Origin of the sequence: Veillonella sp. S13053-19 (genome assembly GCF_002959835.1) — a bacterium.
Lineage (GTDB): Bacteria > Bacillota > Negativicutes > Veillonellales > Veillonellaceae > Veillonella > Veillonella rogosae.
Genome location: NZ_PPDA01000007.1, coordinates 117,843 through 175,513 on the forward strand (window position 1 = coordinate 117,843; position 57,671 = coordinate 175,513).

Here is a 57,671-nt window from a genome sequence, read left to right on the forward strand (position 1 = left end):
CCAGGCCTTATGTTTAACCCTCAAGTAGCACAGCTAGCAGGTGTAGATGTAATGACAGTTATTGCAAGCTTCTCTATGCAAGCCATGATTGGCATCGTAGTAGCTGCAATCTTGCTAAATATCGTAGCTATTGTTAAGAAAGAGCATACAGGGTATGTGATGAAAAATGATTCTACTGAGGACAGTAAAGAGTTTAAAGTAAATTATTTCTACGCTATTATTCCTATTATTCCGCTTGTATTGCTTGTATTAGGCAGTAAACAAGTGGCCGTAATTCCTGAGGTTTCCGTTCCTGTATCTATGCTCATTGGTACAGCGATTGGTATCGTAGCGGTTCGCCCTAATGTAACAGAAGCGGTGAAGAAGTTCTTCCGCGGTACTGGCGATGGTATGTGTGATGTAGTAGGTCTTATGGCTGCTGCAGCATGTTTCACAGCTGGTATGCAACTTATCGGTCTTACTAATGCTCTTATTGATGGCATGAAGAACTCTCAACAAATCGCTCAAATCGGTGCGGCCTTTGGTCCATTCTTGTTGGCTGTTATCTCTGGATCTGGTAATGCAGCAGCCCTTGCCTTTAACGGTGCTGTAACACCACACGCAGCAGACTTTGGGTATGGCATTATGGAACTTGGCTCCATGGCGCAAATCGGTGCAGGTATCGGTCGTAGTATGAGTCCCGTAGCAGGCGCAGGTATTATCGTTGCAGGGATTGCAGGAATCAATCCTATGGAAATGGCAAAACGCAATGCTGTACCATGTATCATTGCTACAGTTGTGATTATGCTATTATTACTCTAATTCAAGATACGTGATTGTGTCATAGTAGAGAAATTATTTTTATAAAAGCTATAATATAAAAGAAAACCTGTCATGATTCTTGTCATGACGGGTTTTTTTGCATATACTGAGATATAAGGTATAAGTAAAATTTATGGATACTAAAGAAAAGAGCAATTTGTTTTTATTGCATTTTCATAATATATTATATGTATTAAAGGAATATATACTATACCTTTGTGTCTGCCCAGGTTTTCATAAATGAGTAAAAAGCCTGTACTGGCTTGGACTCAAGGGCGCTGTTACGGGTGTACATCCACGTATCACGAGTCATGATGTGACCATCAAGATCCTTTAAGGTTTCTTTAAATAGTTTAGGGTAATCGTTGCCACAGCTTTTGGTAAGGATGGTAAAACCAAGTCCTTGGTTGACGAGCTTCATGCAGGTATCGATGTCGTTCACTTCGATGGTGCGCATCGGTGGTTGTGAGTAGTGAGAATACCACCAATCATCTATAGTTTGCTGTAAATTCGGATCTGTTTGATAGTGAATATAGGGCAGACGAGGTAAGTCCTCAACGGCACAAGGCGTTTTGTTAAAGAAGCAGAATGGTTCGGACCAAATATGTTCTTTCGACTCTGTCCAGGTGTGAGCACCGCGGATGATGGCAGCATGTAGGCGACCTTCAAGGAAGTCATGGTATAGCTTATAGCTAAGTCCCGTATACATGATGATATCAATGTGTGGATACGCCTCTTTAAAGGTCGATAAAATATGGGGAATGTGATACTTTGCGAATACATTTGAGCATCCTAGGTTTAATGTACCACGTGGTTCACTACCCATAGCTAATAGCTCTTGGCGCACCGAAGTATAGGAATTGAGCAAATCTTCGGCGTATCGCACAAGGCGTTGACCTTGATAAGTAAACTCTACACCACGAGCTTGTCGGTTGATGATGGGACAGTTAAATTCCTTTTCTAATTTTTTTATTCGTTCACTCAATGCAGGTTGTGTCATAAATAGACGACGCGCCGCATAAGTAATATTATTTTCCTCTGCTAAGGTTTTTAAAATTGTACAATCTTTCGTGTCCATAAACTCTCCTTTACATATGTATTATTGTACTCTATCCCATAGAGTTGGTACAGATGAGAGACGCTAGATTTATACAAATTATTAAAGACTAGGTGCTAGTAAGAGGAATGGAACTTTCACCAATACACATGGTGAAAGTATAGTGTTTGTAAAGGTTTACACATGCCTGAAAGTAATAAAGGAGCAAGTCATGGTTGAGTTAATTTCAAATGGTGTATTTTTATATCACGGTACGGATATCGTTCCTGCAGATTCTAGTGCAGCCCTTGATCAGCAAGAAGTTTTTAATAAAGAGCGCGCCTATAAGGAAACGATGGCGTACCGTATTTTAATGGACCACCAACAACATGAAGGCGATCAAGATTTACGCATCAAATTTGATGCTTTAACATCTCACGATATCACCTATGTTGGTATTATTCAAACAGCTATTGCTAGTGGTCTAGATAAATTCCCAATCCCTTACATTTTGACAAACTGCCATAACAGTTTAGCCGCTGTAGGGGGCACAATTAACGAAGACGACCATGTATTTGGCTTATCTGCAGTACAACGCTTCGGCGGCGTCTATGTACCTCCTCATCTTGCAGTTATTCACCAATATATGCGTGAAACAATGGCAGGTTGCGGCAAAATGATCCTCGGCTCCGACAGCCATACTCGTTATGGTGCGCTTGGTACGATGGCGATTGGTGAAGGCGGTCCAGAGCTTGTAAAACAATTGCTCGGTCGCACCTATGATGTACAACGTCCAGAGGTTATCGCGATTTACCTCGATGGTAAACCTAAACACGGCGTAGGTCCACAAGACGTGGCTCTTGCTATTGAAAAAGCTGTATTTAAAAATGGCTTTGTAAAAAATAAAGTAATGGAATTTGTAGGCCCTGGTATTGAACACTTATCCATGGACTTCCGTAACGGCATCGATGTAATGACTACAGAGACTACATGCCTTACAACAATCTGGAGAACAGATAGCAATACGAAAGAGTTCTTAACACTTCATGGTCGCGGTGATGCGTACAAAGAGCTTAACCCTGGCGATGTGGCTTACTATGATGGCCTTGTAAAGGTTAATCTTGGCGAAGTGGAAAGCATGATTGCTATGCCATTCCATCCAAGTAATGTATATACTATTAAAGAAATCAACGAAGGCGGTCGCGATTTACTAGCAGAAATCGAACGTCAAGCAGTGGAGCAATTAGATAATAAATCCTTGTCCTTGCAATTGCCTGAAAAACACTTCGACGGCAAATTACACTTAGATCAAGGTATCATCGTAGGTTGTTCTGGTGGTTTGTATGAAAATATTATGCAAGCCGCAAATATCGTGCGCGGTAAGAGCGTAGGCTCCGGCCGTTTCGCATTCAGCGTATATCCTTCTAGCCAGCCAATTTACTTAGAACTTATGAAAAATGGTGCCCTTGTAGACCTTATGAGCGCTGGTGCCATCGTGCGTACAGCCTTCTGTGGTCCTTGCTTCGGCGCAGGCGATACACCTAATAATACGGGCCTCAGTGGTCGTCATGCGACACGTAACTTCCCGAATCGTGAAGGTTCTAAACCAGGGAATGGTCAAATCTCCTCCGTTGCACTTCTTGATTCCCGTTCCGTAGCAGCTACGGCTATTAATGGTGGTGCATTGACGGCGGCTACTGATATCGAATATGATGATGTGGTGCCAGCTTACCACTATGATGATAAACCTTATGAAAGCAAGGTATATAGTGGCTTTAACGAACCTAATAAAGATACTGAACTCGTGTATGGCCCATCCATTAAACCATGGCCTTCTATCGAAGAATTGACACCAAATGTATTGCTCAAAGTAGCGGCTTATATCGACGATCCTGTAACAACTACAGATGAGTTGATTCCGTCTGGCGAAACATCTTCCTACCGCTCTGACCCATATGCATTGTCTGAATTTGCCTTGAGCCGTAAGGTTCCTGAATATGTAGGTCGTGCTAAAGCCGTTCGCGATTGGGAAAAATCTCGTCAAGAAGGTGAAAGTGCAGCGGATTTAGTAACTGCCTATGAAGAGGTAAAACAAGCGCTTGGTCTTACAGAATCCGTAGAAGATATGTCTAAGTCTACAGCCGTTTCTAGCATGGTATATGCTAATCGCCCTGGCGATGGCTCCGCTCGTGAGCAAGCAGCATCCTGCCAACGCGTATTGGGTGGCGGTGCTAATATTGCTATTGAATATGCTACAAAACGTTATCGCAGCAATGTTATTAACTGGGGTATGCTACCGTTCCTAACTAGCGAAGAAGACTCCAAAACTATGGCAGTAGGCGACTATGTATATGTGCCAAATGTGCGTGACCAATTATTCTCTGACTCCGATAATTACAAAGCATATGTTATTAGCGGTGGCGTGAAGAAAGCAGAAATCACATTGCACTTAGGTCACCTCAGCGATGAAGAAAAAGATATTATCGCAGCAGGTTGTCTCATCAACTACTATGCAAATAGCAAAGCGTAAGTGGTGAACATAAAGGAGTAAGTTATGAACGGGTATAAAGAAATTCCTGTTTCTTATATGCGCGGCGGTACTAGTAAAGGGGCGTATCTGTTAAAAGATATGCTTCCAACTGACCCAGCTGCTCGGGATCGTATGATTTTAGATTTATATGGCTCTCCCGATGCGCGTCAAATAAATGGTATTGGCGGTGCCGATCCATTGACGAGCAAGGTAGCTATCGTAAATCCTTCTGACCGCGATGATGCGGATATCGACTACACCTTTGGTTATGTCGGTATCGCTGATGCGGTGGTAGATTACGAAGGTAACTGTGGCAATATTTCTGCTGGTGCAGGGGTATTTGCTATTATGGAAGGCTTTGTGAAAGCCGTAGAACCAGAAACAGTGGTTCGTATCTTTAATACAAATACAAATAAGGTTATTGAAGCGCACGTGCCAGTCCGAGATGGCAAACCAGTTATTGACGGTGATTTTGCTATCGATGGCGTGCCTGGTACAGGTGCTCGTATTACGTTATATTTCTTGGAGCCTGGCGGTTCTAAGACAGGTAAGCTACTACCAACAGGCAATGTACAAGATACAATTACATTGGCTGATGGACGCACAATCCAAGTCAGTCTCGTAGATGCAGCTAATCCAGCTGTATTTGTAAAGGCTATAGACCTTGGTTATGAAGGCACGGAATTACCGGCTTTCACAGAAACGGATGGCGGTGTATTACTCAATACACTTGAAGATATTCGCACTACTGCAGCTGTAATGATGGGACTTGCTCCATCTAAAGAGGCTGCTAGTCCTGCAGTTCCAAAGGTATGCATGGTGTCCGCACCACAAACCTACGTGGCAAGCGATGGTCGAACTATCAAGGGGAATAGTATAGACATCGTGGCTCGTACAAAGGCACTAGCTGTAATGCATAAAGCGTATGCTGTTACAGGTGGTATTTGTACAGCTACAGCAGCGCTTATTACGGGGACTGTGGCGAACGAAGTAGTGAGCGAACGTGCTAAAGAAACGAATCAAGTTACTTTAGCGCATCCATCAGGGAAATTTGATTTCGAAATATGCCTAACCAAAGATAAGGGTTGGCATGTGGAGAAGGCGGGCGTGGCTAGAACGGCGCGACCGATCATGAAAGGCATAGCTTATGTTAAAGGAGAGTAAGAATGAATAAGCTACTTAAAATTGCAATTATGTTTGCCATTCCTCTGGCAATGTGGTTCATTACACCGCCAGAAGGTTTGAGCGTTGGGGCTTGGCGACTGCTAGGTTTCTATTTAATGGCTATCGTTGGTCTTGTTGTTAAACCTTGGCCAGCACCAATTATCTTGTTATTATCTATTGCAGGTTCTGCAATTTTCTTGAATGCTACGAAAAACGTATTATCTGGTTATGCATCTACCACAGTATGGTTAGTATTCTCTGCGTTCTCCCTCAGTGTGGCGTTCGTAAAAACTGGTCTTGGCCGTCGTATTGCGTACCTATTGATTAAATCCTTAGGTCACACTACATTGCGTCTTGGCTATGTAACTGCTTTATTAGATCTTATTATTTCCCCAGTAACACCTTCCAACACAGCACGTTGTGGCGGTATCGTGTTCCCAATCATGAACTCTGTAGCAAAAGCGTTAGGTTCTGAGCCTGGTGAAAGCGCTAAAAAAGCTGGTTCTTACCTCATGATTAACACATACATGGTGACTAAGGTAACAAGCTTGATGTTCGCTACAGCAATGGCACCAAACTTATTGGCTGCTGACTACATGAACAAAATCCTCGGCGTAGATATCAACTGGGGCCTTTGGGCATTAGCACTCGTAGTACCGGGTCTTGTGATGCTTCTCATTACACCTGCTTTGGTATACTACTTAGACAAACCATCTATTCAACACATCGACTCTCATGCGATTGCTGATGAAGGTTTGAAAGAGCTTGGACCAATGTCTGGTCGTGAGAAATCTCTTATTGCTATTTTTATCCTTGCCTTAGTTGGCTGGGCGTTGCCTTCCATCTTGACGCAAGGCTTTGGCATTAAATTCTCCCTTGATGCAACAGCAGTAGCTATCGTAGCCATGGTAGCAGCGCTTGTAACAGGCGTAATCAAATGGGAAGATATGCTTGAATCCAAAGGTGCTTGGAACACATTGATCTGGTTCGGTGGTATCATCGGTATGTCCAGTGCGTTGTCCAAGGTTAAATTCTTTGAATGGCTAGCTGACTTTATGGGTACACACTTCAACTTCGGCGACAACCCGATGTTGGCTCTTATTATCATCGGCGCTATCAGTATCGCTGTTCGCTACTTGTTCGCCTCTGGTAGTGCGTACGTTGTAGCCATGCTTCCAGTATTCCTTACTGTAGGTAAGGTAGCCGGTGTAAACCCAATGGCGTTGTCCTTATTACTAGCTGCTACAAACTCCTACGGCGGTGCGTTGACTCACTACGGCGGTGCAGCGGCTCCAATCGTATTCGGTGCTGGTTACAACACAGTTAAGAGCTGGTGGATTATCGGCGGTATCTTCGCTATCATGTGCTTCATCGTAAACCTTACAGTGGGCTACGCATGGTGGGAAATCCTCGGTATCCTATAATACCTAACTAGAGACAATAGTTATTCTATACATATAGAATGATCATCCCCTAGCTAGTGAAATTTTCTAAACTTTTACAAAAAATATAATAAAAGAGCTGTTTCGGAATCAGTACACATCTGAGTTCTGAGAACAGCTCTTTTTATTTGTTTATATAGTTTCTTTAATGCATTTGCACTATTTTCGTTGTATTACGGCGTTACTTTAGTTTTAACGCAACCCATAGGGCAGCGCCGATAAAGGTAAGGCTACATGCCCAGAAAAGGGTTGTGAAGCCAAATTGAGCGGCTACGATGGAACCACCAAAGGAGCCTAGAAAGTAACCCATAGACAAACAAGACTGATTGTACGAGAATACTTGTCCCGTATATTCCTTAGGTGTTTTTGATGCTAAATAGGTATTGAGCGCAGGTAACATACCACCTAGCCCAAAACCTTGCAAGAAACGGATAAACCCAAGTACATACACAGAGTCCACATAGGCTTGCGGTATATTGAGTAGACCTACATAGATCATCGAGTAGATGAGCACCTTTCTAGGGCCTATACGGTCTACTAATTTCCCGAGTGGAGAGCTACTAAAGAATTGGGCGATACCCATGGCAGAGAACACAGCACCAGATATGAAGGCTATATTTTCCGTATTGCTTGGTAGCATTCCTTTAATGTAAACCGTCATAATGGGGGAGATGGCGGTAACCGAAATGGCATACAGGAAGGAGGTTGCAGATAAAGCGACTAAACTAGAAAACTCAGGTAAGTGAGTTTTTAGATTTCTAAAGGTTTGCTTCTCAACAAGTGGCTTTGGAACATAGTTTTCATGTACCAGCATTGCCGTCAAGCCAAAAGAGATAAGCATAAGGGCCCCGATGATAAAGAAGTCATTTCGAATACCTACTACATCACTGAGATACCCTCCTACAAGCGGACCGGCTAGTGAGCCTGCAAGGCTAAAGGATCCTATAATCCCTAGAGCCCAACCTGTATGGTTTTGCGGTGTTTCTGACGCGATAAGTGTTACCGATGCGGGGTAAAAACCGCTTACTAACCCTTGCAATGTACGAACGAGGAACACACCTTCTGGTGTAGTCTGAAAGCCCAATAATATACTACATATAGCCATACCAAGACTAGAGCGTATGAGGGTAATCTTACGTCCCTTACGGTCTGCTAATCGGCCCCAGAAGGGAGCTGCTAAGCAGACAATGAGGAAGGTGATGCCCATGGAGGCACCGGACCATTGTGCTATCGATCCTGTATCGCTTAAGCCCATTTCATGGAAGTATAGAGGGAGAATAGGGCTTACCTGACTAATCCCGAGGGACATGAAGAATATGCAGAATGCGCAAATGTACACCGTTCGTTTCCACGTTTCCAAAGTATCCCTCCTTTAGTCTTTCTTTTTAACTTCTTCCCAATCGCTTAAGTCCGGAAGTTTATTGCTTGCTATAGATTCTTGGATCCAGTAATTAATGGAGGTTAAGTTGCTAGATTCCCGTTTAAAGCCATATACGATGTCATCTTCTACGTCGTCTTCTATAGTGATATAGAGAGAAATATGTAAGTTTTTACCTTTTCCGCGCTCGATGAAGTAGCTAATACCCGGATCGTCGAGGTTAGATGGGCGAACCGCAATGATATCGTACTTGCCATTGGCTACGCCTTCTAAGGCATCCTTAATCATTTGATTGGAAAGTTCATATTGATTGAGGTAGAAGATATCGTTGTCACAAGTTAATACATATTCTCTAGGAGGCGTAGTATTTTTGTACTGTTTCTCCCAGCTTTCATCAATCACAGGCAATGTAGCATGATCATAGAATTCTTTAATTAAACGGAGACCTTCAGAAATAGACATCTCCTTATAGTCTCTTATTTCATATATCGTAGGCTCCAAGGTTTCATCACATTCCGCAGGATCCTCGCTGTAGCCGTATAAATAGATAGTACAAGTGTTCTTATCTTCATTGTGGAACATAACGATACTGTACACATCATAAATGATGTTTTCTATGGATTGGCGATTATCGTAGATGATAAAGCTGAGGTATTTTTGTGTATCCCATTCGCGTTCGATGAATGCCCAGTCGTATTTATTCGTGCGCCAACCAGTAGTAGAGTCCTCAAAGATTTCTAATACATCTACGGAGTTTTGAGGCCAAGCAGGGGGCATAGGATTACATGTTGTAGAAGATTGCGTTATCCCTTCTTTGTACTGATAATGTCCATCAACGAGTTCAAAGGCCTCTAATCGCTCAGAGGCTTCGTCAGGAATTACCAACGGCTCACCAGTACCTAACCAATTATCGTTTCTTGTGTTGAGACGTCTGATGCTTTCACGAGCATGCTCGTAGAACGTAACGGCTTGGTCTAAATCAGGTTCTTTTGTAATGGCACCAATTTCGTAGCAATAGCCGGCGGCCAGTTGCCATAGATGGTCCGCATAGTCATAACTACCGTATCTATCGAAACATTTGCTAGCCTGATTGACGCACTCTATGGCGGTTCTTACGGCAGGGCTATTACCTTTTTTGAAAGTAAATACATAAGCGAGATACGGCCAAATCGCATCGAGCGTGTAAATAGCTGGTTGTTGCAATAAGTGAGCGATGCGAGACCAGTCTTGAGACTGACCATCGATATTCAAGGTGCGAAGAATGATGGCTTGCATTGTAACATAAGCGTGGTCATTAAAGTCTAAATAATCTGGGCTTATAGCAGCACGCTCGTAGTATCTGAGGGCCTTTTGAATATTCTGAGGGATTCTTTTATTAGACTCACAAGGTTTTGCATAGTACTCGGCAGCTTCACGCAAACACATACCATTATTCATGGCGGCACCGCGCTCAAAATATTCGAGAGCTCGTTCATGCTCCCCGCGAGACTTACAAATATCGCCAGCTAAATACATCATGAGTGGCAAACCTGCTGCAGCCCCTTCAAAAATGACTTGTTCTTCCATTGCACTATTATTTTGCTCTATATAGGTAATGCGCAAGTTGCGGTATGCAATAACAAGGCCTGCTTCGGCGGATTTACGCAACCATTGCTGAGCAATGGCAGTTACTTTATTTGCGAATCTACGTTGATCTGCTTGGGCAAACAAGCCTTTTAAGAAACGGATAAAGGCAGATGGTTCACCTTCATTAGCCACCTTTTGAGCCGATGGTAAGATGTGGTAATCCCCCCATTGGTATACATTGGCAATGGCGTAGGCACAGTAGGAACAACCCTTTTGGGCCCCCTCATAGACGCGCTGGAAGGCTTGGTCCTTTGTCATAGGCAACTCTTTTTCAATAGTTGGTGTAAGGGCACCAGAGGTACGCATAGCTTGTAAAATAGCGATGGCACTGCCTTTGCGAATAGCCGTATGTAAATAACTATACGCCTTTGTGTCATCCTCAGGAAAGCCTGCTTCAATCCACGTGAACTGAGGGCCAGAATAGACGCGTGCCAAAATAGCATACACATCGCCAATACCAGGAATCTTTTGGCCTTCCTCGTCAAGTTTCACAAGGGCGTCAAGCTCAGCCTTACCCTCCCAAGCGATATCTTTATTACATTGATGGAATATTTTATTGAAAGACTGCTGTATTTGATCAGTAAAATAAAAACTCATGCTCTCTCCTCCGCATAATAATCAGTAGAAGCTGATAACATATGTAATTTCAGTATACTATTAGTGTTTAGAGGAAAACAATATAAATATTCTGAATTTGCTAAGGTGAATAGGGATACATTATTTAATCACAAGTAGCGATATTATATGGTTGATGAATCTAAGGATAAGGTGAAAGTTAAGATTTTTCTTGACTTTCATTCTATAGAAACATTATAATCAGATTATAATTTTATACTCGCCTAAAAGAAACCGATGAGGTGGAGATAAAAATAGGAAATGCACTCACAGAGAGCGGGATTAGCTGAGAACCCGTAGTACGCAGCTTATTAAATGGACCACCGAGGGCGCATGGAAAAGAATGAATTTCATTCCTAGTATGGTGCGACGTCACACGAGCGTTAGTCGTGAGGGATATGTTAGTATCCTGCGAAAGGGGAATGCACTGCATTCAAACAAGGTGGTACCGCGATTTATAGCATAATACAAGTATTTTCTAATACTCTTGTAAAAATAGAACTATAGACTCGTCCTTGACGTTACATTGTCATGGGCGAGTTTTTTTATTGGCAAACGCCAGATGGAGGTTCTCATGATTTTCCCTAGTCTTGACCGTGTGAAAGCTATCGCACCGGGCTACGATATCGTGCCTGTATATATGGAAATTTTATCCGACGTACGTACACCGATTAGTGTGTTGAAAGCATTAAAACAAGTGAGCAGTCATACGTACTTGCTTGAAAGTGCGGATAATAGTAATCATTGGGGCCGTTACTCCTTCTTGGGCTACGATCCTAAGATTGAGCTCTTCTGCAAAAACCATAAAATGACTATCAAAGACGGTACAACACGTACCTTTGAGTGTTCTGACCCAGCTGCAGAAATTCGCAATGTTTTGCGCCAATATAAAAGCCCTCGTTTAGAAGAGTTACCAACCTTTACAGGCGGCTTTGTAGGGTACTTTGCTTGTGAATATATCCGCTATATCGAGCCAACCCTTGATTTCCCAACACCAGATGATGACTCTGCGATGGTCAACGATGTAGACCTTATGCTCTTTGATAAAGTAATCGCCTTTGACCATTATAAAAACAAAATCTACTTGATTGCTAACATCAGCACAAACGATTTAGAACGTAACTACAACAAGGCTGAGCTTGAACTAAAAGCACTAGCAGATCTTGTAGTAAATGGCAAAGAGGCGGACATTCCAAAAGGCATCCTTAAAACAGAGTTCACTTCTGAGTTTACAAAGGATGAGTTTGAAGCAGTTGTTAAAAAGACACAGCATTACATCAAGGAAGGGGATATCTTCCAATGTGTTGTATCTAATCGCCGTGAAGCTGAGTTTGAAGGTAGCTTGTTAAATGCATACCGCGTATTGCGTACGTTGAACCCATCTCCATATATGTTCTACTTATCTGGTGGCGATGTAGAGCTTACAGGTGCCTCTCCAGAAACATTGGTAAAATTAACAGATGGCAAAATGTATACCTTCCCAATTGCAGGCACTATGCGCCGCGGTAAAAACGAAGCAGAGGACCTCGCTATTGAGGAAAAACTCATTAATGACGAAAAAGAGTTGGCTGAACATAACATGCTCGTTGACCTTGGACGTAACGACTTAGGTAAAATTTCTAAATTCGGTTCCGTAAAAGTAGAGGCGTTACATATGTTGCAACGTTTCTCCCATGTTATTCACATTACATCTACTGTAAGCGGTGACATTCAAGACGGTAAAGATGCTCTCGATGCTATCGGTGCTACATTGCCAGCAGGTACTTTGTCCGGAGCTCCTAAAATTCGTGCCATCGAGATTTTACATGAACTAGAAAAAAGCCCGCGCGGTGTATACGGCGGCGCTGTAGGTTATATCGATTTCTCCGGTAACATGGACGTATGTATCGGCATACGCATGGCCATGAATAAAGGTGGTAAGGTTTATGTTCGAGCTGGCGCTGGTATCGTTCGCGATAGTGTTCCTGCTAGTGAATATAACGAAACTTTGATGAAAGGCCAATCTATGATTTCCGCAATTACAGATGCACAGGAGGTAGAATAATGGTACTCCTTATAGATAATTACGATAGCTTCTCCTTTAATTTATACCAATTAGTAGGCTCTATCGATCCAGATATTAAAGTCATCCGCAGCGATGAATTAACAGTTGAAGAAATCCGAGCTTTGAAACCAGACTATGTGATACTTTCACCAGGACCTGGCAGACCAGCTGATGCGGGCGTATACGAAGACCTATTGCGTGAATGCAAAGGTGAATTCCCAATCCTCGGCGTATGCTTAGGTCACCAAGCCATCGGCGAAGTATTCGGCGGCACCGTTTCCTACGCAAAACAAGTTATGCACGGCAAACAAAGCGTAGCAAAACAAGTACACCCATCCAAAATCCTAAAAGGCGTACCTGAACAATTCGAAGTCGCTCGCTATCACTCCTTGGCGATTGTAGACGAAACAATCCCAAGCGAACTCATCGTCACATCCATTACAGACGACGGCGAAGTAATGAGCGTAGAACACAAAGACTACCCAATATACGGCGTGCAATTCCATCCGGAATCCATCATGACACCGAACGGGGAACAAATGATTCGCAATTTCTTAGAAAAATAAACTATAGTCTAATTTATGTATCGATGGGCCATTCCTAGGTTCTAGAACGATAGGGCGGAAATAAGGTCTCTCGGAACTCCAAGTGGCTACCGCCCCACTACGTGGGCCCGCCAAGTCGTTCCTTAAGACCTTATTTCCTGCCAACTCAATCTTGGCAGTACCTATAATAGCCCCTCTACAATACATATATCGAACAGTAACAATATTTTTCTAAAGAAATATGCAAATCATCATAAGAGAAAAGAACGGCTACGCCGTTCTATCTTCCCACCTCTTATAAAGAAATGACCTGTGCGTTACTCCATATAATGCGCAGGATCATTTAAGAGATATTGAATTGTTGTTCATTTTATTGTGCGTGTGACAGTGAGTAGGGCATATAAAAGATTAAGTGTCCTAGTGTTTATGTGAGTTCACGGGGTTCTAGGCCCGACTTTGGCCCTGCGAAGGCCGCAGGCCGTAGTCAGACCCGGCCAGTGGAGGGCATAGGTCCACGTGAATCACATGTAGCATTAAGGCAGGTATATGCCCTATTAACGTGGAACCAAAGAAAATGAACAACAAGTAAGGAGCTATAAAATGATTAAAGACGCATTATATGCAGTAACACATGGTCAAGATTTATCCTACGACCTTGCTAAAGATACAATGAACAAGATTATGAACGGCGAGGTAGCCGAGGTTCCTATGGCTGGCTTCTTGTGCGCTTTGGCAGCGAAAGGCCCTACTGTAGATGAGGTTACAGCCTTTGCAGAGGTTATGCGTGAGAAGGCAGGTTCTGTACCTCATGAAGGTACTGTTGTAGAAATCGTAGGTACTGGCGGGGACGAAGCGAATACGTTCAACATTTCTACTACATCTGGTTTTATCATTTCCGCTGCAGGTATTCCTGTAGCAAAGCATGGTAACCGCAGTGTATCTAGTAAATGTGGCGCCGCTGATTTGATCGAAGCATTGGGCGCTAAGTTAGAGCTTAACGGTGAACAAAATGAGGCAGTCCTCAACAAAGCAAATATGTGCTTCATGTTTGCTCCTGTATACCACCAAGCTATGAAATATGCTGGCCCTGTACGTAAGGCGTTAGGCGTTCGTACTGTGTTCAATATCCTCGGACCTTTAGCAAATCCAGCAGGTGCTACAGTAGAGTTGATGGGTGTTTACGACAAATCTTTGGTAGAACCATTGGCTCGCGTATTGGCTAACCTTGGTGTTAAACGCGGTGCTGTAGTACATGGCTTCGACGGTCTTGATGAAATTACGGCTACCAATAAAACGTATGTATGCGAAATTAATAATGGCACTTTCACAAGCTACGAATTCGATCCTAAGGACTATGGTTTCGAATACGCTGATAAAACTGAGCTCGAAGGTGGCGATGCTACGGTGAATGCTGAGATTACTCGCCGCGTTCTCGGTGGTGAACAAGGCGGTAAACGCACGGCGGTTCTTCTTAACGCAGGCATGGCCATTTATCTTGCAAAAGAGGGCCTTACATTGGCAGAGGGCATTGAAGAGGCAAAACATATAATTGATTCTGGCAAGGCTCTTGCCACAATGGAACAGTTTGTGAAAGCAACACAAGAGGTATAACCATTGATTTTAGATAAGATTATAGAGGCTACCAAAATTCGGGTAGCCCAAGAAAAACAGGTGGAATCGCCTGAGGCTATAAAAGCAGCGGCGTTGGCGTTACCATCTGCTACAGGATTTCCTTTTGAAGCAGCCCTTCGTCAGCAAGACTTTAACTTCATTTGTGAAGTAAAGAAGGCATCTCCATCAAAAGGCATCATAGCAGAGCACTTTCCCTATTTAGACATCGCCAAAGAATATGAAGTAGCTGGTGCTGCGGCTATCTCTGTATTAACGGAGCCAGACTTCTTTAAAGGTGATAAAAAATATTTGCAAGAAATTGCAAGCACTGTCAAAATCCCTGTACTTCGTAAGGACTTCATCATCGATGAATACCAAATCTACCAAGCGAAGGTGTGGGGCGCTAGTGCGATCCTATTAATCTGTGCATGCCTCGATGTACCAACATTGACCAAGTTCCGTGAGTTAGCTGATTCTCTTGGCTTATCCTCCTTAGTAGAGGCTCATGACGAAAAAGAAGTACAAATGGCCATCGATTGCGGTGCCCGCATTATTGGCGTTAATAACCGCAATTTGAAAGACTTCACGGTAGACGTACAAAATAGTGTGCGCTTGCGCAATCTCGTTGAAGACGATGTGATTTTCGTATCTGAAAGCGGTCTAGAAACGCCAGAGGATATCCAAGTGTTGCGGGATAACAATATTGGCGTAGCCTTGATGGGCGAAACTTTCATGCGTTCTCCCAATAAGGTTGAAAAGTTGGCATATCTCTATGGTCCCACATATTATACGCCAAAGGTTAAGATGTGTGGCATCTCTAAAGTAGAAACAATTCCGGCTATTGTAGATGCAAAGCCAGACTACATGGGCCTTGTATTTGCACCGAGCAAACGGCAAGTCACTGTAGACCAAGCTAAAACACTAGTGGAAGAACTATATAAGCAAAATGTAGTAGGAAATAATTCTGAAGCAGAACAAACTGAATCAGTAACAAGTTTAGATACAGCTAGTTCTGAAACAATTAAAACAGTAGGCGTATTCGTAAACGAAACGGTAGAAAACCTACTTAAGATTGCTGAGGAAGTCAAACTTGATGTGATTCAACTTCATGGCGATGAAGATGAGTCTTTCATCCAAATATTAAAAGAACAGTCTAATGTAGAGGTTTGGAAAGCTGTTCAAGTCCGTAGTGCTGCAGATGCAGAAAAATGGATTGATAGTAGTGCTGATATGCTTTTATTTGATGCATACCATAAAGACGAGAGGGGCGGCACAGGCGAAGTATTCGACTGGTCATCCTTAGATGAGTTTGAACGACCATTTATGCTCGCAGGTGGTATCGATAGTACCAATGTGGCCCGTGCAATTCGTACGGTTCGTCCTTATGGTATCGACATTAGCAGCGGCATTGAAACAAATGGCGTAAAAGACGATGAAAAGATGAAAGCTTTCACCAACATCGTAAGAACAATAGCCCTGTCATAACATGGCACATTAGCAGGAATGATATATAGAAAGGTAAGTTATATGAGTGAACAAAGACATGGTTATTTTGGCTCCTTTGGTGGCCAATTTATGCCAGAAACATTGATGAATGCAGTCATCGAATTGGAAGAGGCGTACAACAAGTACAAAGATGATCCTGATTTCGTACGCGAACTTGAGGATTTACATAAAAAATATACAGGCCGTCCATCCCTTTTATACTATGCAGAACGCATGACCGAGGATCTTGGGGGCGCTAAAATCTACTTAAAACGTGAAGATTTGAATCATACTGGTTCTCACAAATTGAATAACGTAATTGGCCAAATGTTATTGGCAAAACGGATGGGTAAAAAGCGCGTTATTGCTGAAACTGGTGCAGGTCAACACGGTGTTGCGACGGCGACTATTGCGGCGTTGATGGGCATGGAGTGCGAGGTATACATGGGTGCAGAGGACTGTGAACGTCAAGCGCTCAACGTATATCGCATGCAATTGCTTGGTACAAAGGTACATGCTGTAACTAGCGGTACTAGCACGTTGAAAGATGCTGTATCTGAAGCAATGCGCGAATGGACAAACCGCATGTCCGATACGCACTATGTATTGGGCTCCGTAATGGGTGCGCATCCATTCCCTATGATTGTTCGCGATTTCCAATCCATCATTAGCCGTGAAGCTCGTGAGCAAATTCTAGAAGCGGAAGGTAAATTGCCAGCAGCTGTTATGGCTTGCGTAGGCGGTGGCTCTAATGCGATGGGCATGTTCTATCACTTCATCGACGACGAAGGTGTGCGCCTCATCGGTTGTGAAGCGGCAGGTCGTGGCATCGACACAGAGGAGCATGCAGCGACAATTGCGAAGGGCTCTGTGGGGATCTTCCATGGTATGAAATCTTATTTCTGCCAAGACGAAGACGGACAAATCGCTCCTGTATATTCTATCTCTGCAGGCCTTGATTACCCTGGTATCGGCCCTGAACATGCGTACTTGTACGCTAGCGGCCGTGCAGAATACGTGCCTGTAACGGACGACGAAGCAGTAGATGCTTTCGAATACTTATCTCGCCTAGAAGGCATTATTCCAGCTATCGAGAGTGCTCACGCAGTGGCGCATGCTCGTAAAATCGCTCCTACTATGAGCAAGGACGATATCATTATTATTTGTTTATCTGGTCGTGGCGACAAAGACGTAGCGGCTATGGCGAAATACAGAGGGGTGGATCTTCATGAGTAAAATTAAAGACGCTTTCACAAAGGGCAAGGCATTCATCCCGTTCATCAGCGCTGGTGACCACGGCATCGAGACCACAGAACGTTATATTCGCGTTATGGTGAAAGCCGGTGCGGACATGGTAGAAATCGGCATTCCCTTCTCTGATCCAACGGCGGAAGGTCCAGTTATCCAAGAAGCGAGCACACGCGCTCTTGCTACAGGCGTAAAGATTAACGATATCTTTGATATGGTACGCCGTTTACGTACGGGCGATGATGCAGTGACGATTCCACTCGTATTCATGACCTATTTGAACCCAATTTACGTGTTTGGTCGCGAGAAATTCTTTACCCTCTGCGAAGAGGTGGGTATCTCTGGCGTCATCGTGCCAGACATGCCATTTGAAGAAAAAGGCGAACTAGCGAGCATTGCTAATACACATGGCGTTGAAGTAGTATCCTTGATCGCTCCAACATCTGAAAATCGCATCGAAATGATTGCTAAAGGAGCAGAAGGCTTTATCTACTGCGTATCTTCCCTTGGTGTTACAGGTATGCGCAGCGAAATCAAAACGGATATTCAATCCATCGTTGAAACGGTTCGCAAATATACAGATATCCCTGTAGCAGTTGGTTTTGGTATTTCTACACCAGCTCAAGCAGAGGCTATGGCGCGCGTATCTGACGGTGCTATCGTAGGATCTGCCATCGTTAAAATCGTTGCAGAACACGGCGAAAATGCAGACCAAGCATTATTTGATTACGTACAATCTATGAAACAAGCTGTCCAAAAGGCTGGCGCATAAAAGGGTTACCTTATATAATAGAGGCAACAAGTAAAAATAGGACCTATCATTATGATAGGCCCTATTCTTATATGCAGCATATTACGAAAATGTTTATAGTAGTGTTTTTGGAGGTCGTATGCAACGCTGTACACGTTGTGGTAAAGAAGGGCCAGATGAACAAGCCGTCTGTTTACGTTGTGGCGGGAATATGGGGCCCTTAGGTGGTCCTATTTATACAAATGTGCACCGCCAAACAGGTGTAACCATTGTAGATTTTGAACGATATAACATGGGGTATAAGGATAACTTTATCAATACCTATCTCATACAGTGGACCGTTATCAGTGGTCGTTCTTCGCGGGGAAACTATTGGCGATTTATGCTTGTCATAGCACTTCTATGGGCTCTTATGTACATGGTATGTGCTCTTATCGGTTGGGCCAATGCAGATGATTCAGATCAATTTATTGCTTGGGTATTCTTAGTTTTTATAATGCTTGTTTTTACGATTATTCCAGTTGTTAATATTACGATTCGTCGTCTCCACGATGTGAATCAATCGGGCTGGCTTGCACTGCTTATGATAGTGCCTGTCATTGGTCCATTAGTTTTATTAAATTGGACGGTGAAAGCCGGGGATCCAGAGGAAAATCGTTTTGGGAAACCGCAGTATACTGAGCCAGTCGATGAAAATTTGAGTGCTCGATTAGATATTTCTACAAGTCCTACTCGTTCTACGGATCGTACGATGATAGCTGTACTCCTTGTGAGTATGGCCCTTGCGTGGTATGGCAATTATAATATTGCGGAAGGCGTATTTAATGTCATTCGAGGTGGAGAGTTTAAAGCTGCTGCTAGATACTCTAAGGCGATAAAGTCTCAAGAAAAGTCTTATGGCCTTGAGGCTCGAATCTCTGTGGAGCGTTTCTTTGAAGAGGTCGTTAATGAGCGTTTTAGAGATGCTCATGCTCGTCTTGGTGGGGCCGAACGGGAGAAATATCCAACCAAAGAAAGCCTCGCGAAAGCCTATGAAGGTGTGCGCCGCGTAGATTACGATAAACTTGAAGTCATAGCTGACTCAAAGGATGAAGTGCAAATCGCCTTTGCGATTATAATGAGCGGCAAAAAAGATGGGGCACCATTTACTGAGCGTCGCAGTGGCACTATGATTTTGCGACCTAATAAATATACGCAATTCCAAATCGTAGAAATTAGAGAGAAGTAATTAGTATACTGATTAGTAGAGACTATACAGTTTATAATGCTCCCTAGAATCTCTATGTTTTAAACTAGCAAATTCTATATAAACGATTACAACAAAAGGACGTTATACAATGTATAACGTCCTTTTGTTAGTTAGTTTAGTTATGTCTTATATAACCAGCAGGAACTGATTATGAAAGGGGCTTAGTCATTAGAAGATTCAGAGCGCATGCTATAATAGCTTCGTTCTGCTACTTTATTTTTATCGTGTTTTTCACGGTCAGATAATTTGCGTTTTTTATGTTTTTGTTTTTTCTCGCCTTTTTTGAACCATGGATTAGCACTGCTATCAACTGTGCCATCAGCATTTTTTTTTCATACGAGGGGAGTCGCCGATAGTGAAGCGAAAATCTTTAGCTTGTGCTACATTAGCACCGATACCAACAGTTAAGAATGCCGCTAAGCTGGCCATAGCCATTACTTTAGTTAATTTAGCTTTCATAATTGTCTCCTCTATAATAAGTTGTACGAATTTTAGTTGTAAAAAATCTAATTAAAGTATAGAGAAAATTAATGAGGAGAAGATGAATAAAATAGGTTGATACATCATAGTATAATAAGATTATCTATGTTTGTATATTATCTAAAATTATAGTAGGAGTTTTATGAAACAGAGAGTATATGAGATCCTCTATCGTGAGCTAGTAGAAAACTACGCGAACAGTAAGGGACGAACGAATACAGCCGATTTTTGGCTAACCATAAGTGCCATATCCTTTGCATATGGTTTAATTACATGCATTACGGGCCTTGCAAGCTATATACCGTATGGATATCTTTATGCTGTATCCTTGGGTGGGGGCATATTAATCACTTTATCCATCTTGCTATGCTTGCCGACAATCATGCTCATGGCGAGACGATTGCGAGACTCTAATAATGATCCGATATTGATTATTTTACTGTTGGTCCCTATTTTAGGATGGCTTGCTTTATTGTATCTATTGTGCAAACGGACATCGCCAATCCAAAATCCACCAGATGTATCTAACAACGATGCAAACATATATAACAACGATGCAAACATATATAACAATGAAGTGAGCATATATAACAATGAGGGGAACGTATATAACAATGCTGCAAACACGTTACAAAAGCAATCTGTATCTGGCGTGTTTATTGTGGGCTTATTAGTATTAGGCTGGCTTGTTAATAGTGCTGGTGGCGCAATGATCAACCATAATTTGACGGTGGAAGAGACTGCCTATGGTAATTTAGAGCCTAGTGCGTTAACGAAAAAGGCTAATCGTTTGTTAGAAAGTGAAACGGCTACTACAGAGGCTCGTTCTGTGGTGAGTGCGTACTATGAAAATCTTAGTAAAGAGGATTATCATGCTGCATATCGCCAGCTAAGTGTACGTGAAATGGAGCGCTACGGTACGTTTGAACTATGGCAACAAGCGGTAGCGAAGGCACAACATCCTAAAGTAGAAACGATTCAGCTCGATTACGTGTCTCAAGATAAAGAAGATGACTATACTTTCAACTATACTGGTTTTAAAGTGACCTTTGAAAAGGGGCAAGAGCCTGTTCTAGTTCGTTTGTATAACGCTGGCAAGGGCTGGGGCATTATTAGCATCGAAGACGTGGAGGAGGACTAGGTTATGGCAACTATCAATACATATGATTTAAACTATACCGATGCCTTCAAGCTAGGTATTAAAAACTATGCTAACTTCAACGGTCGTGCTAGCCGTAGTGAATATTGGCGCTTTGTCGCAGGTATTACAATGATTCAAGGGTCCTTAGGGATTTTGGCTATGATTTGTAATGCATTGGGCCTTCTTAATTTTGAAAGCATAGTTGATAAGGTTGGTTTTTTTATATCCTTATTTTTAGTACTTCCCAATATAGCAGCTACGGCGCGACGTATGCATGATATTGGCCGCAGTGGCTGGACGCAGCTGATTTCCTTTATTCCCATTGTAGGTTTCTTTGTATTCTTAAATTATGAATTATGCCGCGGTGATCAAGGGGAAAATGCTTACGGTGAAAGAACAGGTTATATCCCAGTTACATCTGATATAAGTAAAGAAACAGGTCTTGAAGAAACGCCTTCTCGCCGTCAAGACTGGATTATGGGTATTACAATCTTCCTTATCCAATCCATTCAAATTGCAGATATTGTAGGTGAACTATTATGGTTTGGTCTTAACGGGAACGGATATATGTAATAACTACCTGTATTTATTAACATACTCATTATTTTATTTTATAAAAGTTTAACAACTCTTTTATAGACAATATAACACTTTGTAGTAAAATGAAATTAAGATGAATTCAAATTTATAGATATTAAGCAATATATAATATCTAAATTACTATATGTGTTATGTACAACAGGACCTTGTGAGCTTTACATTCCTGTCTGTCGATGGAAGGAGTTTATTATGAAACCTTGTCCATATTGTGGACATGAAGTACTGAGAAATGATCGTTATTGCCCAGACTGTGGGCATGTCCGCAAAGCCCCTATTTCGTTAGATAAATATAATCTAGGCATGATTGAAAACTTCAAACAATGTCTAGTACATAAATATGCTGACTTTGAAGGCCGCGCCAGCCGTAGTGAATATTGGAATTTCTTTTTAATGTATCAATTGCTCTTTGTAGCAATCTTGTTCACATGTGCCTTTTTAAGTTATATTAGCCCTCTCTCAAGTGCAGTAGGTGTAGGCTTCGGCTTAGTAATCCTAGTCCTACTGTCCGTAGTGATGGTCATCCCTGGCGTAGCCGTTGCAGTGCGTCGCTTGCACGACCAAGGTCGTTCTGGTGGCCTCGTATTTATCGGTTTTGTGCCTGTAATTGGGACACTTATACTATTGGTTCTCATGGCTCTTCCTGGTGAAAGCCACTCAAACCGCTTTGGTTCTCCTACAGGACAAGTAATCTTAACAAAACAAATGGCTCATGAAATCGGGCTTATCGATGCAACACCAACTATGGGACTCACAGCGGGATTGCTCTGTGCAATCTTTGTACTGTGGTTTTTGGTAGATCAATTACTTACGACGAGTGTGATGTAAAATGATAACTCTCCTTATAGCTTCGCTATAGGGAGAGTTTTTTTATAGAATATAATTGTATAAATGGTTAATATAATGCATATGTTATTCCCCAAATATATAGAAATTGAAATTCAAAATGATAGATAAAAATGATATAATGATATTTGCTTTTATTTTTATTTTATTTGTTATTTTATAGGAGAGAATACAATGACAGATTTATCTATCAAAAACCTTTCGTATGTAGATAACTTCAAACATACGGTTATGGGCAATTTTGCTAATTTTAAAGGCCGTGCAAGCCGCAGTGAATATTGGCGTTTCTATGGTATCACAATTGTTATTGCTGGTATCATTAATGTATTGAGCGCACTTTTTATGAACACTGCATTATCAAGCGTTTTTGGTCTTATTTCCATGGCGTACAACGTTGCAATTTTGTTGCCTTCCATTGGCCTTGGTGTTCGTCGTTTTCATGACGTTGGTAAAAGTGGTTGGATGCTTTTAATTAGCTTAATTCCATTTGGTATTATCTATGTTATCTACTTGCTCGCTCAAAAAGGTGACGAAGGCGATAACCAATATGGTTCCCCAGTAAGCTATGAAACAATCACAGCTGAAGAAGCTGCACGCACTGGCCTTAAAGAAACTCCAACTGAAGATATGGATCGTAAATTCATGTTCGCATGTATCGGTATCGTTATCTTCGAAGTAATCCTTATGGGTATCGTTGCATAAGCATAAACATATTTACAAAGAAAGCCTACGTATGTAGGCTTTTTCTTTTTAGGTAATTTAGATGTCTATTTATTGTCGCATATTGTTTTGACACTACTATTTTAATACAATAGTTTTACTAAAGATTAAATGTATATAGGAGAGCGTGTATGAGTGGTATAAATTGGTGGCGTCGCTTAGGGACGGTCGCTTGCGTATTGGTGTCATTAGGTTGTGTTAGTGGTTGTCAGTGGAATTTAGATAATATAAAGCAATATAGTCAAGATTCATCAGCGAAAGACATTAAAAAAGATGAAACAAAGAGGGTGTTTCGCTTCTATTTGGCTGCTACAAATGAGTTTAACTACAATGCGGTTAAACACGGGAACCAATATGATCTAATCTGGCAACAGGCAGGTGCAAATGAACCACTAACAGGTTTTAAGGTACAGGATTATGAGCGTCTTGAACAGGAACTAGTCGCTGCTAAGGAGGCGGGTCGTTCTTACGAGGAACTTGAAAGCACAACAGATGCTGTATTGCCTATCTTGCATGATATTGTAAATGATGTAAAGGCTTTAGATTCATACTATAAAGCAAAGCAGTATGAAAAAGATAATTATGCATTTAGTCAAGCTACACTGGCTAAGCTTTCAGTGTTATTAGAAGTATTTGAACCAAAATATGAAGCGTTAAATGAGGCAGTTACAGCTGCTCATAAAAAGGAACGTAATAAAGATATTGAGTCTATGCGTTCGAATGGTCAAGTGAATGGCGCTCATATGGTGGAGATGATGGGGTACTATAGTGATATCGTTAGCCATATAATTGACCAAGGGCCTAATAGTGATGTGCAATGGGTGAAAGCCCAAAAGGAAGCAGCAAATGCAATTGTACCTAAGTTCACATCTGTAGAGGTACAAAATCGGATTGATCAAGCTAAGAATCTTGATGCGGCTATTGATGCATTTGTAGCAGAACAAAGTGCTGAGACACATCATGAGGTAATTTCACAATATAATGAGCTAGTTCGGACACCAATGAATTTTAAATTACTAGATAAAACGCAAGATGCTTATATACCTGAAGGTGTATAGTTTGCTTGTTGACAATTTCCCCATTTGAGTCCTATAATTATCTATTATATGAATATTGCGTTGAAAAAGACGGCACGTCTCAGACGGATTTAGTAGAGACCAAACTCATGGGCTGAAAGGTTTGGAAATTTAGAGATTTGCGGATCACTTTGGAGCAAGCGGCAACGCCGCCGGTGAACACCGTTATATGTTTAAGTGGCTTTCATAGTTATGTGATGAGTTGCGTCCTATAAGTTACCATCATGCAGGCGCATGGTGTGACGATTGCAAAATATGCGGTGGCGCTAGCTTTCACAGAAGGTCAGTAGGGTGGTACCACGGATATTACGTCCGTCCCTTCGGGGACGGGCGATTTTTTTATGTAAAAGGAGCACATCATGGATTACGGTAAGACGTTACATTTGCCTGAAACAGAATTCCCAATGCGCGGCAATTTGCCTAAGCGCGAACCAGAAATCTTAAAATTCTGGGAAGATAACAAAATTTACGAAAAACGTTTGGAATTGCGTAAGGACGCAAAACCTTTCATCTTGCATGATGGCCCTCCATACGCAAATGGTAAATTGCACATCGGTCATGCCCTCAACAAAACGCTGAAGGACATCATCATGAAATACAAAACAATGACTGGTCATTATACTCGCTATATCCCTGGTTGGGATACGCACGGTTTGCCAATCGAGCATGCGGTTATCAAAAATACTGGTCTTAACCGTCATGAAATGGCACCTCTTGATTTGCGCAATAAATGTAAGGAATATGCATTAGAATGCGTAGAAAACCAAAAACAAGACTTCATTCGCTTTGGTGTATTAGGCGAATGGGAACGCCCTTATTTGACATTGCGCCCTGAGTTCGAAGTAAAACAACTTGGTATCTTCGGCGAAATGGCAAAACGCGGTCATATCTATAAAGGTCTTAAAACTGTATACTGGTGTACTCACTGCGAAACTGCATTGGCAGAGGCAGAAATCGAATACGCTGAGAAAAAATCTTTCTCCATCTATGTAAAATTCCCTTACGTATCTGAGAAAAAGGTAACATTGCCAGCTGGCGTAGATCCAAAACAAGCATTTGCTGTTATCTGGACAACTACTCCTTGGACAATGCCTGCCAACGTAGCAATCTCCGTTAACCCTGACCTTGAATATGGCTGGGTAAAAGTAGGCGAAGAATACTACTTGATGGCGACTGAACTCGTTGATGCGGCTATGAAAGATATCGGTATTGAAGACTACGAAATCGTAAATCGTTTCTCCGGTGCAGACTTAGAGTTGGCAGATTTCAAACATCCATTTGTAGAACGTAAATCTACTGTATTATGTGGTGATCATGTAACACTTGAAGCTGGTACTGGTTGTGTACATACAGCGCCTGCACACGGTGAAGACGACTTTAACATCGTTCAACGTTATAATAAAGACGGCAAAACTGAGCTTCCTATCGTATCCCTTGTTAACGAAACTGGTAACTACACTAAACAAGTAGACGACAATCGTTATGGCGATACTGAGTTCCCATTGGCTGGCGTAGAAATTCACGATGCAGAGGTGCCTGTTATCAAAATCTTGGCGCACAATAATGCATTGCTTAGCAAATCTAGCTTGCGCCACCAATACGCACACTGCTGGCGTTGTAAAAACCCTGTTATCTACCGCGCTACAGAACAATGGTTCTCCTCTGTAGATGGGTACCGTCAACAAGCGCTTGATGCTATCGATAACCAAGTACAATGGATTCCTAAATGGGGCCATGACCGTATCTTCAACATGGTTCGTGACCGCGGTGACTGGGTAATTTCCCGTCAACGTATTTGGGGCGTGCCAATTCCTATTTACTATTGTGAAAGCTGTGGCGAGCACATCATCAATGACGATACTATGTCTGCATTGCTTGAAAAAGTAGCTGTAGAAGGTTCCGACGCATGGTGGGCACACAGTGCAAAAGAATTGTTACCAGAAGGCTTCAAATGTCCTCATTGCGGTCATGATGAGTTCAAAAAAGAAACTGACATCATGGACGTATGGTTCGACTCTGGCTCCTCTTGGGCTGGCGTACTTGAAGTTAACGATCTTGAAGTACCATGTGCTATGTACCTTGAAGGTTCTGACCAACATCGTGGCTGGTTCAACTCTTCCTTGTTAACTGCAGTGGCAACAACAGGTAAGGCACCTTACAACTCCGTATTGACACACGGCTTCGTTGTGGACGGTGAAGGTCGCAAAATGTCTAAATCTGTAGGTAATACAGTAGCACCTAGCGACATCATCGACGTATACGGCGCTGACGTTATGCGTTTGTGGGTATCCTCTGCGGATTACCAAGCAGACGTACGTTTGTCCAAAGACATCGTAAAACAATTATCCGAAGTATACCGTAAGATCCGTAATACATTCCGCTTCTTGCTTGGTAACTTGGATGACTTCAATCCAAATACTGATAAAGTGGCTTACGCAGACATGTCTGAATTCGATAAATGGGCATTGTTGCGCTTAGAAGAAGTACGTCAAAAAGTTTCTGATGCGTACGAAAACTATGAATTCCACATGTTGTATCATGCAATTCATAACTTCTGTACAGTAGACTTGAGCTCCATCTACCTTGATGTAATGAAAGATACTATGTACGCTGAAAGCAAAAACAACGTAGCTCGTCGTTCTGCTCAAACAGCAATGTATGAAATCTTAAAAACATTAGTAGCAATGGTATCTCCAGTACTTTCTTTCACAGCGGAAGAAGTTTGGAAATACATGCCTAAAGAAGAAGGCATGCCTGTATCCGTTATGCTTCAAGATTGGCCACAAGGTCATCCTGAACACTTCAACCAAGAATTGGCTGATAAATGGAACCAATTGTTAGACTTGCGTACATCTGTACAAAAAGCATTGGAACTTGCTCGTCAAGACAAAACAATCGGTCACCCACTAGATGCATCTGTTACAGTATACGCTGAAGGTGCTGCATTCGACGCATTGAACGCTCTTGGTGAAGAAGGCTTGGCTAAACTTGTTATCGTATCCGAAGCTCACATCGTAAACGGCGCTGCTCCAGCAGAGGCTGTTAAAGACGAAGAAACAGGCGTGGCTACAGTAGTTGCTGCATCTGGTCTCGAAAAATGTGAACGCTGCTGGATCCACCGCGATACAGTAGGTCAAGATAGCGAACATCCTACACTTTGCAATCGCTGCGCAGACGTTGTAAAAACTCTATAATTATAGATAAAATAGAAAACCCTTCTCTAACACATTTAGTTTATTTTAAACTAATGTGCACCAGAGAAGGGTTTTTATATATGATTGTTTTCTTAGATGTATTATGGCTAGATTTAAGTGTCCCATTTAGATGTATTATAGCTAGATGTAAGCGTCCTATGTACATTTCTTTACAAAACATTAAAATTTTATAGAAATTTATGAATTCATTGCATGCTATCATTCTCATATAACTATTCATATCAATTAAGACTTCGTTGTTTTGTTCATGAAATATTAATGTGTAAATTTTTACGCATTTCATGTAAAATCTAATTTTCTGGTTTAAGATATTTATAGTTAGTTTAGTTCTTGTTCTTATATGAGAAGGAGGAAGAGAAATGGTTGCAGCAATCGTTAAAGCAATCTTGGCAGCGCTTACTGGTTTAGCTAACGCTTTATTGCCTTTATTCAAATAACAATTTCATTCCCCAGAAAAAAGACCACCCTGCTTGCGGTGGTCTTTTTCTTATGTTTGCAAATCCTTTGGAACTGTTAATTGTTTCCAGTTGTCTAGTTCAGGTATTTCCAAAGTATTGATTGTTTTTTGAATCCAATAGTTCAAGGATACCTCGTTGCCTACGTATTGTTCAAATAAATAGGTGTTGCCTGGAGTATCTTCTTGGTTTCCATCCTCATCGATGGTGTGGCGTACAGATTCTTTCAGATAGAGCTGCACTCTAAATGGATTCGCTTGATTGCCTTTAAAAATGAAATAGGATGGACCTACAAAGTCATGGGTACGAATATTAATTTGTTCGTACTTTTTCTCTTTTAGGCCCTGCAACGCAGTTTGAATCATAGCGTTCGCATCGTCGTATTCTTCAAGCAAGAAAGCTTGTTGATCTACATCGAGCACGTAGTGCCAAGTTGGTTTTTCTTCGCTTTTTTCGATGGACCAGTTGTCTACTAGATTAGGTAAGGCATGATTATCGTAAAGGTCTTTCAATAGATCTCGTGTAGCATCCTTATTCATTAGCGTACGATAGATAATTTCTTGACCTTCCGTAGGGTCGTAGCCGTGTAATCGCACTTGATACATATCTCGAGGCATACGCAAGACATCTAACTTAAAAATGTTGCGCAATTTGTCTGAAACTGATAGGAAATGATTGTAAAAGCTTAACTTTATTTCATCTTGGGCTGTTAAGGCTTTTTCGATGGTTTGCCAATCATATAAGGTGGTATCCCACAGGAAGTCATCCATGTTTACCGATAACCGAGCTGCATATTGTGGCCACGTAGTAGGACCAGGGCGCACCGTAGTAGACTCTGCAATGCCTTCCTTATACTGCCAGTGACCATCAATTTCCTCAAATACCTCTAATCGCTCTGCTGCTTCGTCATCGATAGGAACATCTTTTAACTCTTCATCTAAGTTTGCCTTATGGGACAAGATATATTGATGGGACTGTTCGTAATAGGATACAGCCTGATCAAGGTCTGGCGTACCTGTTACATAGCCTTTTTCATAGGCATAGCCGAGAGCAACCCGTGTTAAGGCGCGCGTAATATCGTAGAAGAGAACCCGATTTTCCTCTTCAAAGGCCCGTTGCTCTTCATCTAAGACGCGCAGTAAGGATTGAACGGCAAAGCGCATATTTTTCGTTACACCTAAACCGTGGATGCGCATATAACCAATATATGGCAAGGCGAACATAAATCGTTCCTTGGTCGCCGCCATATGCGTTAAGTCTGCAATGAGGCCCCAGTCTAGAGGGAGGTGGCCGATGTGAAAGATATAGCCAAAAGCTGCTTGTAATGCGGTATACCCAGCGTCGCTAAAGTTCTTAGTAGCGGCACGGCGATAGAGACCGATAGCCTTAACTGGATCGTAAGGAATAGTACTACGCAATTCTTTGGCATCGTAGAAGTGATAGTAATAGTCTGCTAACTCGGCGATACTTTCAGATTGACCTAAGGCGGCTGCTTTAGTAAACCAAGTGAAAGCATCTTCAAAGTTGCCGTTTTCGTGACAGTCGAGACCTGTATAGAGCATCATGGCTGGATTGCCCAGATTTGCTGCCGTTCTAGCTACGCGGCGGGCGTTCTCAAAGTCGCCTTCGTCGATATAGATGTTACGCAAATTTCCTTGGAACATGGCGAGCCCATTATAGAGCGCTTTATTAAGCCATCTTTTCGCCAGCTCCGATGCGTTTTCTTGCAGTTTCTCGTCTGGTACTGTCCCTTGTAAGGCCGCAATACGATCGTGTATGGAACCGCTTTGTAGACTTCGTTGGATGCGTTTTGCCAAACTTAGAGGTGGTGGCATAATCATATCTTTTGCTGCTTCAATGCGATTGTCGTCGCGCCAGAAAAATACATTACCAATTACATACTGGCAATAGGCATCGTCTTGCTCTGCATAATCGTGGACAATGCGGAATGCATCATCAAAGGAGATTTGCATATCCTTTTCGACAGTTGGCGTAATAGAACCTTTAATGCGCAACGCTTGTAAGGTACCAATAGGACTGCAACGGCGAATACTATCGTGTAGGCATTGATAGGTACGCATATTGTCCTCTGGGAAATTAGATTCCTCCCAAGTGAAGCGAGGGCCGGCATAAACGCGTGCTAAGAGGGCATATGCATCACCTAGCTCCCGTGCTTCTGGATCATTAGCGATTGTAAGCACATCCTCTTTGCTATTAATTTCGCTTTCAAGAAGCGTAGACATATCGTTTCGCAAGGCGCGATGATCAGTTGATACCGCATCTTGCTGATTGTTGACGATAAGTTCAAGTTGACACAAACCCTCTTGGGCCGCTTTTTGATTATAAGATCTAAAAATCATGTGGAAGACCTTTTGTAGGCGTTCCGTAAAGTACTGTGCCATTAGGCCTCCTTTTATACGATAGAATACACATTTATTATATAACGAACACTTGGTACGGTAAAAGAGGAAATAGCGGTACTTCTAAGAGTTTTAGCTGATTTGAATTTAATATTTATGAGATTATGTTAGTTTCCTATACGACTTGAAAAGGGATAACTTAAACAAAAAAATCCCCTCTGCATAGATTTTGATTTACGTTGCTGTGAAATCTGAAATCTTTCAGAGGGGATATAGTCATCCTAATTCCTTAGAATATCTATTATTTTTTGTTATAATCGCCGAACCATTTGTCGTAGATTTTTTGGTAAGTGCCGTCTTCTTTAAGTTCTTTAAGAGCTTTATTAACAGCTTCTTGTAAAGCTTTATTGCCTTTTTTCACGCCAAGAACTGTGCCTGGGGATTTAGTAGGTTCGCCTACGAGTTTAAGGTCTTGGTCAGCACCTTGTTTGAGGTAGTACATAGCAACTGCGTTATCGATGATAGCGCCATCGATTGTGCCAGCTTTCAATTCCATGAAGATATTAGCATTGGAATCGATTTGTTTTACTGTTGTACCAGGGATTTTTTGAGCCATTTCAACAGGGATTGTGCCGATTTGAGCACCTACAGTTTTGCCTGCCAATTCATCCATGTTGTGGATTGTAGTGTTGTCTTTACGAACAACTGTGATGAAACCACCTTGGTCAAAGTATACATCGGAGAAGTCTAATACTTTTTCGCGTTCCGGTGTAGCGTTGATACCGGCAGCAATCATGTCGATATCGCCAGATTGAACAGCTGGAATCAAAGCGTCAAAGCCCATGGATTTGAATTCCATTTTTAGACCGATTTTTTTAGAAATTGCTTCGGACAAATCAACGTCGAAACCAACGTATTTTTCGCCTTCAGTAAATTCGAATGGTGGGAATGTAGTTTCAGAACCTACACGCAATACACCTTCTTGTTGTGTCATTTTTGGTTTTTCATTGCCACAACCAGCCAATAAACCCATAGCTGCTACCGCTACGAGGGCGATGGCTGTCAATTTTTTGAACTTAAACATAGTATCCTCCTCAAACATCCATATACATGGTTTATACATTTCTGTTTATATTGTACGGAATTTTACACCAATAGGCAATAACATTGTATAATTAAGAATACATGACTTTCATATTTTAGGATGCTTTCTACTTAACCTTGTGATTTACGAGGTAGAATACCCTTAATGATTATGTTAATTTAAGAATATACTTGATTGTTATATTAATTTATATATATTAATTTATCACTGGAGGCCATATGTCCCTTACACATATCTTTTCCAATCTTTGTAAAAGCTTCGCCCCTGATGCTTTTGCGGTGAATTATACATTAGCTAAGAACCCTGAGATTTCTAGTCAAGAATTTGAGTCTGTCAAAACTATTGGTGCGACCCTCGAAAAACATGGCATGGATGTAACTTATGAATTCTGTAACTTACCAACAGCCTTCAAGGCCTCTGTTGTAAAAGTAGACAAACCCCAAGGTCGTTTGGCAATTTTATGTGAATACGATGCATTGCCTGAAGTAGGTCATGCGTGCGGCCACTGTGCGAGTGGTGCCATGAGCATACTAGCGGCATTAACACTCCGTAAAATGCAGCAAGACGGCGTAGCTTTCAACATGGATATCGATATTATCGGAACTCCAGACGAAGAAGCCATGGGGTGCAAGGTAGATATGTGCAATGCCGGCGTATTTAAAGACTATGATTTTGCTATTATGGTTCATCTCGATGGAGAGGAAACGCGTCCTAATTCACAATTCTTGGCCCTCGATTGTTTCCGCGCTAAATTCCACGGTAAACCGGCCCATGCAGCAGGCGAGCCTTGGAATGGGGTCAATGCGGTGAACGGCGTTCAACTCGCTATTCATGCTATGGATATGATGCGCCAACAAGTACGCCCTGAAACGCGCATCGGTACATGGATCATCGCTGGCGGTACTGCGTCCAATGTCATTCCCCCTTATGGTGAATTAGAGGTCACTGTGCGTCATACAGAACGTGACTATTTGAACGGTTTGTCTGAACAGATTAAAAAAATCTTTGAAGGTGCTGCCCTTTGTACAGGTACAACAGTAGATGTTGAGTTTTATGGTAATCCTTATGATGATATGAACCAAAACCATCGTGGTACAGCGCTCATTGAAGAGGTAATGGCAGATATGGGCCTCGATTTTGAACCTGGTCCGGCAGCCCTCGGCGGTAGCTCCGATATTGGTAATGTCAGCTATCAATGTGCGGCGTTCCACCCTAAATTACGACTTGCTGGGGATGATAAAGTGTGCCACTCTAAAGAATTTGCCGCTGCCATGCTGGATTCTACAATTGAACAAACCATCATTGATGGTGCTAATATCATTGGTGGCGCTTTACTACGACTCGTAGAAAAACCAACAATCCTAAACGAAATCGTTGCTGAATTTAATAGTACTAAATAGCTTATTATAGCTCATTTTTGTATCTACCTGAGTAACTATAATATCAATATACGATTTATTAGTTAAAGGGAGTTTAGTTAAAAGGAATTTAACTAAAAGGAGTGTATATGTCCTTAACTGAAAAATTAGAAATTAAAAATTATATAGGCCTTACAGGGGATAAGCCTATTAAATTTATAGCCTCAGACGTCGACGGTACTTTGGTTAATGATGCAAAGGCCATTCCTGAGGATGCTATCGAAGCGATTCGAGCGGCTCGTGAAAGTGGCATTCGCGTAGCCATTGCTTCTGGTCGTGCCTGGAATGAGATGAACGATGTCATCGAAAAATTGCCGTGCCTGCGCTATTTTATGTGCACAAATGGCGCCTATGTGATGGACAAGGATGAAAATCGCAGTCTATTTCACGTTAACTTTGATAAGGAACAAGCATTATACTTGTTGCGTAAACTCTTAACCTACGGTGTCTATGTAGAGGCCTATGTGAAAGACCAAATCTTTGGTATGTACCCTCCGTCCAGATGTATTACACCTGAACGATTAAGCGCATGTGCTAGTGAGTGTAAAGCCCCTAATAAAAAGGGTTCGAATAGCCTCATGGATAATCATCTACCTAGCTCAATGAATCATCCTCAACTTGGTGTACCTGACGAACATCTACCTGGTGAAACCCATGATCGCTATGCTCTTGCTGAAAGTGATGAAGCGGCAAAAGCGACTATGTCCGAATGTGAAGTAGAACAGTCTAATTTCTTCTTTAGACCTAATATTCGTCCCTTTATCTTAGCAACGCGTACTATGGTATGTGACTTGCTAGCTCATATGGAGTCTTTAGACGAAGGTCCTGAGAAAATTCAAATATTCTACGGTGATGAACCGATGCGTCAACGGATCTTACAAGACTTGCGCGATGAATACCAAGGTCTATCTCACGATGGTACAGGCCGTGAAAGATTTTACGATGTACTGCTCTCCAGTGAAGGCAATTTAGAATTCGTGTTGCCTCACACTACAAAAGGCACGGCTGTAGAAGCCTTGGCAAAACACTGGGGCTTTAGCACAGACGAAGTAATGACACTAGGGGACAGCGAAAACGATTTGTCTATGCTGCGATTCGCAGGTGCTGGCGTAGCCATGGGCAATGCTAAGCCAAATATTAAAGAAGCCGCACGGTACGAAACGACAGACAATAACCATCACGGCGTGGCAAAAGCAATCTACTCCGCCATAGCACATAACGATGAGCTAAATAAAACTAAATAGCTAAATTAAATTAAACTAAATAGCTAAATTAAACTAAATAGCTTTAATTCCGATCGATTAGATTAGATATGTCTATATTTGAAACACTACCAGTTAAAAGTAAATCACATTATTTCAGATATGGTTAGACATAGCTGTACTTGAGATACTACCAGTTAAAAATAAATACTTTTAACTGGTAGTATCTGGAAAAAACATATATATCATTGATGTAGCAATGATATAGTAATGATATAGTAATATTGATGTAGCAGTGTTAGATATAGGAGGTGATGTATAATGGGAAATCTAAAGTTTACGATCGATGATACTTGCGTTAAGTGTGGCGCTTGTGCTGAGGATTGTCCTGTTCAATGCATCACTGAAGGTATGACTCGTTTTAATATCAGTACAGGCTGTATCGGCTGTGGTGATTGTTATTCGATTTGTCCCGTTGGGGCCGTGAAGATGCATAAACGGGAGACTCTAAAGAGTAGTAGTCAGAAAATGGGAGACTCCAAAGAGTAATAGTCAGAAATCGGGAGACTCCAAAGTGTAATAGTCAGATCTCGGAATGTTAAAAATCCGAATCTTAAGAATTTTGAAAATCCGAACATTAAAAACTTATTTATAATTTTCATACGGAATATATGGAGTCTGAATACTTCGTATGGTATAATAAACTGTAATGAAAAAATCGCGTTTGACTCGAAAAAACGCGCTCCCCAGTACAGAAATGGATGGGCATAAATAATAGTGAATATACTTTCACAAAGATGCATATGGAGGAAGGCATGGAAAACAAGGAATTTGTAATTGTTGTTGACTTTGGTGGTCAATATAACCAATTGATCGCGCGCCGTGTTCGTGAAAATCACGTATACTGCGAAGTATATCCATACAACAAAGCGCTGGAAAAAATTAAAGAATTAAAGCCGCAAGGTATTATCTTCACAGGCGGTCCTAACAGCGTGTATGAAGAAAACTCTCCAAAAATCGAAAAAGAGATTTTTGAACTTGGTATTCCTATTCTTGGCATGTGCTATGGTATGCAATTTATGGCGCATACATTGGGCGGCGAAGTTAAATCTGCCGATAACCGTGAGTTTGGTAAAACACCTACTAAAGTGGACAGTACATCTCCATTATTCAAAGGCTTGGACGAAGACCAAGTTGTTTGGATGTCCCACGTTGACTATGTAGCAAAAGTGCCTGAAGGTTTCGAAATCATTGCGCATACAAAAGACTGCCCTGCAGCAGCTATGCAAAACAAAGAGTGTAAATTATACGCTATGCAATACCATGCAGAAGTATTGCACACTGAACATGGTAAAGAAATGCTTCACAACTTCTTGTACGAAGTATGTGGTTTCACAGGCACATGGACAATGGCAAACTATGCAAAAACTGCTATTGATGAAATCCGTAACACTGTAGGCGATGGCAAAGTATTGTTAGCATTGTCTGGTGGTGTAGATAGCTCCGTTGCAGCAGCTCTTATTTCTAAAGCTGTTGGCGACCAATTGACTTGTATCTTTGTTGACCATGGTTTAATGCGTAAAAACGAAGGCGATGAAGTTGAAGCAGCTTTCAAAGATTCCGGCATGCATTTCATCCGTGTCGATGCTGAAAAACGTTTCTTAGATAAATTGGCTGGTCTTGAAGATCCAGAAGCTAAACGTAAAGCTATCGGCGAAGAATTCATCCGCGTATTCGAAGACGAAGGCCGTAAAATCGGCTCCGTTGACTTCTTGGCGCAAGGTACAATCTACCCTGACGTTATTGAGTCCGGTACTGGCGAAGCAGAAGTTATCAAATCTCACCACAATGTAGGCGGCTTGCCTGCAGTTGTAGACTTTAAAGGTCTTATCGAACCATTGCGCAACCTCTTCAAAGACGAAGTGCGTGAACTTGGTTCTGAATTAGGCTTGGCTGACTACCTCGTATGGCGTCAACCATTCCCTGGTCCTGGTCTTGCTATTCGCGTAATGGGTGAAATTACGAAAGAAAAACTCGACATCTTGCGTGATGCGGACTACATCTTCCGTGACGAAATTGCTAAAGCTGGCCTTGATCGCGACATCAACCAATACTTTGCAGTATTAACATCTACACGTACTGTAGGCGTTATGGGTGACTTCCGTACATACGATTACACATTGGCATTGCGTGGCGTAACAACAACAGACTTCATGACTGCTGACTGGGCGCGCATCCCTTACGATGTATTGGACACAATCTCCCGTCGTATCGTAAACGAAGTACAACACATCAACCGTATCGTGTACGATATTACATCTAAACCACCTGCTACAATTGAGTGGGAATAAAAAATAACTATAGTTATTACTAAGCTAAATAAGCCTCCTATCTTTTGATGGGGGGCTTTTATGAAAATTGAAATTTTACTTTAATGCTTAGCATTTATTAGTATTAAATATTTATTTTTATAAGATTAAGCTTGATAAATTTAAGAAAAGGAGGTAGGCTAAAAGTAGCGTATGGTTAGAGTTTTTGCTTGTGGTTCGCAAGCGTTGAATTTAATGTGAGAGTTGCTTTCAGCTCTCGATGATTCTTTAATAATTTCATGTACACATGATGAATTTGAGATAAAGAGTAACCATACGCTTTTTATTATGAGTAATTATGATGAAGCTCGTAAGATGGTAGCTAAGCTGATAAATGTTGAGCTTAGAGCGATTACTTATGTGCTGTATAAAAAAGGAATTGAAAAATCATATACATCATTTGAAATCCCAAAGAAAGCTGGAGGAACTAGAGTTATTGATTCTCCGAATAAGCAGTTAAAAAGAATTCAAAGACGATTGGGTAAAAAGATATATGATATTCATAAAAACTATATAGATCAAAATAGAATAGCTTCGAATATATCTCATGGGTTTGAAATGGGTAAAGGGATAATAACCAATGCTCGTATACATAAAAATAAAAAATATCTATTAAATATAGATATTGCTAATTTTTTTTCATCGGTTAATTTTGGAAGAGTACAAGGATATTTTTATAAAAGTCAAGAGTTTCTGTTTCCAAAAGAAGTTTCTACTATAATTTCTCAGTTAGTTTGTTATGATAAGAAATTGCCTCAAGGTGCACCTACATCCCCAATAATTTCAAATTTAATTTTTAATATTGTGGATTTACGTATTTTGTCATTGGCAAAAAAATATAAATTATCTTATACTCGATATGCTGATGACATGAGCTTTTCTACTAATAATCGAGCCTTCCAAACAGATTATATTAATTTTATACAAGAGTTGAGAAACATTCTTGAAAATAGTGGATTTGAGATTAATGAAAATAAAACCAGATTAGAGTATTACTCCTCACGACAAGAAGTAACTGGCTTAACTGTAAATAAGAAGATAAACGTTAGTCGTAAATTTATAAAGCAGACTAGAGCAATGGTTGATCAACTCTTTAAAACAAATAGTTTTTACATAAATGATACGTTTGGCACCGAAGAGCAGTTAGAAGGACGGTTGGCTTTTATAAATCAATTAGACTGGTATAATAATGAACTAGAACCTGAAAGTATAAAACAGAAAGCTAATAAGAAATATATGTCAGGTTTAAATGCTAGAGAAAAGCAATATCAGTATTTTTTGTTTTATAAGTATTTTTTTAAACCGAGTAAACCAACTATTGTGACTGAAGGTAAAACAGATATTCTTCATATAAAGGCTGCTTTGATGAAGTATAGTGATAGATATCCAAATCTTATTACTAAAAATGATGAAGGGAAATATGTATTTAATTTATATTTTTTGAATAAAACTAAACGGTTAAAGTATTTTTTCGGTATTGTACAAAATGGTGCTGATACAATGAAAAATATTTGGAATTTTTATAATGGAAAAAATAATTGTGATAATATATTTAAATACATAAATGATAAGAGTCAATATGGAATAATAAGAAATGTTAATCCTGTGATTCTTTTGTTTGATAATGAAAAAGAGGCAGACAAACCATTAAGAAAATTTCTAAATCATATAGGTATGAAATCGGAGAGTGATAAACCGTTTCTAAAATTGAATGCTAATCTATATTTACAAAAAATACCTCGTATTAATAATAGTGATTGTGAAATAGAGGATCTATACAGTAAAGAAACTTTAAATATCTCTATTGATGGGAAAAAATTTGAAAAGACTGTAAAAGATTCTGTTGAAAATACTTTTTCAAAAGATATTTTTTCTAAGTATATTCTAGAACACTACCAAGAAATTGATTTTGAGAATTTTCTACCCTTATTGGACTCAATAAATGGTATTTGTAAAATAGAATAAGTAGTGTATTAGAATACTAATGATAAGATATTAATAAGCTGAAAACTGTTTTAGATAAAATGATGGAATGATATTATTTATTATCATTCCATTTTTTAAATAGACATTTTTTGATAATGTTATATAACGAGGTCCTATGAAAACGATAAAATCTTTTGGCGAGTATCCCAAATATTCTCTCCATGATGCAAGGGTACAGAAAATAGAATATGTAGACGATAGTTTAACTTTTACCTTTGATTATATTTTTTCTTATGAGAATGGTGTTGAACAGACTCATAAGGCTAAGATTGTATTTGAAAAATGTGATATTGATGATCTAGAAATTCTCGTCTTTAATAGTACAATATTAGATGCTTTCACAGGTAAAAGAATTGAATTACCTCAGTATCAGCAGGAGTATAGTGAAAGTGAGTTCGAGGTTATTACAGAGACTTATAACTGGGGCCGAGCCGTATTCCAAGGGTGGTTACGGACCGAAGGGGATCCCGTACATTGTATAATGAACATATACTTTACAGGTGATATGGTATATGTAGTTGATGAGGCCCTAATATGAGCGATTTAGATTTTACTATTTGCTGTAAAGTTACTTTCTTCAGCAAGAAGAGGGGAACTCCACCGAATTTGAATAATGGAAAGTATTGTCCTCATCTTGTTATAAAGGGCTCTGAACAGCTGTTAGGTGTAAACTTTATCGATGGTGAAGATGTTATCTTTGATCGACCAATACGAACTAATGCTCTTCCAGTAAATGAGGATGTAGATTATTCTAGTTTACAAGAAGGTACAGAGTTCTTTATCATGGAAGGCAGTACTATTGTTGGTGAAGGGATTGTAAAAGAAATCTTTCAACATAAACCGTTTGGGAATAAATAGTGAAGCGCTAAATGTATGTAATGATTGCAGATAAGGAGTGTATATGCCAATTACCTATACCGCAGATAAGAATTTTACCCCTCAACAAGTAGCAGATTTATTTCTATCTGTTCGTTGGGTGGTAGGCAAGTATCCTGATCGATTACACAAGGCGCTCATGAATTCTTCTCGTGTGATTTCTGCGTGGGATGGTGACCGTTTAGTTGGTCTTATTCGTGTCATGGATGACAGCGAGTTGGTGTGCTTCATCAATTATGTGCTGGTTCATCCTGATTATCATGGACAAGGTATTGCAGGTCATTTGCTAGAAATGGTGAAAGAGGCGTACAAGTCTTACTTGTACATTAATGTTATGATTGGTGATAGCAAGAATGCACCATTTTACGAGAAGCATGGTTTTAAAATAAAAGATAATTCCTTGCCAATGCAATATCGTAATGTACCGAAATATACGAAAAGCTGATTAGTCGGATAATCTGTATAGCAAGTAAGTGGTCACATTGTTAATAAAAGGCTACACGTACATAGCGTTACGTGTAGCCTTTGTTATGTAAAACAGTATATACTAAAACAGATATGTAGATACGATGGAGAAGGATATGGATATATTAATACGAAAAGCGACAACCTCTGATTTAGATTTGGTGACACATATAGAAGCGACTTGTTTTCCGCCTGCAGAAGCGGCGCCTTGTGAGGCTTTTAAGGAACGATTAGATCATTATGCAGGTCAGTTTTTGATTGCCTTTGATGGCGATACGCCTATTGGTTTTATAGATGGTTTTGTAACGGACGATGAAGTCTTGACGGATGAGATGTTCGCCGATGCTTCCTTACATAATCCCCATGGCGCATGGCAAATGATTTTTGGCCTAAATACGATGCCAGAATATCGAAATCGTGGTGTAGGTGGTCAGTTGATAGAGGCTTTCATAGAATTGGCTAGAGAGGAAAAACGAAAAGGTGTTATTCTTACCTGTAAGGAAGAAAAGATTCCCTATTATGCCAAGTTTGGTTTTGTCAATGAAGGTGAGTCTGAGTCTGATCATGGCGGTGCCAAATGGTATCAGATGCGTGTTGAGTTTTAGTCCCTTTGTTATGGCAATATAGTTATTAATAGATAAAAATAAATTATAGAATTTTAAGGCATTTCTACAAATTGTCCTAGTGAGAAGCTAAAACTCCGCTTAGTGGTTGAGTTTTAGCTTCTTTTTTGCTATAAAGTGTAGATTTTACAAGGATAGATGTACCCCTATACGTTTATTGACACTGTATATGGTGCATGCTACGATGAGAAAAATCACATATGATTGGGTTAGGTGTTTATAGACTTAATAGAGAATTTGGTACAAGCCAAAGCGGTCACGCCACTGTAACAGCGAGGGACTTTGCATAAAGGACGATATGCTCTTAGTCACTGAGATAATATCTTGGGAAGGCGCAAAGTAACGTTAAACTGGAGCCAGAAGAACTGCCTAATTAACAATTGCCAATTGACCTGCGAGTGACAGGGATGGGGATTTGCATAGATGAATGGTCGAACTATAAGTATATAGTTGGTAGTTCATTCTATCTATTAGCTTTTAGGCGTGGTAGTTAGTCTAACTGAGATGACAGCCCGTTTCCTCTTCGTGGGGAAACGGGCTTTTTGTGTTGATAACATGTGATTGTGTATTTTGAGAGTTTTGAATTGAGGTGCTTTTATGTTTAAGAAAAAGAAATTTATGGCTTATCTTGCCACGGTGCTCCTGCTAGTTGTGAGCATGATTATGACAGCTTGTGGTGGTCCAGCAGATACGAAAAAGGATGCCGCACAATCTGGCAAGCAAATTGAGATTACAGACGTAACAGGTCAAAAAGTTACGTTGAAAAAACCTGCAGAACGCGTAGTAGTTCAATTGAGTGCTTCTGGTGGGGCCTTCTTGACTATGGCTGCATTGCAAGGCAAAGATGTGGCTAAGACTATTGTTGGTATTGACCCTTATTTGAGCAAGTTGCGTACAGATATGTGGGATCGTTACAAATCTGAAGTGCCAGAGTTGGAAAAAATTCCTCTCATTGGTAACGTAAATGACAAAACATTTGATGTGGAAAAAGTAATTTCCTTGAATCCAGATGTTATCTTCATGCCTTTATACTTTAAAGATCAATACGAGTCTGATTACAAACCTAAAATCGATGCAGCTGGTATCCCTACTATTTATATCGATTACCATGCTGAAAAGCTTGAAAACCACCAAAAATCTATCGAAGCTATCGGTAAAGCATTGGGTAAAGAAGAGCGTGCAGCAGAAATCAACAAGTTCTATACTGAACGTTTAACAAGAGTTATGGACCGCATTAGCAAAATTAACAAACCAAAACCAACTGTTTACATTGAAACAGGTAACGAAGGTCCAGAAGGTTTAGGTTTTGCCTATAGTGCAAACGTAGCATGGGGCGCATTAGCAACTCAAGTTGGTGGCGACCTTATTACTAAAGATGTAGTTCAAAAAGCAGGTCCTGTTAACCCAGAATTTATTTTGGAAAGAAACCCAGATATCATCATCATTATCGGTTCCTACTGGCCTAAGAAACCGACATCCATGCGTTTAGGTTTCGATACAAATGAAGCAAAATCTCAAGCGTTGTTGAAAGCTTTCACCACAGAACGTCAAGGCTGGCCTGAATTGAAAGCCGTTCAATCTAAAAACGTTTACTCTACTCACCATGGTTTACCTCGTGAAGTATATGACGTTGCAGTATTCGAATATTTAGCTAAAACATTCTACCCTGAGGAATTCAAGGACGTAGATCCAGAAGGTACACTTAAGGAATTCTATGACAAATTCCTTCCATTTTCTTACGGTGGCGTTTGGTTTATGCAGTTGAACTAAAAAGGAGTTTTTCGTAGTGACAGAAACTAACAATCAGTACAATTATAAGAAACAGAGCTATAAAAAGCTCATGTTTATTATCATCGGTCTGATCATTTGCGCGGTAAGTTTTGTTACCGATATTATTGTAGGTCCTGCATCACTTACGTTGAGTGATGTATGGCTAGCATTAACAGACCCATCCGAGGTTTCCAAAAATGCGTATGTCATCATTTGGTCAATTCGCCTTCCGACGGCCATTATGGCATTACTGGTAGGCGCCTCCTTGGGCATTGCTGGTGCTGGTATGCAAACTATCCTTGATAACCCGTTATCTAGCCCGTATACACTTGGTATATCTGCAGGGGCTGGCTTCGGTGCTTCTCTCATGGTAGTTGTAGGCGCTAGTGCATTAGAGTTTTTAGGTGTCTTTATGGTTCCATTCGGCGCCTTCGTATTTGCTAGTTTGACGAGCTTCTTTATCTATTCCATCAATAAGATTAAGAATTTCTCTTCTGAAACGATGATTCTCGCTGGTATCGGCATGATGTTCTTGTTCCAAGCACTTCAATCCTTGATGCAATATATGGCATCTCCTGAGGCCCTTCAAAACATCGTATTCTGGACAATGGGTAGCTTAGCAAAGGCAAACTGGATTAATATCTCCATCGTTCTCCTCGTGCTAGTTATCATGCTTCCACTCATGATGCGTGAGTCTTGGCGTTTAACGGCTTTAAAATTAGGCGATGAAAAGGCCTCTGGTCTAGGTGTTGATGTTGAAAGCTTGCGCGTAAAAGTATTTGCTTTCATTTCCCTTATCACTGCCGTAGCCGTTTCCTTCGTTGGAACTATTGGTTTTATCGGTATTGTAGGTCCACATATTGCACGTATGCTCGTAGGTGAGGATCAACGGTATTTCTTACCTCTATCTGCAGTGTGTGGCATGGCGATTTTGTCTCTCGCATCTATTGCGAGTAAAATGCTCGTTCCTGGGGCGATGTTCCCAATCGGTATTGTGACAGCAATCATCGGCGTACCTTTCTTCTTCTCGTTGGTATTAACTAGGAAAAGGAGCTATTTCAAATGATTGAAGTTCATAATTTAACCTTTGGCTATTCCTCTACGGAAGACGGACAAATCTTGAAGGGCGTTGATTTTGCCGCTAAAACTGGTAAATTGACGGCTCTCATCGGTACCAATGGTGCTGGTAAATCTACACTGTTAAAAACAATTATGGGTATCTTGAAAGGCAAGGGCGACATTACCATCAATGGTAAATCTGTAGCTGAATATTCTACAAAGGATTTCAGTAGTACAGTGAGCTACTTGTCTCAAGATAATGACTGTAGAGTCAATTTGACTGTTTTTGAAGTCGTTATGCTAGGGCGCATGGGATCCATGTCCTTCCGCGTAAGTGATGAAGACATTGCAGCTACACAAGAGGTGTTGGAACGGTTGAACTTGCAACGCTTTGCATCGCGCAGCATTATGGAGCTCAGCGGTGGTCAACGCCAACTTGTGTTCATGGCCCAGGCCCTTGTAAAAGAACCTAAAATCTTAATTCTTGATGAACCGACGAGTGCGCTAGATTTGCACAAGCAATTTGACTTGTTAACATTGCTAAAAAATCTGACTCAAGAAAATGATTTTACAACACTTGTAACATTACATCATCTTGATCTGGCGGCTATGTTCGCAGATGAAATCATCGTGCTCAAAGAGGGTAGAGTATACGCTCAAGGTGCACCGAAAGACATCTTTACAGAAGCCATGATGGAAGATGTATACCGTGTTAAAACTAAAATCTATATGGACGACAAAGGCATGCCTCATGTCATTCCATTAGAAGCTATTAACTGATTAACGCATCAGTTCAACAAATAAAAGAAGCTGAAATCTTTGCAGTGCATTGATTTCAGCTTCTTTTTTGTTGGGAAAATATGTATTTTTGAAGGAGTCTAATTAACATTCATTAAATAAAATTAATTAAATGATTTCCTTTACTTGCGCCACACCTTTATCGGTCAGCATATAGTACCCATTCGTTATATACAACAACCCTTGCTTCTTAAGGTGTGATGCGGCTTGGTGTGTATAGTCTGGCTTCCAGTTCAAGTGTTCGTGAATGGTGCCGATACCATTTTCAATGGCTGCCACAGGTGTGTTCATATGGGTATAGATGTGGCAGAGCATCATCGTTTCTCGATAGTGACGACGCAAGTGGCGTTGGCGAAGATAGGTTGCAATATAGCCTGTCTTTGGCGTGCCAATAACGGCAATTAATAATGCGAGACCAATCGTCGTTGCGATAGCACCTGCAATGGATACGTCTAGGGTGAAAGCGACTTCTGTACCGATGACGGCACAGATAATGCCGATGATGCTGCTGCTAGTGAGCATGGCTTTCACAGAGTCCGTCCATAAATAAGCGATAACCGCAGGTCCGATCATGAGGCCGATAACGAGGATAGCGCCTACTGCTTGGAATGAAGCTACCACGGTAAGGGACACCATGGTCATCAGCACGTAGTGGATGAGGGCGGGCATGAAGCCGAAGAGCCCTGCTAATAGTGGGTCGAAGGTAGATAGCTGCAATTCCTTGTAGAAGAGCATAACTAATAGGAGGTTGATGAATGCCACCCCAAGGGAGATCCATAGAGATACAGGACCTAAGTCGGTGCCGTTTACAATCCATCTGTCGAATGGGGCGAACGCAATTTCCCCTAGAAGTGCGGTATCTACGTCAAGGTGTGCGTTGCCGCTGTAGAGACTGACGAGGATGATGGCAATGGAGAATAGAAGGGGAAAGATGATACCGATGGATGCATCTTCGTTGACGAGGCCCGTGTTATGAATCATCTCTGTAAGCCATACCGTTCCTACGCCGACTATGGTTGCCCCTACTAAAAGCAAGGGTGAGTTTAAGTCTTCCGTCACAAAGAAAGCGAGTACAATGCCGAGGAATACGGTGTGTGTAATGGCGTCTGCCATCATGGACATGCGGCGTAGCACGAGGAATACACCAGGGATAGCGCACGCGATAGATACTGCGATGGCGATGAGTAAAATCTCTGTATGTACTGTCATGGGGCACCCCCTATGCGAGGCTGTCCACCCTCTGCTCTATATATTTTTTGTTGTAAATCGGCAGGACTTATCTTTGTGGTTTCTGATAATAAAGCTTGTTTTGATTGTTTGTTTCTACGATATTGCCATAAGATGCCTCTATTAGGTGCAAATATGAGGCTCAACAGTACGATAACTGACAGAATGACGATAATCGCAGGACCTGTAGGCAGTTTTTGTACTGTTGTACTCCAAATGGTACCGCCGATAGCAGATACCATACCGAAACATCCTGCTAACATACACATGGTACCTAGCTTGTTCGTCCACTGACGAGCCCCTACGGCCGGTGCAATGAGTAGGGAACTGATTAAGATAGCACCTACTGATTGAATGCCAATGATGATAGTCATGATCAATAGGAATCGATATAAAATGAGTGTAAAGGTGACGGGAATTTGCAATGTTTTTGCGTATTCTACGTCGAAGGAGATGAGCTTTAGCTCCTTCCAAAATAAGGCTGTTAAAACGATAATGATGAGTGCTGCCGCCGATGTAATGTACACATCGCGGGCTAATATGGTGGCGGCCTGTCCAAATATAAATTTTGAAAGCCCCGCCTGACCTGCATTGTTCAGACTTTGAAGGTAGGTGAGTAGAACCATACCAAGACCAAAGAAAGCAGATAGTATAGTAGCTAGAGCACCATCGAATTTGATTTTACTGTTTTCAACGGTGATGGTAATGAGCCATGCCGCAGTGATGGAGGACAGGGCAGCACCTATAATGAGTACCTCAATGTCTTTTATACCGGTCAGCAAGAATGCGATGACTACACCAGGCAGTGCGGCGTGGGAGAGGCCGTCACCGATGAGGCTTTCCTTGCGCAGTACTGCGAAGGTGCCTGCAATACCACTGGCAAGGCCTAAAAGAGCCGTCCCGAGCAATACCATCTGCGTCGTATAGGATTGGAGTATGGTCATACAATCCTCCCCTTGCCGTAGGTGCGCTCGATGGCCTCATCAGTAAAGGTCTCTACTACGGGACCATAGGCAACAGTTTGCTTATTGACCATCGTTACCCAGTCGAAATATTGAGGTACCGTATTTAAATCGTGGTGTACGACGATGACCGTTTTGCCACGGGCTTTCATTTCTTGTAAAAGGGAGATAATGGCGTGCTCCGTCGTTTTGTCGACGCCCTTGAAAGGCTCGTCCATGAGATAAATATCTGCCTCTTGTACGAGGGCTCTCGCGAGGAATACACGCTGTTGTTGGCCCCCTGAAAGTTGACGAATTTGCCTATTCACATAGTCGCTCATGCCCATTTTTTCAATCATGGAGAGGGCCAGTTCCTTATCCTTTTTACTTGGTCGTTTGAACCAACCTAGATGACCATAGCGGCCCATAAGTACAACGTCTAATACGGTAGTAGGAAAGTCCCAGTCTACGCTACCGCTTTGAGGTACATAGGCAATTTTTTTGTAATCCTTTTTGTCCATTGCAAGGTGGTGGTCGATATAAAACTTAACACTACCTGAGATAACTGTTAATAGGCCTAACATGGCCTTTAATAATGTAGATTTACCGGCTCCATTAGGGCCGACGATAGCCGCTAAGGAACCGATAGGTACCTTCATATCTACGTCCCATAGTACGGGTTTTGTCGTATAAGCTACGGTCATATCTTCAACTTCAACAGCCCATTCCATAGAGACCTCCTTCTATTAATAAGTGCTACTAGCTAATATTGCTAGTAGCACTTGTACTTACAATAACAAAGTATATTTAAAACTATCTAAGTCATAAGTCCGAACTGTAACCAGACCTGTAAATTTACTTTGTCGTATTTGATTAAGTTAATCAAATCATTGTTTATTTAAGTGCTTTAACGATGGTATCGATGTTAGCTTTTACCATGCCAATATATGTGCCGCCTTCAGTGCCTTCAGAACCGAGGGAGTCGGAGTATAATTCGCCACCGATAGCAATGTTCCAGCCTTTAGCCTTAGCTGCTTCTTGAACGGCTTCAATGGTTTTGTGTGGTACAGAAGATTCTACGAAGATCGCTTTAATTTTGTGATCTACGATAAATTGAACAAGTTCATTCACATCTTGTGTGCCAGCTTCTGTAGCAGTACTTACACCTTGCAAACCTTTTACTTCAAAGCCATAAGCGCGAGCAAAGTATTGGAAGGCATCGTGTGCTGTTACGAGAACGCGAGATTCTTTAGGAATAGATTCTGCTTGTGCTTTAATATATGCATCTGTTTCATCTAATTTAGTGAGGTATGCATCATAGCGTTTTTTGAAATCCTCTTTGTGAGCTGGATCTGCTTTCGCAAGACCTTCGTAAACTGCTTTGGCAGCAAGTTTCCAGTTAGCTACATCGAACCAAATATGAGGGTCTTTAGTTTTCACGCCATCTTCTTCATCAAAGTCGAGTAGAGTGGCTGGATCAATAGCGTCGGATACGCGGATAGTAGCTTTATTTTGTTTTGTTAAATTGTCGAAAATGGAACCCATTTTACCTTCTAAGTGAATGCCGTTGTACACCACAACATCTGCCTTAGACATAGTTGTTACATCGCCGGCGCTAGCTTGGTAGAGGTGAGGGTCTACGCCAGGTCCCATGAGTCCTTGGACGGATACATGATCACCGCCAATTTCTTTTACTAAATCTGTTAACATTGTAGTAGTAGCTACAACATTTAATTTTTTCTGATTGTCTTGGGCTGCATCTTTTCCACAGCCTGCTAATGCGAATAACATAAGTGCTAATGATACGACAATTAGTAAGATTCGATTAAATTTCATAATAAACCTCCTTTTATAGGTACAGCGTTAAAAACTTTAGTTATCTTGTTAATACATAAGTGATACAATCTACCCTTATTTAAGCGGAAAAATAGCCACTACTAACGTAGCGGCTAGTGGCAGTTATACGGTTTTCTGCTAAGGTCACAATTGTTAAGGGATGAGAGATTGTAGATGGTTTGGCCCAATGAGGGCAACGATACCAAGTACCATCATGACCTTCATTTGAATACGCTTTCTACGTCTCATGATGAACCTCCTTTGTGTAATTTTTTGTCATATCAACCTGATATGTAAGTCCGAACAGTTATCTTGAAATCAATATATCATAAATGAGAAATTTTATCAATAATAATTTATTCTTTAAATATTCATCTTTATTTAGTATGATATTATGCATAGACAAAATGAATAAGGAGGCTTATTATGAATAAATTATTCCGATACACTGCTGCAGCTGTACTCGTTGCATCTTTCGGCATGTTAGGTAATTATACAGCTGATGCGGCAAAGTTCTTAGAATCTCCAAGAGAGGTTCATATTGTAAAACCTGAGTTGCCTGAGATTCCTCAAACGGCTACGGTGTCACCAGATATGCGCGTACGCTTCTTGATTGATAAAAAAGGGAATGTTAAAAATGTTTTCGTTGAACGCTCCTCTGGTTATGCTCCTGTTGATGAAGCAGTAAAAAAAGCAATCATGCAGTGGAAATTCACACCTGCTATCGGCACGGATCAAAAGGCTCATGAATCTATTATTGGGATGACAATTACTCTGCCTAAGCATGCTGTAACAGCTAAATAAGGAGATAATGATGAATAAAGTGTTGCGTTGTGCAATGTTGAGCGCATTGTTTGTAACTGGTTTGGTGGCCTCTGTATTGGCGGCTCCTTATAAACCGCCTACAGCGGTATCTACGCCAGCTGTAGACCAAGCGGTTCTTGCCGGTTATAGCGGTGCTGTTCATGGTGCAGATGTACGTTTTACCATCAATGAAGACGGCTCTGTAGGGGATATTGAGATTGTAGCATCTAGTGGATCCAGCGCTGTTGATGCGGCTCTCGTTGAAACTATTTCTACATGGCGATTTAATCCTGCTACAGACTCTAATGGTAATCCGGTAGCATCTTCTAAAACTGAATATATTGATTTTTAATATCTAATAAAGGCACTCGTACATGGTATGGGTGCTTTTTGTGTGAAATCTTAAGCTGATGCACTATTTGCGTAATCTACGTTTAATTGGATTGTAACCACAATTAAGCAAAACTAGTTGAGAAATTTTTACAAAATAATAAAACTGTATCTATAGCTACTGAAAATTACTTTCAAAATGTTATAATAAAATCATAATCATCAATTAGCCCTTGGAGGTATACACATATGAATCCATTAAAACAAAAGCTAGATATTAACAATGAACGTTACCGAATTATTGTGTCCGTTAAAGAAGATTATTTAGACGGAAAATTGTCCTTAGAAGAGGGCAATCGTATTTTAAAAGAAAAACTTGGCACTTGTACGCCTGATGAGTTTGCTTATGCAGAGCAAAGTTTAAAAGGTGTTTACAAGGATGAAGAGATCCTAGATAAGATGGATGACCTATTAAACTTGTTCGATGGCGTATTAGTACGCGCTCAAAATGAGTATCCTGAAAATCATCCGTTGTGGGTGTACTTAGAAGAAATCAATGCTGTTGAAAAGGTAGCTCTCGAAGCAGATGAATTATTAAAGCAAGAGAAGTTTATTAAAAATCCATGGCTTGGTATCTTTGATTCATTAGCGCAATGGAGAACGCATCTGTCTCGTAAGCAAAATCAATTATATCCAATGCTAGAGGATCATGGTTTTGACCGCCCTACACGTATTATGTGGACCTTTGATGACGGCGTGCGCGATGCTATCTCTGCATCCTATGCATTGCTTCGGGAAGATAAATACGAAGAGTTCTTAGCATCTGTACCAGAAACATTGGCAAAATTGCGCGATTTGAACTCTAAAGAGTTAGAGGTTTTATTGCCAACATCCTTTAAATTATTAAGTGATGAAGAGTTTGTGCGCATGAGCAAAAATGACCATGAAATTGGTTATGCTATCATCAATCCACCAGGTTTATACGTAGTGCCAGGCATCAATGATTCTGCAGCGCAACTAAATGCCAATAACTCCGGTCAAAACGGCGCTGTATCTAACGAATTCTTAAACGATTTAGCAGGTTTATTGTCTAAATATGTTGGTCCTGTAGGAGGTGCAGCCGTTGGTAAAGATGCTGTATTAGACGTAGCTACTGGCAAATTGACCTTAGAACAAATCAATTTATTGTTCCGTCATCTTCCAGTAGATTTATCCTATGTAGATGAAAATGAACTCGTTAAGTTCTACAGTGATACACCGCATCGCATTTTCCCACGCAGTGCTAACGTTATTGGTCGTGAGGTGAAGAATTGTCATCCAGCGAAGTCTGTTCACGTGGTAGAAGAAATCGTTGAGAAGTTCCGCTCTGGCGAGCAAAGCCAAGCTGAATTCTGGATTAATAAACCGGGCTTGTTTATCTATGTTATCTACACGGCGGTGCGCGATGAAAATGGCAAGTTCCGTGGTGTACTAGAAATGATGCAAGACTGCACTCATATCCGTGAATTAGAAGGTTCCCGTACATTGTTAACGTGGGATAAAACCGATTTTGTAGGCGATGGTAATAAAGAAAAATCCTTAGCCCAAGAGGCTGCAGAAGAGGTAGACGAAGAACCATTAACAGCTGATGCAGATGGTCGTTTCCATATTGACGCAAAAACGACTTTGTCTAATTTGATTAAACAAAGCCCAGATATTGTAGATCATTTAATTTCTTTAAATCCTAAATTCGAGAAATTAAAAACGCCTATGGTAAAAGTGATGGCTAAGGTGGCTACTATCAAGATGATTGCAGAACGCGGTGATTTTGATGTAGATGATTTGATCGGTAAAATCGACGCATTCATTAATAAAAATAAGAAATAATTGAACTTTTAAATGTGAGAGAGGCAAGGTCTTAGGGCCTTGCCTCATTTTATTTTGTTATTAGTGTTGCGCAGTGATTGTGAATATTGAATTATATGTTGTTTACTTTGGTTACAGCATTAAGTAATGATTAGTTATCAATTTTTATTATTAGAAATGTGTTGCACTAATTTGAAATAAACATACAATAATTTCCTATATTTCATCTGTTTTGTGTATACAAATTTGATTGAAAAGGGTAAAATAGAAAATAATGAAAGTATTTGCAAAAACAATATTTTCATATATTAATCTACTTTTACATGAGAAATTACAAAATATTTAAAGGTGAGGATCTAGATACTATGTCTACAAGACGCGTTTGGAAGCAAAGTGAAATTAAAACAAACCCATTATTTTCTAAGATGCGCAGTACTATTGAAACTGCATTTTATGGGAACAATGTAACGCCTGTAACATCCGTTGCACAAGCGTATCAATTTGCCGCTGAAGAGCCAGGTGTTATCGTCCTCGATATGCCTGTATATAAACCATGCGAGCAAGGTTTGCCAGCTGATGCAAAGGTACTTGTTACAAACGATGGTAAAACTACAGGTCGCTATGCAAAAGCTCGTCGTATTATTGGTGATGAAGGTATTGATGAAGTAGAACTTGCTAATATTGCACGTGATGCAGTCTATGATAGCCGTGGTAAAGAATGGATTTCTGCTGAAACTATCGTAGGTCTTGATAAAAAGTTCACAGCTCGTGCGCATTTGATGATTCCAAAAGATCACGCATCTATTTTGTATTCTTGGATCATGAACTTCAAGTTCTTTGATGCAGCAGTAAAAGAATTCTACAATGATAGTTTAGAGATCCCAGAAGGTGATATCTACATCTACTCTGATCCAGATTATGTTGTACCAGGTCATCCAGGTGGTCTTGCTATTTTTGACCCTGCTCATAACTGTGCAATGATTCTTGGCATGCGCTATTTTGGTGAGCACAAAAAAGGTACTCTTACATTGGCATGGTCCTTGGCAAATCGCCTCGGCTATGTTGCTTGCCACGGTGGTATGAAACGTTACAACCTTGATAATGGCAAATCCTATACTATCGGTGTATTCGGCTTGTCCGGTTCCGGTAAATCTACATTGACTCATGAAAAACATGATGGTCGTTATGATATCTCTATCTTGCATGATGATGCGTATATTATCAATACTGAGGATTTGAGTTCTATTGCTCTTGAACCTACGTACTTTGACAAAATGCAAGATTACCCTGTGGAACATCCTGCTAATGAATTCTTGTTAACACTACAAAATGTAGGCGTAACTATGGATGACGAGGGCCGTAAGGTTGTATTAGCTGAAGACGTTCGTAATAATAATGGTCGTGCTATCAAATCTCAATTCTGGACAGAGAACCGCGTAAATTACGTAGACGAGCCAGTTAATGCTATTGTATGGCTTATGAAAGATAAAACATTGCCACCGATCCTCAAAATTGATGATCCTGTACTAGCATCTACAATGGGTGCCACACTTGCTACGCGCCGTTCTACAGCGGAAAAACTCGATGCTCATGTGGATCCAAATGCACTTGTTATTGAACCGTATGCAAATCCATTCCGTACATATCCATTGGCTCTTGATTATGAAAGCTACAAAAAATTGTTCTCTGAATGTGGCGTAGAATGCTACATTATGAATACAGGCTTCTTCTTGGACAACAAAGTTCCAAAAGAAGTGACTCTTGATTTGTTAGAACGTTTGGTAGAAGGTACTTTGGAATTCAAACCATTCTATAAATACCCGAACCTTGAGTATGTAGAGGTTCCTGGTTTTGAACCACCATTCCAAGTGCGTGAGTACCATCACCAATTACACAAAGCTTTTGAGTTCCGCTATGACTATGTAGAAAACCTTATTGGTCATAAAAACGAATTACCAGAAGAAGTATTAGATGTACTTAAAACATTAATGTAATTTCAAAAACTATTAAATCCTCAATGTAATATTGAGATTGTCTAACTGCTCAAAGAAAAGGCCCTCCATGTGGAGGGCTTTTTTGTTGTGCGTAAGTAATATTATATTACTATGCCTCAGTTTAGTTTAGCTTAGCTTAGATTAGGATAGAATAGCTAAGATTAGATTAACTTAGATTAGAAGTATTGTTTTATAAATAATAGACTTTTAAATTACATTATATATCTTGTATTTTGGTAATATATAGTTATAATAAAATCATAATGTTTTGTTATAAGGTGTTTCTATGGATATAAAAGATATTAAATACATAAGTACTATCGTTGAGATGGCGTCATTTTCTAAAGCGTCTAAAAAATTATATATTTCTCAGCCTGCGTTGAGTCAAAGTATTCGTCGTATCGAAGCAGAGTTAGGTGTTCCTATGTTTGCTCGTGATCGTACTAAGGTTGTGCCGACGGCTGCAGCATTGCAAATTGCAAAAGAAGGGATGCCATTAGTTCATAAAGTAGAGGCTTTAACACAGTCTATTATCAATCAAGGTACAGATGTGGCATATCATGTTCGAATTGGTTTGTCCCAGTTTTATGGTCATCATATGTTGGGTAAAACATTAAAGAGTTTTCAACAAATTGAACCGTCATGGGAGTTCCATGTGGTAGAAGGGGAATCTCATTTTCTAGAGCAACAGATTTGTGATGGCTTAGTTGACGTAGGACTATTCCCAACACCTATTTATTCTCAAGCTCTTGAAAGCTATCCCGTACTTGATGAGCAAATTTTACTAGCTATTAGTGTAGAAAATAAAAAAGCCATTGCTATTGCGGACTCTCTCATGACGCCTGATGGTATTCGGGAAATCGCACCGTTTGGACCGTTTCCATTTATTCTTTTGCGAGAGGGCTTAAAGCTACGGTCTTTGGTAAACCGATTATGTCAAGCGGAGTCCTTTGTGCCTAAAGCTGTTATTGCATCAGAAACATTGGATACTTGTCGTTCTTTAGTAGAAGATGATTATGGTATTACTTTCTTGCCGAGTACACTCAATAGTAAAGGTGATGATGATAAAGTTAAATTCTATCCTTTAGCGTCAAAGCTTTGTTTCCGTCAATTAGTTCTTGTGGCAAGATCAGATAGAGCAAAACGATTCCATTTGCCGGAAGTAGCAAATATTATGCAGAAATTCTTATAAACTATACAGATGGAGTGTTAGCGTATTTAGTACTACTTACGAATAATAATTTATATAAAACAATATCTAAATATAGTATTCTATAGATAAAAGAGGTTAATTCCCTGCATTTACAGGAATTAGCCTTTTTGATTTATGAAAGAAAACTGAAAATATCGAATTTGATAAATATATTAATCACAATATCTTTTGGCGTTAATGAGTCAAAAATTTCTCAAAAAAATAATTGACAAATGTCCTTTCGAAAAATATACTTAAAGTAGGTTAAAACATATTTAAGAGATAGGATTTAAAACCCACAAGTATGGTGGATTTAAAAAATAAAATAAAAATAGAATATGTTTTCTTGTTATTGACGGTTGGCCTATGTAGGCCCCTAGGAGGTTTATTATGAATAAAGATGTGGAAAACAAAAATACCCATGACCACAGCCATGGCGAACATCATCATGAACATCATCATGACCATCATTGCCATTGTGGCGGTCATCATCACCATCATGGTCACGACCATGATCATCATCACGACCATGATCATCATCACGACCACGATCATGAACATGGTCACGACCATAGTCATGCAAAGGCTATGCCGACGGATAAATGGGTGCCACACACTCATGAACCTGGGGTACCACATGAACATGGCGTAAACGATTACATGAAAGCCGTTGCTGAGTATCGTAAAACATGGCCTACAAAACAAGATGTAATTGAACAAACACCAGATCCTGCGGTACGTGAAATGATTCTTCGCATGGAGCAAATCGGTTGTGATACAGTGTTTGATCGTTTCGACAAACAACAACCACAATGTACTTTCGGTATTGCTGGCGTATGCTGCCGTATCTGCTTCATGGGTCCATGTAAAATTACACCTAAGAGCCCTCGTGGTGTCTGCGGTGCTGATGCTGACCTTATCGTAGCTCGTAATATGACACGTGCTGCTGCAGGTGGCTTGACTCAACATGGTGCACATGCTCGCGAAATCTTGATTTCTTTGAAAGCTGCTGCTAATGATCAATTGGATATTCCAATTTTAGGGGAAGAAAAAATTCGCACAGTATGTAAAGCTTTCAACATCCCTGAAGAAGGCCGTTCCTTAAAAGAAGTGGCAAATGACTTGGCAGACGTTCTATTAGAAGATTTGAGCCGTGCATTGCCTGGCGAATATAAAACAATTACAGCGTTAGCTCCAGCTGAACGCCGTGAAGTTTGGAAAAACCTAGATATCTTGCCTATTTCCGCGTACAATGAAGCCTTTGATGCATACCATCGTACATGCGTAGGTACAGATGGCGATTGGGAAAGCAACATGAAACAATTTTTGCGTTGTGGTCTTGCTTTCACATTTACTGGCGTAGTGGCAGCGGACATCGCAACAGATGCCTTGTTCGGTCTAGGTGGTCGTCGTACATCCAAAGTTAACATCGGTGCTTTGAAAAAAGGTTATGTTAACATCGCTGTTCATGGTCACTTGCCAACATTAGTATCCCAAATTTGTACAATTGGTGCCTCTGAAGAGTACTTAGAAAAAGCAAAAGCTATCGGTGCTAAAGGTATCCAATTCTACGGTATCTGCTGCTCTGGTTTGTCCAGCATGTACCGCTATGAAAATGTTATTCCATTGTGTAATGCTATCGGTGCTGAGCTTGTACTTGGTACTGGTGCACTCGATTGCTGGGTAGCAGACGTTCAAGACGTATATCCTGCTATCATGGACGTAGCACGTTGCTTCAACACAAAAGTTATTACTACATCTGATGCAGCTCGTTTACCAGGTGCAGAACATATCGGTTACGATCATCACCATACAAACTTGTCTGAAACTAAAGAATTGGCTCGTAAAATCTTGGATCGTGCCCTTGAAGCGCATGAATTGCGCAAAGGTATGCCTGTATTCATTCCGCCATACGAAATCACTGCAGAGGTTGGTTTCTCTCCAGAATCCACTGTTAAACATTATGGTTCCTTCAAACCATTGGCAGAGGCTTTAAAATCTGGTAAAGTTCGTGGTATCGTAAACGTAGTAGGTTGTTCCAACCCTCGCGTTATCTACGAGAAAGCAACTGTAGATATCGTTGATACACTTATCAAAAATGGCTGTATCATCACAACAAATGGTTGTGCGTCCTTCCCATTGATGAAACTTGGTTACTGTAATACAGATGCTATTAAGAAATGTAGCCCTGCATTGCAAGAGTTCTTGGGCGATGATCAACCGCCAGTATGGCATGTTGGCGAATGTGTAGATAATGCTCGTTCTTCCGGTATCTTTGCTGGTATTGCAGGTGAATTAGGTCTTAACTTACCACAAATGCCATTTGCAATGTCTAGCCCTGAATGGTCTAACGAAAAAGGTATCGATGCATCCCTTGGCTTCCGCTTGATGGGTATCAACTCTTACCACTGCGTTGAGCCACCTACACAAGGTTCTGATGCTGTTACAAAATGGCTTAAAGAAGACACTAAGGACATCTTAGGTTCTGTTATGTATGTAAATACTGATCCTGCTAAAGTAGCTGAAAAAATCTTAGCAGATATCGATGCTAAACGTGCTGCTTTAGGTTGGGCTGAAGTAAAATAGTTTATCTTTTGATAGATTATAATTTGTAGTTACGTATAAAAACACCCTCTATAGATCTTATAGTTATTGTGACTATTAGACTTTAGAGGGTGTTTTTTATTGTTTGTTGATAGATTTTTAGTAGTGTTATATTAGCTGTAGCCTAGTATGCTAATTATTTTAGGACTATTAAAGTGCGATGGTTTCGCCGTCTTCAGGCACTGCTACATGGCTTTCAATGTTGTTGCCTTTGATAAATTTGCGCACATCCTTACGACTTGTTGCAGTATGATTAACTGTATCCATGTGAACCGCAATGATTTTAGCCTCTGGTTTGCGTACCACCATGCGGCCAATATCTTTTGTACCCATAATAATACTATCTTCAAAGCCTAAAACTTGAGCATATCCAGTGTTCATAATAATAACGTTAGGATCGAAGCGAAGGAGGGCCTTCTCTACATCACTTGTCCAAACTGTATCGCCTACAAGGTACACAGTTGGTTCGTCTGCTGCTTCAAAAATAACGCCCATCGCATCGCCTGCTAATGGTGCGAGAACTGGATTTGCATACATTTCTACCGTGCCGTGGGAGCCACCTGTTTTTCTTAATGTGATACCATTAAACTCTAGACTTTCAAAAATGATGCGGACATCATTAAAGCCTTGTGAAGTAATAAGTTCTTTGTCTGCTGTATTTTGTACAAAAATAGGAAGTGATTTTGGAATAGCATTAATTGCCGTATCATCCCAATGGTCAAGATGTGTGTGTGTAACTACTACTGCAGTTATATTGCTTAATAGATTGTCTAGTGATACAGGTAAATCAACCATAGGCATTCTTTGTTGAT

The 57,671-nt window shown here is 40.7% G+C and carries 46 protein-coding genes and 1 riboswitch (2 of these 47 cut by a window edge); of the genes, 35 read left to right on the top strand and 11 right to left on the bottom strand.

Annotated elements, in window-relative coordinates:
• Positions 1-801, top strand: partial view of a C4-dicarboxylate transporter DcuC gene (gene dcuC / locus VEHSUH06_RS02425; RefSeq protein ID WP_105097626.1) — the 3' portion only. 453 nt of this gene lie to the left of the window's left edge; only the last 801 of its 1,254 coding nucleotides appear in the window; the start codon falls outside the window, past its left edge; its stop codon occupies positions 799-801.
• A 208-nt stretch (positions 802-1,009) separates the two neighbouring features.
• Here the strand turns inward: dcuC and VEHSUH06_RS02430 are convergent, their stop codons facing one another.
• Positions 1,010-1,879, bottom strand: a complete 870-nt coding sequence (locus tag VEHSUH06_RS02430; protein WP_105097627.1) for a LysR family transcriptional regulator — start codon at positions 1,877-1,879, stop codon at positions 1,010-1,012.
• Positions 1,880-2,069: 190 nt separating this feature from the next.
• Here VEHSUH06_RS02430 and VEHSUH06_RS02435 point away from each other — a divergent pair, with 190 nt between their 5' ends.
• From VEHSUH06_RS02435 to VEHSUH06_RS02445, 3 genes are read left to right on the top strand one after another with little or no spacing between them, the layout of a single operon-like run.
• Positions 2,070-4,367, top strand: a complete 2,298-nt coding sequence (locus VEHSUH06_RS02435) for a hydratase (protein WP_105097628.1) — start codon at positions 2,070-2,072, stop codon at positions 4,365-4,367.
• Positions 4,368-4,391: 24 nt separating this feature from the next.
• The gene (locus VEHSUH06_RS02440) at positions 4,392-5,531 is read left to right on the top strand and encodes a 2-methylaconitate cis-trans isomerase PrpF family protein (RefSeq protein WP_105097629.1); all 1,140 of its coding nucleotides are present in this window, start codon (positions 4,392-4,394) and stop codon (positions 5,529-5,531) included.
• A 2-nt stretch (positions 5,532-5,533) separates the two neighbouring features.
• Positions 5,534-6,955: an anion permease gene (locus VEHSUH06_RS02445; protein ID WP_105097630.1), complete on the top strand. Its 1,422-nt coding sequence runs from the start codon at positions 5,534-5,536 to the stop codon at positions 6,953-6,955.
• Positions 6,956-7,154: 199 nt separating this feature from the next.
• Here VEHSUH06_RS02445 and VEHSUH06_RS02450 read toward each other — a convergent pair whose 3' ends face one another.
• Entirely contained in the window at positions 7,155-8,333 is a 1,179-nt protein-coding gene (locus VEHSUH06_RS02450) for an MFS transporter (protein WP_008603175.1), read from the bottom strand.
• Between the two features lie 12 nt (positions 8,334-8,345).
• Positions 8,346-10,574 (bottom strand): SEL1-like repeat protein, encoded by a 2,229-nt coding sequence (locus VEHSUH06_RS02455; protein ID WP_105097631.1) that lies wholly within the window; start codon positions 10,572-10,574, stop codon positions 8,346-8,348.
• 592 nt (positions 10,575-11,166) lie between these two features.
• Here VEHSUH06_RS02455 and VEHSUH06_RS02460 point away from each other — a divergent pair.
• From VEHSUH06_RS02460 to VEHSUH06_RS02490, 7 genes are all read left to right on the top strand, one after another.
• Entirely contained in the window at positions 11,167-12,636 is a 1,470-nt protein-coding gene (locus VEHSUH06_RS02460) for an anthranilate synthase component I family protein (RefSeq protein ID WP_105097632.1), read from the top strand.
• On the top strand, positions 12,636-13,202 hold the full coding sequence (locus VEHSUH06_RS02465) for an aminodeoxychorismate/anthranilate synthase component II (protein ID WP_105097633.1): 567 nt from the start codon (positions 12,636-12,638) through the stop codon (positions 13,200-13,202). Before VEHSUH06_RS02460 ends, VEHSUH06_RS02465 begins: the two co-directional genes overlap by 1 nt.
• A 579-nt stretch (positions 13,203-13,781) precedes the next feature.
• Positions 13,782-14,792 carry an anthranilate phosphoribosyltransferase gene (gene trpD, locus VEHSUH06_RS02470; protein WP_105097634.1) on the top strand — a complete coding sequence of 337 codons (1,011 nt, stop codon included), beginning with the start codon at positions 13,782-13,784 and terminating at the stop codon, positions 14,790-14,792.
• 3 nt (positions 14,793-14,795) lie between these two features.
• Positions 14,796-16,277: a bifunctional indole-3-glycerol-phosphate synthase TrpC/phosphoribosylanthranilate isomerase TrpF gene (trpCF, locus tag VEHSUH06_RS02475; RefSeq protein ID WP_105097635.1), complete on the top strand. Its 1,482-nt coding sequence runs from the start codon at positions 14,796-14,798 to the stop codon at positions 16,275-16,277.
• A gap of 42 nt (positions 16,278-16,319) precedes the next feature.
• On the top strand, positions 16,320-17,513 hold the full coding sequence (gene trpB, locus VEHSUH06_RS02480) for a tryptophan synthase subunit beta (RefSeq protein WP_105097636.1): 1,194 nt from the start codon (positions 16,320-16,322) through the stop codon (positions 17,511-17,513).
• Complete coding sequence (trpA, locus tag VEHSUH06_RS02485) at positions 17,506-18,297, top strand: tryptophan synthase subunit alpha (RefSeq protein WP_105097637.1); 792 nt, start codon at positions 17,506-17,508, stop codon at positions 18,295-18,297. The genes trpB and trpA overlap by 8 nt, the downstream gene beginning before the upstream one ends.
• A gap of 118 nt (positions 18,298-18,415) precedes the next feature.
• A complete protein-coding gene (locus tag VEHSUH06_RS02490) occupies positions 18,416-19,504 on the top strand; it encodes a DUF805 domain-containing protein (protein ID WP_105097638.1) in 1,089 nt (362 codons plus the stop codon).
• Between the two features lie 339 nt (positions 19,505-19,843).
• Here the strand turns inward: VEHSUH06_RS02490 and VEHSUH06_RS10830 are convergent, their stop codons facing one another.
• Positions 19,844-19,984 carry a hypothetical protein gene (locus tag VEHSUH06_RS10830; RefSeq protein WP_233187868.1) on the bottom strand — a complete coding sequence of 47 codons (141 nt, stop codon included), beginning with the start codon at positions 19,982-19,984 and terminating at the stop codon, positions 19,844-19,846.
• Between the two features lie 163 nt (positions 19,985-20,147).
• On the opposite strand from VEHSUH06_RS10830, the gene VEHSUH06_RS02500 reads away from it, so the two are divergent.
• The 6 genes from VEHSUH06_RS02500 to ileS all read left to right on the top strand — a co-directional run bounded on the left by VEHSUH06_RS02500 (position 20,148) and on the right by ileS (position 27,579).
• The gene (locus VEHSUH06_RS02500; RefSeq protein ID WP_105097639.1) at positions 20,148-21,146 is read left to right on the top strand and encodes a DUF805 domain-containing protein; all 999 of its coding nucleotides are present in this window, start codon (positions 20,148-20,150) and stop codon (positions 21,144-21,146) included.
• A 3-nt stretch (positions 21,147-21,149) separates the two neighbouring features.
• Positions 21,150-21,719, top strand: coding sequence for a DUF805 domain-containing protein (locus VEHSUH06_RS02505; protein WP_105097640.1), 570 nt, complete (start codon positions 21,150-21,152; stop codon positions 21,717-21,719).
• Between the two features lie 216 nt (positions 21,720-21,935).
• Positions 21,936-22,571, top strand: a complete 636-nt coding sequence (locus tag VEHSUH06_RS02510) for a DUF805 domain-containing protein (protein WP_105097641.1) — start codon at positions 21,936-21,938, stop codon at positions 22,569-22,571.
• A 192-nt stretch (positions 22,572-22,763) separates the two neighbouring features.
• Entirely contained in the window at positions 22,764-23,291 is a 528-nt protein-coding gene (locus tag VEHSUH06_RS02515) for a DUF805 domain-containing protein (RefSeq protein ID WP_199179715.1), read from the top strand.
• A 149-nt stretch (positions 23,292-23,440) separates the two neighbouring features.
• On the top strand, positions 23,441-24,367 hold the full coding sequence (locus tag VEHSUH06_RS02520) for a DUF3829 domain-containing protein (RefSeq protein ID WP_105097642.1): 927 nt from the start codon (positions 23,441-23,443) through the stop codon (positions 24,365-24,367).
• Between the two features lie 377 nt (positions 24,368-24,744).
• Positions 24,745-27,579: an isoleucine--tRNA ligase gene (gene ileS, locus VEHSUH06_RS02525; RefSeq protein WP_105097643.1), complete on the top strand. Its 2,835-nt coding sequence runs from the start codon at positions 24,745-24,747 to the stop codon at positions 27,577-27,579.
• Between the two features lie 508 nt (positions 27,580-28,087).
• On the opposite strand, the gene VEHSUH06_RS02535 is transcribed toward ileS, so the two are convergent.
• Together VEHSUH06_RS02535 and VEHSUH06_RS02540 are read right to left on the bottom strand one after the other, a co-directional pair.
• On the bottom strand, positions 28,088-30,457 hold the full coding sequence (locus VEHSUH06_RS02535) for a tetratricopeptide repeat protein (RefSeq protein ID WP_105097645.1): 2,370 nt from the start codon (positions 30,455-30,457) through the stop codon (positions 28,088-28,090).
• Positions 30,458-30,716: 259 nt separating this feature from the next.
• On the bottom strand, positions 30,717-31,499 hold the full coding sequence (locus VEHSUH06_RS02540) for a basic amino acid ABC transporter substrate-binding protein (RefSeq protein WP_105097646.1): 783 nt from the start codon (positions 31,497-31,499) through the stop codon (positions 30,717-30,719).
• Between the two features lie 239 nt (positions 31,500-31,738).
• Between VEHSUH06_RS02540 and VEHSUH06_RS02545 the strand changes: the two genes are divergently transcribed.
• The 12 genes from VEHSUH06_RS02545 to VEHSUH06_RS02600 all read left to right on the top strand — a co-directional run bounded on the left by VEHSUH06_RS02545 (position 31,739) and on the right by VEHSUH06_RS02600 (position 44,068).
• Complete coding sequence (locus VEHSUH06_RS02545; RefSeq protein ID WP_105097647.1) at positions 31,739-32,920, top strand: amidohydrolase; 1,182 nt, start codon at positions 31,739-31,741, stop codon at positions 32,918-32,920.
• Positions 32,921-33,027: 107 nt separating this feature from the next.
• On the top strand, positions 33,028-34,182 hold the full coding sequence (locus VEHSUH06_RS02550; RefSeq protein ID WP_105097648.1) for an HAD family hydrolase: 1,155 nt from the start codon (positions 33,028-33,030) through the stop codon (positions 34,180-34,182).
• A gap of 279 nt (positions 34,183-34,461) precedes the next feature.
• On the top strand, positions 34,462-34,689 hold the full coding sequence (locus tag VEHSUH06_RS02555) for a DUF362 domain-containing protein (RefSeq protein WP_105097649.1): 228 nt from the start codon (positions 34,462-34,464) through the stop codon (positions 34,687-34,689).
• Positions 34,690-34,955: 266 nt separating this feature from the next.
• Positions 34,956-36,491: a glutamine-hydrolyzing GMP synthase gene (guaA, locus tag VEHSUH06_RS02560; protein ID WP_105097650.1), complete on the top strand. Its 1,536-nt coding sequence runs from the start codon at positions 34,956-34,958 to the stop codon at positions 36,489-36,491.
• Between the two features lie 306 nt (positions 36,492-36,797).
• The gene (locus VEHSUH06_RS02565; RefSeq protein WP_105097651.1) at positions 36,798-38,474 is read left to right on the top strand and encodes a retron Ec67 family RNA-directed DNA polymerase/endonuclease; all 1,677 of its coding nucleotides are present in this window, start codon (positions 36,798-36,800) and stop codon (positions 38,472-38,474) included.
• Between the two features lie 136 nt (positions 38,475-38,610).
• Positions 38,611-39,033 (top strand): hypothetical protein, encoded by a 423-nt coding sequence (locus tag VEHSUH06_RS02570; RefSeq protein WP_105097652.1) that lies wholly within the window; start codon positions 38,611-38,613, stop codon positions 39,031-39,033.
• Positions 39,030-39,353, top strand: coding sequence for a hypothetical protein (locus tag VEHSUH06_RS02575; protein WP_105097653.1), 324 nt, complete (start codon positions 39,030-39,032; stop codon positions 39,351-39,353). The genes VEHSUH06_RS02570 and VEHSUH06_RS02575 overlap by 4 nt, the downstream gene beginning before the upstream one ends.
• 43 nt (positions 39,354-39,396) lie before the next feature.
• Entirely contained in the window at positions 39,397-39,816 is a 420-nt protein-coding gene (locus tag VEHSUH06_RS02580; protein WP_105097654.1) for a GNAT family N-acetyltransferase, read from the top strand.
• A gap of 136 nt (positions 39,817-39,952) precedes the next feature.
• On the top strand, positions 39,953-40,441 hold the full coding sequence (locus VEHSUH06_RS02585) for a GNAT family N-acetyltransferase (protein ID WP_105097655.1): 489 nt from the start codon (positions 39,953-39,955) through the stop codon (positions 40,439-40,441).
• A gap of 212 nt (positions 40,442-40,653) precedes the next feature.
• A riboswitch (cobalamin riboswitch) is annotated at positions 40,654-40,847 on the top strand.
• 209 nt (positions 40,848-41,056) lie between these two features.
• A complete protein-coding gene (locus VEHSUH06_RS02590; protein WP_105081295.1) occupies positions 41,057-42,229 on the top strand; it encodes an ABC transporter substrate-binding protein in 1,173 nt (390 codons plus the stop codon).
• A 16-nt stretch (positions 42,230-42,245) separates the two neighbouring features.
• On the top strand, positions 42,246-43,295 hold the full coding sequence (locus VEHSUH06_RS02595) for an iron ABC transporter permease (RefSeq protein ID WP_105081296.1): 1,050 nt from the start codon (positions 42,246-42,248) through the stop codon (positions 43,293-43,295).
• Entirely contained in the window at positions 43,292-44,068 is a 777-nt protein-coding gene (locus tag VEHSUH06_RS02600; protein WP_105081297.1) for an ABC transporter ATP-binding protein, read from the top strand. The genes VEHSUH06_RS02595 and VEHSUH06_RS02600 overlap by 4 nt, the downstream gene beginning before the upstream one ends.
• A gap of 126 nt (positions 44,069-44,194) precedes the next feature.
• On the opposite strand, the gene VEHSUH06_RS02605 is transcribed toward VEHSUH06_RS02600, so the two are convergent.
• The 4 genes from VEHSUH06_RS02605 to VEHSUH06_RS02620 form a co-directional block, all read right to left on the bottom strand.
• On the bottom strand, positions 44,195-45,295 hold the full coding sequence (locus VEHSUH06_RS02605) for a metal ABC transporter permease (protein WP_105097656.1): 1,101 nt from the start codon (positions 45,293-45,295) through the stop codon (positions 44,195-44,197).
• The gene (locus tag VEHSUH06_RS02610; RefSeq protein WP_105097657.1) at positions 45,292-46,257 is read right to left on the bottom strand and encodes a metal ABC transporter permease; all 966 of its coding nucleotides are present in this window, start codon (positions 46,255-46,257) and stop codon (positions 45,292-45,294) included. Before VEHSUH06_RS02610 ends, VEHSUH06_RS02605 begins: the two co-directional genes overlap by 4 nt.
• Positions 46,254-46,985, bottom strand: a complete 732-nt coding sequence (locus VEHSUH06_RS02615; protein ID WP_105097658.1) for a metal ABC transporter ATP-binding protein — start codon at positions 46,983-46,985, stop codon at positions 46,254-46,256. The genes VEHSUH06_RS02610 and VEHSUH06_RS02615 overlap by 4 nt, the downstream gene beginning before the upstream one ends.
• A 163-nt stretch (positions 46,986-47,148) precedes the next feature.
• The gene (locus VEHSUH06_RS02620; RefSeq protein WP_105097659.1) at positions 47,149-48,090 is read right to left on the bottom strand and encodes a metal ABC transporter solute-binding protein, Zn/Mn family; all 942 of its coding nucleotides are present in this window, start codon (positions 48,088-48,090) and stop codon (positions 47,149-47,151) included.
• A 426-nt stretch (positions 48,091-48,516) separates the two neighbouring features.
• Here VEHSUH06_RS02620 and VEHSUH06_RS02625 point away from each other — a divergent pair, with 426 nt between their 5' ends.
• The 6 genes from VEHSUH06_RS02625 to cooS all read left to right on the top strand — a co-directional run bounded on the left by VEHSUH06_RS02625 (position 48,517) and on the right by cooS (position 56,841).
• Entirely contained in the window at positions 48,517-48,894 is a 378-nt protein-coding gene (locus VEHSUH06_RS02625; RefSeq protein WP_009351964.1) for an energy transducer TonB, read from the top strand.
• Positions 48,895-48,904: 10 nt separating this feature from the next.
• A complete protein-coding gene (locus tag VEHSUH06_RS02630; protein ID WP_009351917.1) occupies positions 48,905-49,246 on the top strand; it encodes an energy transducer TonB in 342 nt (113 codons plus the stop codon).
• Positions 49,247-49,473: 227 nt separating this feature from the next.
• Positions 49,474-51,090 carry a PAS domain-containing protein gene (locus tag VEHSUH06_RS02635; RefSeq protein WP_105097660.1) on the top strand — a complete coding sequence of 539 codons (1,617 nt, stop codon included), beginning with the start codon at positions 49,474-49,476 and terminating at the stop codon, positions 51,088-51,090.
• A 344-nt stretch (positions 51,091-51,434) separates the two neighbouring features.
• Entirely contained in the window at positions 51,435-53,063 is a 1,629-nt protein-coding gene (locus VEHSUH06_RS02640; RefSeq protein WP_105097661.1) for a phosphoenolpyruvate carboxykinase (ATP), read from the top strand.
• Between the two features lie 286 nt (positions 53,064-53,349).
• Positions 53,350-54,255, top strand: coding sequence for a LysR family transcriptional regulator (locus VEHSUH06_RS02645; protein WP_105097662.1), 906 nt, complete (start codon positions 53,350-53,352; stop codon positions 54,253-54,255).
• A 390-nt stretch (positions 54,256-54,645) separates the two neighbouring features.
• A complete protein-coding gene (gene cooS / locus VEHSUH06_RS02650; RefSeq protein WP_105097663.1) occupies positions 54,646-56,841 on the top strand; it encodes an anaerobic carbon-monoxide dehydrogenase catalytic subunit in 2,196 nt (731 codons plus the stop codon).
• A 168-nt stretch (positions 56,842-57,009) separates the two neighbouring features.
• On the opposite strand, the gene VEHSUH06_RS02655 is transcribed toward cooS, so the two are convergent.
• Positions 57,010-57,671, bottom strand: the 3' portion of a protein-coding gene (locus tag VEHSUH06_RS02655; RefSeq protein WP_105097664.1) for an MBL fold metallo-hydrolase. It continues 124 nt past the right edge of the window; 662 of the gene's 786 nt are visible here — the last part of the coding sequence; its start codon lies off the right edge, out of view — the gene reads right to left on this strand; it ends in the stop codon at positions 57,010-57,012.

Coding starts and splice junctions, on each gene's coding strand:
- VEHSUH06_RS02515 (WP_199179715.1), top strand. CDS start 22,764: ATGACAGATTTATCTATCAAAAACCTTTCGTATGTAGATAACTTCAAA.
- VEHSUH06_RS02570 (WP_105097652.1), top strand. CDS start 38,611: ATGAAAACGATAAAATCTTTTGGCGAGTATCCCAAATATTCTCTCCAT.
- VEHSUH06_RS02615 (WP_105097658.1), bottom strand. CDS start 46,985: ATGGAATGGGCTGTTGAAGTTGAAGATATGACCGTAGCTTATACGACA.
- VEHSUH06_RS02640 (WP_105097661.1), top strand. CDS start 51,435: ATGTCTACAAGACGCGTTTGGAAGCAAAGTGAAATTAAAACAAACCCA.
- VEHSUH06_RS02590 (WP_105081295.1), top strand. CDS start 41,057: ATGTTTAAGAAAAAGAAATTTATGGCTTATCTTGCCACGGTGCTCCTG.
- VEHSUH06_RS02580 (WP_105097654.1), top strand. CDS start 39,397: ATGCCAATTACCTATACCGCAGATAAGAATTTTACCCCTCAACAAGTA.
- VEHSUH06_RS02520 (WP_105097642.1), top strand. CDS start 23,441: ATGAGTGGTATAAATTGGTGGCGTCGCTTAGGGACGGTCGCTTGCGTA.
- VEHSUH06_RS02635 (WP_105097660.1), top strand. CDS start 49,474: ATGAATCCATTAAAACAAAAGCTAGATATTAACAATGAACGTTACCGA.
- VEHSUH06_RS02620 (WP_105097659.1), bottom strand. CDS start 48,090: ATGAAATTTAATCGAATCTTACTAATTGTCGTATCATTAGCACTTATG.
- VEHSUH06_RS02500 (WP_105097639.1), top strand. CDS start 20,148: ATGAAACAGAGAGTATATGAGATCCTCTATCGTGAGCTAGTAGAAAAC.
- VEHSUH06_RS02465 (WP_105097633.1), top strand. CDS start 12,636: ATGGTACTCCTTATAGATAATTACGATAGCTTCTCCTTTAATTTATAC.
- guaA (WP_105097650.1), top strand. CDS start 34,956: ATGGAAAACAAGGAATTTGTAATTGTTGTTGACTTTGGTGGTCAATAT.
- VEHSUH06_RS02575 (WP_105097653.1), top strand. CDS start 39,030: ATGAGCGATTTAGATTTTACTATTTGCTGTAAAGTTACTTTCTTCAGC.
- VEHSUH06_RS02600 (WP_105081297.1), top strand. CDS start 43,292: ATGATTGAAGTTCATAATTTAACCTTTGGCTATTCCTCTACGGAAGAC.
- VEHSUH06_RS02555 (WP_105097649.1), top strand. CDS start 34,462: ATGGGAAATCTAAAGTTTACGATCGATGATACTTGCGTTAAGTGTGGC.
- VEHSUH06_RS02490 (WP_105097638.1), top strand. CDS start 18,416: ATGCAACGCTGTACACGTTGTGGTAAAGAAGGGCCAGATGAACAAGCC.
- VEHSUH06_RS02430 (WP_105097627.1), bottom strand. CDS start 1,879: ATGGACACGAAAGATTGTACAATTTTAAAAACCTTAGCAGAGGAAAAT.
- VEHSUH06_RS02535 (WP_105097645.1), bottom strand. CDS start 30,457: ATGGCACAGTACTTTACGGAACGCCTACAAAAGGTCTTCCACATGATT.
- VEHSUH06_RS02460 (WP_105097632.1), top strand. CDS start 11,167: ATGATTTTCCCTAGTCTTGACCGTGTGAAAGCTATCGCACCGGGCTAC.
- VEHSUH06_RS02645 (WP_105097662.1), top strand. CDS start 53,350: ATGGATATAAAAGATATTAAATACATAAGTACTATCGTTGAGATGGCG.
- VEHSUH06_RS02550 (WP_105097648.1), top strand. CDS start 33,028: ATGTCCTTAACTGAAAAATTAGAAATTAAAAATTATATAGGCCTTACA.
- VEHSUH06_RS02435 (WP_105097628.1), top strand. CDS start 2,070: ATGGTTGAGTTAATTTCAAATGGTGTATTTTTATATCACGGTACGGAT.
- VEHSUH06_RS02585 (WP_105097655.1), top strand. CDS start 39,953: ATGGATATATTAATACGAAAAGCGACAACCTCTGATTTAGATTTGGTG.
- VEHSUH06_RS02440 (WP_105097629.1), top strand. CDS start 4,392: ATGAACGGGTATAAAGAAATTCCTGTTTCTTATATGCGCGGCGGTACT.
- cooS (WP_105097663.1), top strand. CDS start 54,646: ATGAATAAAGATGTGGAAAACAAAAATACCCATGACCACAGCCATGGC.
- trpD (WP_105097634.1), top strand. CDS start 13,782: ATGATTAAAGACGCATTATATGCAGTAACACATGGTCAAGATTTATCC.
- VEHSUH06_RS02445 (WP_105097630.1), top strand. CDS start 5,534: ATGAATAAGCTACTTAAAATTGCAATTATGTTTGCCATTCCTCTGGCA.
- VEHSUH06_RS02625 (WP_009351964.1), top strand. CDS start 48,517: ATGAATAAATTATTCCGATACACTGCTGCAGCTGTACTCGTTGCATCT.
- trpB (WP_105097636.1), top strand. CDS start 16,320: ATGAGTGAACAAAGACATGGTTATTTTGGCTCCTTTGGTGGCCAATTT.
- VEHSUH06_RS02565 (WP_105097651.1), top strand. CDS start 36,798: ATGAGTAATTATGATGAAGCTCGTAAGATGGTAGCTAAGCTGATAAAT.
- VEHSUH06_RS02605 (WP_105097656.1), bottom strand. CDS start 45,295: ATGACAGTACATACAGAGATTTTACTCATCGCCATCGCAGTATCTATC.
- VEHSUH06_RS02545 (WP_105097647.1), top strand. CDS start 31,739: ATGTCCCTTACACATATCTTTTCCAATCTTTGTAAAAGCTTCGCCCCT.
- VEHSUH06_RS02510 (WP_105097641.1), top strand. CDS start 21,936: ATGAAACCTTGTCCATATTGTGGACATGAAGTACTGAGAAATGATCGT.
- trpA (WP_105097637.1), top strand. CDS start 17,506: ATGAGTAAAATTAAAGACGCTTTCACAAAGGGCAAGGCATTCATCCCG.
- VEHSUH06_RS02540 (WP_105097646.1), bottom strand. CDS start 31,499: ATGTTTAAGTTCAAAAAATTGACAGCCATCGCCCTCGTAGCGGTAGCA.
- VEHSUH06_RS02630 (WP_009351917.1), top strand. CDS start 48,905: ATGAATAAAGTGTTGCGTTGTGCAATGTTGAGCGCATTGTTTGTAACT.
- VEHSUH06_RS02610 (WP_105097657.1), bottom strand. CDS start 46,257: ATGACCATACTCCAATCCTATACGACGCAGATGGTATTGCTCGGGACG.
- VEHSUH06_RS10830 (WP_233187868.1), bottom strand. CDS start 19,984: ATGAAAGCTAAATTAACTAAAGTAATGGCTATGGCCAGCTTAGCGGCA.
- VEHSUH06_RS02455 (WP_105097631.1), bottom strand. CDS start 10,574: ATGAGTTTTTATTTTACTGATCAAATACAGCAGTCTTTCAATAAAATA.
- VEHSUH06_RS02505 (WP_105097640.1), top strand. CDS start 21,150: ATGGCAACTATCAATACATATGATTTAAACTATACCGATGCCTTCAAG.
- ileS (WP_105097643.1), top strand. CDS start 24,745: ATGGATTACGGTAAGACGTTACATTTGCCTGAAACAGAATTCCCAATG.